The organism is Paenibacillus sp. BC26 (genome assembly GCF_900116125.1).
GTDB lineage: Bacteria > Bacillota > Bacilli > Paenibacillales > Paenibacillaceae > Paenibacillus_Z > Paenibacillus_Z lignilyticus.
Map to the genome: position 1 here is coordinate 519,042 of NZ_FPAD01000005.1, position 47,257 is coordinate 566,298.

General features: G+C 52.4%; 31 protein-coding genes and 1 rRNA gene. 29 read left to right on the top strand and 3 right to left on the bottom strand.

Going from position 1 to position 47,257, the window contains the following annotated elements:
• The first annotated feature begins 217 nt into the window (after positions 1–217).
• The 11 genes from hpf (at position 218) to argH (ending at position 13,983) form a co-directional block, all read left to right on the top strand.
• On the top strand, positions 218–763 hold the full coding sequence (gene hpf / locus BM412_RS28280; protein ID WP_091225031.1) for a ribosome hibernation-promoting factor, HPF/YfiA family: 546 nt from the start codon (positions 218–220) through the stop codon (positions 761–763).
• Between the two features lie 235 nt (positions 764–998).
• Positions 999–3,506: a preprotein translocase subunit SecA gene (gene secA, locus BM412_RS28285; RefSeq protein WP_091225032.1), complete on the top strand. Its 2,508-nt coding sequence runs from the start codon at positions 999–1,001 to the stop codon at positions 3,504–3,506.
• Positions 3,507–3,563: 57 nt separating this feature from the next.
• Positions 3,564–4,680 (top strand): peptide chain release factor 2 gene (gene prfB / locus BM412_RS28290; protein WP_143111717.1). Its coding sequence is split into 2 segments (ribosomal slippage): positions 3,564–3,635 and positions 3,637–4,680, totalling 1,116 coding nucleotides; the frame shifts between segments, so codons are not numbered across the junction.
• A gap of 115 nt (positions 4,681–4,795) precedes the next feature.
• Positions 4,796–5,701 (top strand): YitT family protein, encoded by a 906-nt coding sequence (locus BM412_RS28295; RefSeq protein ID WP_177246135.1) that lies wholly within the window; start codon positions 4,796–4,798, stop codon positions 5,699–5,701.
• A gap of 142 nt (positions 5,702–5,843) precedes the next feature.
• On the top strand, positions 5,844–6,893 hold the full coding sequence (gene argC / locus BM412_RS28300) for an N-acetyl-gamma-glutamyl-phosphate reductase (protein ID WP_091225034.1): 1,050 nt from the start codon (positions 5,844–5,846) through the stop codon (positions 6,891–6,893).
• Between the two features lie 60 nt (positions 6,894–6,953).
• Positions 6,954–8,195 (top strand): bifunctional ornithine acetyltransferase/N-acetylglutamate synthase, encoded by a 1,242-nt coding sequence (argJ, locus tag BM412_RS28305; protein ID WP_091225035.1) that lies wholly within the window; start codon positions 6,954–6,956, stop codon positions 8,193–8,195.
• A 38-nt stretch (positions 8,196–8,233) separates the two neighbouring features.
• Positions 8,234–9,022 (top strand): acetylglutamate kinase, encoded by a 789-nt coding sequence (argB, locus tag BM412_RS28310; RefSeq protein WP_091225036.1) that lies wholly within the window; start codon positions 8,234–8,236, stop codon positions 9,020–9,022.
• Positions 9,023–9,044: 22 nt separating this feature from the next.
• A complete protein-coding gene (locus BM412_RS28315; protein WP_177246136.1) occupies positions 9,045–10,256 on the top strand; it encodes an acetylornithine transaminase in 1,212 nt (403 codons plus the stop codon).
• Positions 10,257–10,277: 21 nt separating this feature from the next.
• Positions 10,278–11,234 carry an ornithine carbamoyltransferase gene (gene argF, locus BM412_RS28320; RefSeq protein WP_091225038.1) on the top strand — a complete coding sequence of 319 codons (957 nt, stop codon included), beginning with the start codon at positions 10,278–10,280 and terminating at the stop codon, positions 11,232–11,234.
• A gap of 63 nt (positions 11,235–11,297) precedes the next feature.
• Complete coding sequence (locus BM412_RS28325) at positions 11,298–12,536, top strand: argininosuccinate synthase (protein WP_091225039.1); 1,239 nt, start codon at positions 11,298–11,300, stop codon at positions 12,534–12,536.
• A 31-nt stretch (positions 12,537–12,567) separates the two neighbouring features.
• The gene (gene argH, locus BM412_RS28330) at positions 12,568–13,983 is read left to right on the top strand and encodes an argininosuccinate lyase (RefSeq protein ID WP_091225040.1); all 1,416 of its coding nucleotides are present in this window, start codon (positions 12,568–12,570) and stop codon (positions 13,981–13,983) included.
• Between the two features lie 486 nt (positions 13,984–14,469).
• Here argH and BM412_RS28335 read toward each other — a convergent pair whose 3' ends face one another.
• A complete protein-coding gene (locus BM412_RS28335; protein WP_091225041.1) occupies positions 14,470–15,948 on the bottom strand; it encodes a VanW family protein in 1,479 nt (492 codons plus the stop codon).
• 268 nt (positions 15,949–16,216) lie between these two features.
• On the opposite strand from BM412_RS28335, the gene ftsE reads away from it, so the two are divergent.
• The 7 genes from ftsE to uvrA all read left to right on the top strand — a co-directional run bounded on the left by ftsE (position 16,217) and on the right by uvrA (position 27,315).
• Positions 16,217–16,903: a cell division ATP-binding protein FtsE gene (gene ftsE, locus BM412_RS28340; RefSeq protein WP_091225042.1), complete on the top strand. Its 687-nt coding sequence runs from the start codon at positions 16,217–16,219 to the stop codon at positions 16,901–16,903.
• On the top strand, positions 16,893–17,810 hold the full coding sequence (gene ftsX / locus BM412_RS28345; RefSeq protein WP_091225043.1) for a permease-like cell division protein FtsX: 918 nt from the start codon (positions 16,893–16,895) through the stop codon (positions 17,808–17,810). The genes ftsE and ftsX overlap by 11 nt, the downstream gene beginning before the upstream one ends.
• Before the next feature lie 12 nt (positions 17,811–17,822).
• Entirely contained in the window at positions 17,823–19,007 is a 1,185-nt protein-coding gene (locus tag BM412_RS28350) for a murein hydrolase activator EnvC family protein (protein WP_371264865.1), read from the top strand.
• Between the two features lie 159 nt (positions 19,008–19,166).
• Entirely contained in the window at positions 19,167–20,636 is a 1,470-nt protein-coding gene (locus tag BM412_RS28355; protein ID WP_091225044.1) for a S41 family peptidase, read from the top strand.
• A gap of 131 nt (positions 20,637–20,767) precedes the next feature.
• Positions 20,768–22,081: a PDZ domain-containing protein gene (locus BM412_RS28360; protein WP_256256626.1), complete on the top strand. Its 1,314-nt coding sequence runs from the start codon at positions 20,768–20,770 to the stop codon at positions 22,079–22,081.
• 273 nt (positions 22,082–22,354) lie between these two features.
• Complete coding sequence (gene uvrB, locus BM412_RS28365) at positions 22,355–24,358, top strand: excinuclease ABC subunit UvrB (protein WP_091225045.1); 2,004 nt, start codon at positions 22,355–22,357, stop codon at positions 24,356–24,358.
• A 71-nt stretch (positions 24,359–24,429) separates the two neighbouring features.
• Positions 24,430–27,315, top strand: coding sequence for an excinuclease ABC subunit UvrA (uvrA, locus tag BM412_RS28370; RefSeq protein WP_091225046.1), 2,886 nt, complete (start codon positions 24,430–24,432; stop codon positions 27,313–27,315).
• A gap of 148 nt (positions 27,316–27,463) precedes the next feature.
• On the opposite strand, the gene BM412_RS28375 is transcribed toward uvrA, so the two are convergent.
• A complete protein-coding gene (locus tag BM412_RS28375; RefSeq protein ID WP_091225047.1) occupies positions 27,464–29,074 on the bottom strand; it encodes a nitrite/sulfite reductase in 1,611 nt (536 codons plus the stop codon).
• Between the two features lie 347 nt (positions 29,075–29,421).
• Here BM412_RS28375 and BM412_RS28380 point away from each other — a divergent pair, with 347 nt between their 5' ends.
• Complete coding sequence (locus BM412_RS28380) at positions 29,422–29,634, top strand: hypothetical protein (protein WP_091225048.1); 213 nt, start codon at positions 29,422–29,424, stop codon at positions 29,632–29,634.
• 149 nt (positions 29,635–29,783) lie between these two features.
• On the opposite strand, the gene BM412_RS28385 is transcribed toward BM412_RS28380, so the two are convergent.
• Complete coding sequence (locus tag BM412_RS28385) at positions 29,784–30,752, bottom strand: sugar phosphate isomerase/epimerase family protein (RefSeq protein ID WP_091225049.1); 969 nt, start codon at positions 30,750–30,752, stop codon at positions 29,784–29,786.
• Between the two features lie 244 nt (positions 30,753–30,996).
• On the opposite strand from BM412_RS28385, the gene BM412_RS28390 reads away from it, so the two are divergent.
• From BM412_RS28390 to BM412_RS28435, 10 genes are all read left to right on the top strand, one after another.
• A complete protein-coding gene (locus tag BM412_RS28390; protein WP_091225050.1) occupies positions 30,997–32,112 on the top strand; it encodes a S1C family serine protease in 1,116 nt (371 codons plus the stop codon).
• A gap of 34 nt (positions 32,113–32,146) precedes the next feature.
• Positions 32,147–34,042 carry a stalk domain-containing protein gene (locus BM412_RS28395; protein WP_091225051.1) on the top strand — a complete coding sequence of 632 codons (1,896 nt, stop codon included), beginning with the start codon at positions 32,147–32,149 and terminating at the stop codon, positions 34,040–34,042.
• A 148-nt stretch (positions 34,043–34,190) separates the two neighbouring features.
• Positions 34,191–36,740 carry a U32 family peptidase gene (locus BM412_RS28400; RefSeq protein ID WP_091225052.1) on the top strand — a complete coding sequence of 850 codons (2,550 nt, stop codon included), beginning with the start codon at positions 34,191–34,193 and terminating at the stop codon, positions 36,738–36,740.
• A 219-nt stretch (positions 36,741–36,959) separates the two neighbouring features.
• On the top strand, positions 36,960–38,816 hold the full coding sequence (locus tag BM412_RS28405; protein ID WP_091225053.1) for an AfsR/SARP family transcriptional regulator: 1,857 nt from the start codon (positions 36,960–36,962) through the stop codon (positions 38,814–38,816).
• The gene (locus tag BM412_RS28410) at positions 38,816–40,987 is read left to right on the top strand and encodes an ATP-binding SpoIIE family protein phosphatase (protein ID WP_218163194.1); all 2,172 of its coding nucleotides are present in this window, start codon (positions 38,816–38,818) and stop codon (positions 40,985–40,987) included. Before BM412_RS28405 ends, BM412_RS28410 begins: the two co-directional genes overlap by 1 nt.
• A 30-nt stretch (positions 40,988–41,017) precedes the next feature.
• Entirely contained in the window at positions 41,018–41,386 is a 369-nt protein-coding gene (locus BM412_RS28415) for an STAS domain-containing protein (protein WP_091225055.1), read from the top strand.
• A 45-nt stretch (positions 41,387–41,431) separates the two neighbouring features.
• On the top strand, positions 41,432–42,145 hold the full coding sequence (locus BM412_RS28420) for a heptaprenylglyceryl phosphate synthase (protein ID WP_091225056.1): 714 nt from the start codon (positions 41,432–41,434) through the stop codon (positions 42,143–42,145).
• 204 nt (positions 42,146–42,349) lie between these two features.
• The gene (pcrA, locus tag BM412_RS28425) at positions 42,350–44,725 is read left to right on the top strand and encodes a DNA helicase PcrA (protein ID WP_091225057.1); all 2,376 of its coding nucleotides are present in this window, start codon (positions 42,350–42,352) and stop codon (positions 44,723–44,725) included.
• A gap of 29 nt (positions 44,726–44,754) precedes the next feature.
• The gene (gene ligA / locus BM412_RS28430; protein ID WP_256256627.1) at positions 44,755–46,797 is read left to right on the top strand and encodes an NAD-dependent DNA ligase LigA; all 2,043 of its coding nucleotides are present in this window, start codon (positions 44,755–44,757) and stop codon (positions 46,795–46,797) included.
• A 379-nt stretch (positions 46,798–47,176) separates the two neighbouring features.
• Positions 47,177–47,257, top strand: a 16S ribosomal RNA gene (locus tag BM412_RS28435); the annotation flags it as partial.

Here is a 47,257-nt window from a genome sequence, read left to right on the forward strand (position 1 = left end):
CCGCTGTTAAGCGGCCACATAATACATGGTACGCGCTTAACCGAATGATCGGCAGAAGCCCTGGGCAACCAGGGCTTTTTCTTATGTTTACCCTCCATTCTATTTCTAGAAACTGCTAAATACTATATTATCAGATATTTCACAAAATACTGAAAATACCTTTGAGATCGCCCACATAGGGTGTTATAATAAGACTATGTAAAAGGAGGAATGCCACATGAAATACAACATTCGAGGTCAACACATCCTGGTGACAGACGCCTTGCGCGAATATGTCGAGAAGAAGCTAAGCCGCCTAGAAAAGTATTTTGAAGAGCCGTTTACCTCCGAGACAAACGTTACAATGTCAGTTACGAAAGGCAAGCATGTTATTGAAGTCATGATTCCACTCTCGAACGCGATGCTAAGAGCAGAGGAGAAGAGCGAGGATATGTACGCTTCCATTGACTTGGTAGTGGACAAACTGGATCGTCAGATTCGCAAACATAAAACTAAAATCAACAGCCGATATCGCAAAGAAAGCGGCATTCGCACGATGTTCAAAGACGACGGCGCAGCCGTTCGGGTACTGGAGGAGGAAGAGGACTACGAGCTTGTTCGAACGAAACGCTTCCTATTAAAGCCGATGGATGTGGAAGAAGCGATTTTGCAAATGAACATGGTAGGACACAGCTTCTTCATGTTCGCGAATGCGACAACCAAAGAAGTGAATGTTGTTTATAAACGCAGCGACGGTCGATATGGATTAATTGAAGCGGACTAATATGGTATACATCGGGCCCTGGGAAACCGGGGCTCTTTTTGCTTAAGGATCGTCATGAGGCTCTCTCAACCGGCATATAATGGAGACGCCGCTCGGGGCAACCGGCAAGAAATACAGGATCCCAGCGGGTTTGCGTGCGGAATCCAGCTTCTCCCTCAGAGGGCCAACATTGCGGGAACTGCCGCAAACTGATACAATTTATGCAAACAGGCGTAACAGACGAAAGGGGAAGACCATGCTCGGACTTGTAAAGAAATTATTCGGAGACGCCAACGAACGTGAGATTAAGCGTCTAATGCGTACGGTGGAGGAAATTAACGGCCTTGAGTCGCAAGTTTCCAAGTTGTCAGATGATGGACTTCGTGAGAAGACGGAGGAATTTAAAGCACGTCTCGAAAAGGGTGAGGATATTGATACCCTGCTTCCAGAGGCGTTTGCTGTTGTGCGAGAAGCTTCCAAACGCGTTCTGGACAAGCGCCATTACGACGTACAGCTGATCGGCGGTATGGTGCTTCACGAAGGCCAAATTGCGGAGATGAAGACCGGTGAAGGTAAAACGCTCGTCGCTACCCTTGCGGTTTATTTGAACGCGCTTCTGGGAAAAGGCGTTCATGTCGTTACGGTCAATGACTACTTGGCTACGCGTGACAGCGAGCAAATGGGTCAGCTCTATAAATTCTTAGGCTTAACTGTCGGTGTTAACCTGCATGGCCTCAATCATGACGAGAAGCAAGCAGCTTACGCATGCGATATCACATACGGAACGAACAATGAGTTTGGATTCGACTACTTGCGTGACAACATGGTCCTGTACAAAGAACAAATGGTACAGCGTCCGCTTTATTATGCCATTATTGACGAAGTCGACTCCATCCTTGTCGATGAAGCTCGTACACCGCTTATTATTTCCGGTCAGGCGGCCAAATCGACGGAGCTGTATTTTGCGGCGGATCGGTTTGCGATACGTTTGAAGGTAGAAGAAGATTATACGGTTGATGTGAAAGTGCGTTCGGTCACGTTGACGGATGCAGGCGTGGAGAAAGCGGAGAAAGCATTCGGCATCGAGAACTTGTTCGATCATGCCAATGTAACGCTCAACCATCACATCCAGCAAGCGCTCAAAGCGCATGTCATTATGAAACGCGACGTAGACTACGTTGTACAAGATGAAGAAGTGATCATTGTCGATGAGTTTACGGGCCGTCTAATGGCTGGCCGCCGTTACAGCGACGGATTGCACCAAGCGATCGAAGCGAAAGAGCAAATTAAAGTACAGAACGAGAGCATGACGCTCGCGACGATTACATTCCAGAACTACTTCCGGATGTACCGCAAGCTGTCCGGTATGACAGGTACAGCGAAGACGGAGGAAGAAGAGTTCAAGAAAATTTACGGTCTTGAAGTTATTCAAGTGCCGACCAACCGGAAGAATATCCGTGAAGACATTGCGGATGTGGTTTATAAAACGGAGAACGGCAAGTTCAAAGCGGTCGTTGAAGAAATCGTGAATCGCCACAAGAACAAACAGCCTGTGCTCGTAGGTACCGTTTCCATCGAGAACTCCGAGAAGCTCTCCGAGATGCTGAAGAAACGCGGCATTACGCATAAAGTATTGAACGCGAAGTACCATGCCGAGGAAGCTGAAATTATTTCTCGCGCGGGTCAATCCGAGTCCGTTACGATTGCAACGAACATGGCCGGTCGCGGTACCGATATTTTGCTTGGCGATGCTGTTGACGGTATTGGCGGCTTGCATATTATTGGTACGGAGCGCCATGAGAGCCGTCGTATCGATAACCAGCTGCGCGGTCGTGCCGGTCGTCAAGGCGATCCGGGTTCCTCGCAGTTCTACCTGTCGCTCGAGGATGAGCTTATGCGCCGTTTCGGCTCTGAGAACATCATGGGCATGATGGAGCGTCTTGGCTTCGAAGAAGATCAACCGATCGAGAGCCGTCTGATCACCCGTGCGATCGAATCCGCGCAGAAACGCGTAGAGGGCAACAACTTCGATCAACGTAAAATCGTCTTGCAATACGATGACGTCATGAACCAACAGCGTGAAATTATCTACAAGCAGCGCCGCGAAGTGCTCTTCTCCGAGAACATCCGCGAAATCGTGCTTGAGATGATCAAGCCTGTCATTGCGAAGATCGTAGAAGCTCACTGTCCGTCCGATGACGTACCGGAGAACTGGGAGCTGCAAGAAATCGTGGATTACGCGGAAGGCAACTTCCTGAACGAGGGCAGCATCACGAAAGATGATCTCTGGGGCAAAGAGCCGGAAGAAATCAATGATTTCTTGTACGGCAAAGTAATCGAGCTCTACGATCAGCGTGAAGAAGGAATCGGTCCGGAGACGATGCGTGAATTCGAGAAGGTTGTCGTGCTGCGCGCAGTAGACAGCAAATGGATGGATCACATCGATGCCATGGATCAGCTTCGCCAAGGTATCCACCTTCGTGCATATGGCGGTACAGATCCGCTTCGTGAATATCAATTCGAGGGCTTCGAGATGTTCAAGGAAATGATTGAGCATATTCAAGAAGAAGTGACGAAATATATCATGAAAGCGCACGTGGAGAACAACCTGGAGCGCCAAGAGGTAGCGAAAGGTCAAACGGAGTCCGGCGGAAGCAGCGAAATGCAGCAGAAGCGTCCGGTTCGCAAGGAAGAGCGCGTGCGTCGTAACGATCCATGCCCATGCGGCAGCGGCAAGAAATACAAGCAGTGCCACGGACAATAAGCCTGCCTATTGCATAAGGTAGGGCAACGAAGTTAATTTTGAGGTGAAGCGACCGTCATGATAGATATTACGATGAAGCAAGATCTGCGTGAAATGGCGAAGCGTCTCCAAGAACTCAGGGGGTCTCTTTGACTTAGATATTAAGCAAGAGATGATTCTCAATTTTGAGGAGAAAATGAGCGCTCCTGGCTTCTGGGATGACAATGAGCGCGCGCAGGGTACCATCTCCGAGATGAACGCCGTCAAATCCGTCGTCGATCAATTCGAACGGATGCAAAGTGAGCATGAAGATCTGCAAACGATGCTGGAGCTGGCGGAAGAGGAAGGCGAGGACGAAAGTCTTGAGGCGGAGCTTAAGCGCAGCGTGGCGGAACTCGTAAGCAAAGTAAGCGAGTTTGAGCTTCAATTGCTGCTAAGCGAGCCTTATGACAAGCTGAATGCCATTCTTGAGCTGCATCCCGGCGCAGGCGGCACGGAGTCGCAGGACTGGTGCCAAATGCTGTACCGGATGTACACGCGCTGGGCGGAGAAATCCGGCTTTAAGGTAGAGCTTCTGGATTACCTGGCCGGAGACGAGGCGGGCATCAAGAGCGTTACCATTTCCGTCAAAGGCCATAATGCATACGGGTATTTGAAGGCGGAGAAAGGTGTTCATCGTCTCGTGCGTATTTCGCCTTTCGATGCCTCAGGTCGAAGACATACATCCTTCGTATCCTGTGACATTATGCCGGAGATTGACGATGACATCGAGATTGAGATCCGTTCGGAGGATCTCAAGGTAGATACGTACCGGGCCAGCGGCGCGGGCGGTCAGCACATCAATAAGACGGAATCGGCCATTCGGATCACGCATATTCCTTCGGGGATCGTCGTTTCCTGCCAGACGCAGCGTTCGCAGATTCAGAACCGCGAGCGCGCGATGCAGATGCTTCGCTCCAAGCTTTACGAACGTAAGATTGAAGAGCAGCAGAAGCATCTCGCGGAAATTCGCGGCGAGCAATCCGATATTGCATGGGGCAGCCAAATCCGCTCCTATGTGTTCCATCCGTACAGCATGGTCAAAGACCATCGCACGTCGGTGGAAACGGGCAATGTCGGCGCCGTGATGGATGGCGATCTGAATATCTTTATCGACGGTTATTTGCGGAGCAAGATCCGTCATGAAGAGCAGTAAGCAAGAGACAACTATGCATGCGTGCATAGCCTGGAGTAAGAGTTCCTACACTACTAAGTGTCGGAACTCTTTTTTGTGGATTAATGGAGTCACTTATAGAAGGATGGGGTCAGCAATGAGTTTGCAGCAAGAACAAGGGATCAAGAAGCTACATAGAGAAAATCGAAGACTAAGAAAGCCGATGGGGCCGAAGAGTGAAGCCGCGCTCAGCGTGGCATTGCTGCTTATCGGGTCTTTTCTGATCGCCATCAGCTTTAACATGTTTCTGGTACCGCTCGGCATTGCATCCGGCGGTGTATCGGGTATTTCCATCTTGATTAATCGCGTATGGGATATTCCACCTGCTTACACGCAGTGGGCGCTTAACGTACCGCTGTTCCTGTTGGGACTCTGGCTGCTTGGCAAACGCTTCGCACTGAAGACCGCACTGGGCTCCTTCTTGCTGCCGCTGCTTGTCCTGTTCACCTCGGACTGGCAGCCGCCAACCGATAATGCGATGCTTGCCTCGATTTATGGCGGGATCGGCGTTGGGGCGGGGCTTGGTCTTGTTTTCCGCGGACGAGCTTCGACAGGCGGTCTAGATCTGGCGGCGCAGCTGCTGCATAAATTCACAGGGGTAAGGCTGGGACTGGCGGTAGCGTGCTTCGACGGTCTCGTTATTGCCGCCGCGGGCATAATTATTGCGCCGGAGAATGCGCTTTATGCTCTGGTGGGCTTATTTGTGACAAGCAAAACGATCGATTTTGTACAGACGGGCCTTGCCACTTCGAAGGTTGCCTTCGTTATTTCGGACAAGCCGGAAGAGATTTCGCAGGTGGTGCTTCATGATCTGGATCGCGGATTGACCAAGCTGGATGCGCATGGAGGTTACACAGGCGAAGCGCGTACCGTGCTGATGGTCGTTGTCGGTCAAGGCGAAGTGTCGAAGCTGAAGGGGCTCGTAAGGACGGCAGACCCTTACGCGTTTGTTATTATTAGCGATACGGCCGAGGTGCTGGGGGAAGGCTTCCAATTGCCTTAAATTTGCCGCAAAAATGCGCTTTTTTTACGTTGAATTATTATGAATACGTATGTATAATAATACAAAGTGTTAGCTATTTCCTCTATCCCCCTGTTCGTGTACAATGGATAGCTAGGAAGGATATGGATGGGAGAGAACGGACATGAGTAAAGCAGTGAAAGCAGCGATTATCGGATCAACAGGGTACGGCGGCGTTGAGCTTATCAGGCTTCTGGCCCACCATCCGCAAGTAGAAGTGACTTCTGTCATTTCATCGTCGAGCGCAGGTGCGCCGATTGCGGAAGGATTCCCGCATTTGACCGAAATTTGCACAGATATTCTTGATGACGTTGATCCGGCTTTGATACGAAGCAAAGCTGAGGTTGTATTTATAGCAACTCCACCGGGCATTGCAGCCCGACTAATCCCTTCGCTTCTGGCGGAAGGGCTGAAGGTTATTGATATTTCCGGCGACCACCGGCTTAAATCTCGCAGTGAGTACGAGACTTGGTATAAGAAGGAGCCTGCGGAGCAGCAGTACTTGGACCAGGCGGTTTACGGTTTATGCGAAGTGTATGGCGATGCTGTACGCGGCGTCGATCTGATCTCCAATCCGGGCTGTTTCCCGACCTCTGCGCTGCTGGGATTGATTCCCGCGGTACAAGAAGGTTATATCGATCATTCCACCATTATTATAGATGCGAAATCCGGCGTTTCCGGCGCAGGCCGCGGTACAAGTGTAGGTAACCACTATCCGGAGATCAATGAGAACTTCAGAGCTTACAAGATCAATAAGCATCAGCATATTCCGGAGATTGAGCAAGTGCTGTCGGATATTGCGGGCGAGAAAGTATTGACGACATTCACGACCCACTTGGTACCGATGACGCGCGGTATTATGAGCACGATCTATGCGACCGTTAAGGACGGTCACACCGTTGAGGACTTCATCTCGTTATACAGCAATTATTATGAAGGTCGTAAGTTTGTGCGTATTCGCAAGAACGGCACATGGCCGGCAACCAAAGAAGTATCCGGCTCCAACTACTGCGATATCGGCTTCTCCGTTGATGAGCGAACAGGGCGCATAACGATTGTGTCGGTTATTGATAATCTCGTGAAAGGCGCTGCCGGGCAGGCCATTCAAAACTTGAATTTGATGATGGGCTGGGACGAGACGCTGGGCCTTAACTTCGTTCCGATGTACCCGTAAGAAGGGAGGCGACCGCTGGTCGACTCCGCAATCATTCAATAAAGGAGACGCGATTGAACAATGGGACAGGGGAACACATCACCAACCTATATCGTCGTGCCGGAAGGCTCCGTTACGACACCTAAAGGCTTTAAAGCCGGCGGTTTGCATTGCGGCTTGAAGAAGACGACGCGCCATGACCTTGGCGCTATCGTATGCGAAGTGCCTGCTGCGGCGGCGGGCGTGTACACGACGAACGTGTTTCAGGCAGCGCCGATTCAGGTGACGCGCGAGAGTATCGGTGCCGGCGGCAAGCTGCGCGCGGTCATCGTGAACAGCGGCAACGCAAATGCGTGCACAGGCAAGCAGGGCGATGCGGATGCCTATGAAATGCGCAGCGCATTCGCTGAAGCGATCGGCGTACCTGCCGAGCAGGTTGCGGTAGCTTCTACCGGCGTCATCGGCGAGTTGCTGAAGATGGACCGCGTACGCGGCGGAATTGCGGAGCTGCCCGCACGACTGGCAGCTTCCTATGAAGCGGCAGATGATTTCTGCCAAGCGATCCTGACGACGGATCTCGTAAAGAAGGAAGTCTGCGTTTCCGTTACCGTTGACGGCAAGGTTGTACATATCGCCGGCGCATCGAAGGGAAGCGGGATGATTCATCCGAACATGGCGACGATGCTTGGTTTCGTGACAACAGATGCGGAGATCGGAAGCGAAGCGTTACAAACGCTGCTGCGCCAAGTAACAGACGTAACGTTTAACATGATTACGGTTGACGGCGATACCAGCACGAACGACATGCTGGTTGCGATGGCAAGCGGTTTTGCGGGCAACGAAGAGCTACACGCGGGTCACCATGATTATGCGGCGTTCGCGGATGGACTGCGTTATGTATGCGAGGTGCTTGCCAAAGCGATCGCGCGTGACGGTGAAGGCGCAACGAAGCTCGTTGAGGTGCAAGTGCGCGGAGCGGAATCGAACGATGCGGCGCAAGCGATCGCGAAGACCGTTATCGGCTCTTCGCTCGTGAAGTCCGCCGTATTCGGCGCAGACGCCAACTGGGGCCGTATTATTGCGGCTGTCGGACGCGCAGGCGTGCCTGTGAATCCGGAGACCGTCGACATCGCACTGGGCGATATCGTGACGCTTACTCAGTCGCGGCCGATTGCTTTTGACGAAGAAGCGGCACTTGTTTATCTGAAGGGCGATACGGTCGTCATTCATGTGGATCTGCATATGGGTGAAGGCGTGGCAACGGCTTGGGGTTGTGACCTGACTTATGATTATGTCCGTATCAACGCGGCATATCGCACATAGCAAGAGGATTTCGGGAACGAAGGGAACGGACGAAACCTATGGAACAGCGGTTTGTGATGAAATGCGGGGGCAGCACGCTTGCGGCGCTTCCGGCTTCTTTTTTCGAAGATTTGAGGAGTTTGCAGGAGCGCGGCGTTAAAGCGGTCATCGTGCATGGCGGCGGCCCGGCTATCTCGGAAACGCTCGGCAAGCTGGGAATCGCGAGCGAGTTCGTGAACGGCTTGCGCAAAACAAGCGACGAAGTGCTCGACGTGGTGGAAATGGTGCTGGCAGGACGGATCAACAAAGAGATCGTGCGCCGCATCGGTCAAAGCGGCGCGAAAGCGCTTGGCCTCTCCGGCGTGGACGGCGAGCTCATCACGGCTCAGCCAGTGGCGAACGCTGACGAGATCGGCTTTGTCGGCGATGTAACGGATGTGAATGCAGCGATCATCGAAGGCGTCATGGGGATGGGCTACATTCCCGTAATCGCGCCGATCGGGATCGACGCGGCAGGACAACGCTACAACATCAATGCAGATACAGCTGCAGGTGCGGTTGCATCACATCTAGGTGTAGAGCAGATGATCGTGGTAACGGATGTACCCGGTATTTTGAAAACGGTAGACGGAGAGAAGCAAGTGCTCCCTACTGCAACAGTGGAAGAAATCGAAGAGATGATTGCGAGCGGCGAAATTTACGGAGGCATGATTCCGAAGGTTCGCGCAGCGATCGCCTGCATTCAAGGACGCGTGAAGGAAGTCGTCATCGTGAATGGCGACGTACCCGGCGTACTCAGCAAGGCCGTTCTCGAAGGCGGCATCGGAACAAGAATTATACAATCTTAATTATTAGTGGGGTGAACGAATGATGAGCGATATCAACAAAGGTACTGAAGCAGCCGGCAGCTCGCTTTTTCCGACGTATGCAAGATATCCGATTTCACTTGTGAAGGGTGAAGGCAGCTGGCTCTGGGATGACAAAGGGAACAAATACTTGGATTTCATGTGCGGCCTGGCCGTAACGAATCTGGGTCATGCACCGAAGCAAGTGAAAGAAGCGCTTGTGAAGCAGCTCGATGAGCTGTGGCATGTATCCAATCTGTTTCACATTCCGAATCAAGAAGCGGCAGCGAAGCTGCTGACGGATAACAGCCATGCGGAAGCGGTGTTCTTCTGCAACTCCGGCGCGGAAGCCAATGAAGCGGCAATTAAGCTTGCCCGCCGTTACCATCAGAAAGTGAAGGGCAACGGTCGCTACGAAATCATTACGTTCGCCCAATCCTTCCACGGCAGAACGCTTGCGACGTTGACGGCAACGGGCCAAGAGAAAGTGAAAGAAGGCTTCGGCCCTCTTCCGGAAGGGTTCCGCTACATCCCGCTGCATGATATCGAAGCGCTTGAAGCGGCAATTACGGATAAGACGGCTGCCATTATGATCGAAATGATCCAAGCCGAGGGCGGCGTCATTCCGGTAGAGCCTGCGTTCGTGCAGCATTTGGCTAAGCTTTGCAAGGAGCGCGGTTTGCTCCTGATCATAGATGAGATTCAAACAGGCATGGGTCGTACCGGTAAGCTGTTTGCATTTGAACACTACGGGATCGAGCCGGATATCTTTACATTGGCAAAAGGTCTGGGGAGCGGTTTCCCTGTCGGCGCTACGCTGGCCAAAGGCGAGCTGATCGAAGCATTCACGGCAGGCAGCCATGGCTCGACGTTCGGCGGCACTCCGATTGCTACGGCTGTCGTGAAAGCGACGGTGGAGACGATCATCAGCGAGAAAGCACCGGAGCGTGCGGCTGAGAGCGGCGAGTACCTCGTAGGACAACTTCGCGAGAAACTTGCGGGCAATCCTTTCGTGAAGGACATCCGCGGCAAGGGACTCATGATCGGCATCGTATGCAGCGGTCCGGTCGCGAACATCATCGCAGAAGGCCAGAAGCGTGGTTTGCTCGTTGTTACGGCAGGTCCGGACGTTGTCCGTTTGCTGCCTAGCCTACTCGTTTCGCGTGAAGAAATAGATCAAGCGGTGAGCATTCTGACCTCGATTTTCGCGGATCAAACGGCTCCAGCGCAGCTGTAGAAAGAAGGGAGAACCACCCACATGTCTCAATTGTTGACGGAAGAAATAGCAATCGGCCTCAAAGGCCGTGATTTTATCGGCTTGGCTGACTATACGCCCGCGGAAGTGCGTTACCTGATCGATCTGGCGATCGAACTGAAGGGAAAGCAGAAAGCCGGCGAAATTTATCACCCGCTGAAGGGCAAAACCCTCGGCATGATTTTTGAGAAGTCTTCCACGCGTACGCGTGTTTCCTTTGAAGTCGGGATGTACCAGCTCGGCGGTCATGCCTTGTTCCTTAGCCGTAACGATCTGCAGATCGGCCGCGGGGAGACGATCTCCGATACGGCGCAGACGCTGTCGCGTTACCTGGACGGCATGATGATCCGTACCTTTGCGCACCGTACGGTCATTGAGCTGGCTCGTGCAGCTACCGTGCCGGTCATTAACGGCCTTACAGACCTGTCCCACCCGTGCCAAGCGCTGTGCGACTATCAAACGGTGCTTGAGCATAAGGGCCGCCTCGAAGGACTTAAAGTGGCGTACATCGGGGATGGCAACAACATGGTGCACTCCTTGATGATGGGCGCGGCGAAGCTCGGCATGCATATTTCGGTGGCGACGCCGGAAGGCTACGAGCCGGATGCTGACGTTGTAGCGATGACGAAAGCGAGCGCAACTGAAACCGGTTCGCGCATTCATATATGCCGTGATCCGAAAGAAGCGATTGCGGACGCAGACGTCATCTACACGGACGTGTGGGCGAGCATGGGCTTTGAGGCGGAGCAGAAGGAGCGCGAGCTTGCTTTTGCCGCGTATCAAGTGAACGAGGATCTGGTTCGCTATGCGAAGAAAGATTACTTGTTCATGCACTGCCTGCCTGCGCATCGCGGCGAGGAAGTAAGCGAAGGCGTCATCGATGGCAAACAATCGATAATTTTCGATCAAGCGGAGAACCGTCTGCACGCGCAGAAGGCAATCATGGCCGCAATCATGTAGTACGGAACGTACTGTGATGGACTTATACAAGATTAATTTACTATAGGGAGTGTTGACTCAATCATGGCGAAGGAAAAAATCGTGCTGGCTTACTCGGGCGGTCTGGATACGTCCGTTATTCTAAAATGGCTCAAAGAAACCTATGACGCGGAAATTATCGCGTTCACGGCCGATATCGGACAAAAGGATGAGCTGGATGGTCTGGAAGCAAAAGCGTTGGCTACAGGCGCTTCCAAAGTGTACATCGATGATCTGCGCGACGAGTTCGCGGAGGATTTCATCTATCCGATGTTCCAATCCGGCGCGCTCTATGAAGGGCAGTACCTGCTGGGTACTTCCATCGCTCGTCCGCTGATCGCCAAACGTATGGTCGACATCGCTCGCGCTGAAGGCGCGACAGCGATTGCTCACGGCGCAACAGGCAAAGGCAACGACCAAGTGCGCTTCGAGCTGACAGCTGCCGCGCTTGCTCCGGACATCGCCGTAATCGCGCCATGGCGCATTGAAGCGTTCCGCGAGCAATTCCCGGGCCGTGCTGAAATGATCGCCTATGCTGAAAAGCACAACATTCCGGTTCAAGCGTCTGCGGCTAAGCCGTACTCGATGGACCGCAACCTGCTGCACATCAGCTTTGAGAGCGGCATGCTGGAGGATCCTTGGTTCGATCCGAGCAGCGACGAGAACAAAGGCATGTTCGTCTTGTCCGTGTCCCCTGAGGACGCGCCGGATCAAGCTGAATACGTTGAGCTTACATTCGAAGCCGGCAATTGTATCGCAGTTAATGGCGAGAACCTGAGCCCGCTGCAAGCGATGGAGAAGCTGAATGAGCTTGGCGGCAAGCACGGTATCGGCCGCGTGGATATGGTGGAGAACCGTTTCGTCGGCATGAAGAGCCGCGGCGTATATGAGACACCGGGCGGTACGATCCTATTCACTGCGCATCGCAAAATGGAGTCGCTCACGATGGACCGCGACGTCATGCATTTGCGTGATTCCCTTATTTCCAAATATGCATCACTCGTATATAACGGCTTCTGGTTCGCACCGGAGCGTCTGGCGCTGCAAGCGCTCGTACTCGAAAGCCAGAAGAACGTCACGGGCGTTGTTCGCCTGAAGCTGTACAAAGGCAACGTAATCGGCGCCGGCGTGAAGAGCCCGGTCAGCCTGTACAATCCGGATATCGCAACGATGGAAGCAGATCCGTCCAAAGCGTATGACCAAGGCGATGCAACCGGCTTTATCCGCCTGAACGCGCTGCGTCTGAAAGTATCCTCCGGCGTGGAGCAGAACAAGAAGCAGTAAGGCAAGCGAAACGATAAAGGAGTGCACCTGTGTGAGTAAATTATGGGGCGGCCGGTTTACGAAGAAAACCGACCAACTGGTAGAGGAATATACGGCATCCATTTTATTTGATAAAGAGCTTGCGGAAGAAGATATTCAAGGCAGCCTGGCCCATGTCACCATGCTGGGCAAGCAGGGCATTCTGCCTGCGGACGATGTGGAAAAAATCATAGACGGCCTGCACCGCGTCCTGCAGCGCATCAAGCGTGGCGACATTGAATTCTCCATCGCCGATGAAGATATTCACATGAACATCGAGAAGACGCTGATCGACGATGTGGGTCCTGTTGGCGGTAAGCTGCATACGGGCCGCAGCCGTAACGATCAAGTTGCGACGGATATGCATTTGTACCTGCGCAAGCGGGTTGTGGAGTTCGTTGATCTGCTGCAGAAGCTGCAAGCTGCTCTTGTGCAGCAGGCTACGGCGAACATCGATACGATTTTGCCGGGATATACGCATCTGCAGCGCGCACAGCCCATCTTGTTCGCGCACCATATGATGGCTTATGTATCCATGTTCGGCCGCGATATCGAGCGTTTGCAGGACAGCTACAAGCGGATTAACACGCTGCCGCTCGGAGCGGGTGCATTGGCAGGGACGACGTTCCCGATCGATCGCCATTTCGTAGCGAGTCAGCTGAAGTTTGACCGCGTCTACGAGAACAGCCTGGATGCGGTAAGCGACCGCGACTTCATTCTGGAATTCCTGTCGCATGCGTCCATCATCATGATGCATCTGTCGCGCCTAAGCGAAGAGTTCATCCTGTGGTCGAGCACCGAGTTCCACTTCGTTGAGCTTGACGATGCATTCTGCACAGGCAGCAGCATTATGCCTCAGAAGAAAAATCCGGATGTGCCGGAGCTTGTCCGCGGGAAAACAGGTCGCGTTTATGGCAACCTCGTTGGTCTGCTGACTGTGCTCAAATCACTTCCGCTTGCTTATAACAAGGACATGCAGGAAGACAAAGAAGGCATGTTCGATACGGTCCGCACGCTGCAAGGCGCACTGCAATTGTTTGCCCCAATGGTGGCAACGATGAAGGTGAACAAGGACCGGATGCGTCAAGCCGTTAATCAAGATTTCTCGAACGCGACCGATATCGCCGACTTCCTGGTTGGCAAAGGCCTGCCGTTCCGTCAAGCGCATGAAGTCATCGGCAAGACTGTCTTGTACTGCATCCAGCAGGGCAAGTACTTGCTGGATCTCACGCTGGATGAGTTCAAGCAGTTCTCTTCGCTGTTCGACGATCGCATCTACGAGGTGCTGCAGCCGGAGAATGTGGTTAATGCCCGGAACGTCTATGGCGGTACTGCCAAGACGCAAGTAGTCGAAGCTATCTCCCGCGCGGAGCAAGAACTAGCCGCAACTGCGGAATGGATTACCGAATACGCGGAGCGCAGCCGCTAAATAGCAATAGGGCCGTAATTTCAAGCAGCGTATGCTTGGGATTACGGCCTTTTTTTTCGCTATGCAGATAGAAGGGGGTGCGGGCGGGTAGCAGATGGCTTGCGGCTCAGGAGAGGTAGCAGATACCGCTTATTAGCGAGAGAGCGGCGAATCTAAGGCGAGAGAGATATCAACTACCGCACAGCGAGTGCCTCAACCATCCGATTGTTTTTGAGCAAAGGGCAGCCATATAACATCTCCAAGAAATGCTGCTATTTATGCAACAATTCGGCCGAAAAGAAGCTCTCACAGAGGAAATGCTGCCAAATATGCAACAATTGCTGCTCATTTCTTCACTTAGCCCCCAATTCGCTTGGAAATGTTGCATCCCATGCAGCATTTAGTCAGAATCACCCTACGGGAAAGTGAAATGCTGCAATTCAAGCAACATTTAACCGGATTCTTCTCTATCTAACGCGCGTTTCTGCGGCAGCCGCTGAAACGCGACTACTGAGCCACGCCGTCCTCAAGCAAAGGCGCTTCATCCTTGCCGTTATCCGGGTGAGACTGCTCCGGCGCGACGGCATAAACGACCGGCTGTGCCCGATACGTATCTCGGGAGATGCGTTTGCGCGAAACTTGCACACCGTTCTCCAGCTTCGTGCGGAACGTCTCGACAATGTAGCCGGGTTTGCCGGATGCAAGCTTGCGGCGCTCGCCGGGCAGTATGGAAGCAGACGGCACTTCTTTCACCGGCGGAACGACAGTGGCCACGGTTTTGGATTCAATTTTGTACTGCACATTTTTAGGTAAGGTCCCGAAGATCTTTACCGTCACCTGGCGATTCTTCACTTCCGTCACGATGACGAGATGCTTGCCGGTCGTGTTCTTGAACTTGAAATTGATCGCATCATCGGCATAGGTCGCATCTCGGCCCATCGGCAAATAAGCAACGGGGAGGGAGTGATTGCGCCGCTCCACCATATCAAGGCCCGCGAACAGGACGGCATTGTACAGCGTGCTGGACACTTGGCAGATCCCGCCGCCGACGCCCGGAACGAACTCGCCGTTAAGAATGACGGGCGCTTGGCGATAGCCGTATTTTTTGCTGGTCAGGGCAATGATTCTGCTGTAATCGAATATTTCTCCGGGAGCGAGCTCCATGCCGCTCAGCGTCTTGGCCGTCATCGTCACATTGAAAGCACGGCCCGCGCCGCTCGTCCTAAACTCCGTGGTAAAGGAAGAAATAAGCCGTTCGACCCCTTCAGCCTTCAACCGCTGCAAGGTTATGGACGGATGGATGACGCGAAGTTCAACCGGCCAGGTCATGGGAGAGAGCTTCTTGCCCCAATTGTTCCCGACCGCCTTCGCAATCGCAGCTGCAGCATGGGCATACATTTTATCCGTATCGAGTCGATAGGCATCCTTGTGCGGGGTATAGACGACCTTGTCGCCACTCGTGATTTTGCGCGTTGCATTCACCGGCTCGCCGGCGTCCATCCAGCCCCAGGCGCTGCGTATTTTCCCCGCGAACACCTCTTTATCGAAGCTCACGCCAATGGCCAGCTCCTGCTGAAATCCCCACCGATACTTGGTTCTCGTCCACAAATTGCCGCTGCTCAAGCGGTCAATGGCCGCCTCGGCTTCCTTCGTATCCACTTCAATGCCGAGCTGTTCGAGTGTCCACGTCTTCTTCTTCCCTTCGCCTGTACCGCCTTTTATTGTAATCGCCAGCTGTTTGAGCGTTTGCTTTCCCTTAGCGAGCAGCTGTTTGGCATCCTCGATCCGAAGTGTACCGATAGGAATGACGGCGTCGCTCTGCAGCAGCTGTTCGTTCGCCTCTGTTGGTTTCTTGAAGACAACATGTACTTGCTTCGGAATCGTTTGCTGGGACGCATACATCCATAACCCGCCCCATCCGGCAGACGCGAGCAGCAGGCATGCCCCCGCCAGAATCCAGATTAGCTGCAGCCGTTTCGTGTTCATAGCTTCCTATCACCTCGGGGCCAGTATTCGTACATGTATATGCGCCGAGGGCTTCATTTCTGCCACTGTTTGTACAATTCTCTTCGGTGAAGCAAGCCGATACCACCTCGAGCAGGACGTTTGTCGAAAAATATACGGTATGAAGCACTAGATTTCCGCTATTCGGTTCATGAGAAATATGAAAAATGCAGAAAACAGGACTTTGGTAGAGGATTTACCGTAATCATGTCGAATAGTTAAAAGCTGACTACCTACAGGATGTGATATTGTGATCGAATTGCAAGATATTTGGAAGACGTACGCAGACGGCACTCACGCTCTCCGCGGCGTTTCTGTTCGTATAGACCGTAATGAATTCGTTTACTTGGTTGGACCTTCCGGAGCTGGAAAATCTACCTTCATGAAATTGATCTATCGCGAGGAAGTTCCATCCAAAGGACAAATATCCGTAAATGGCTTTAACATCGGTAAATTAAAGCCCCGTAAGATTCCTTATGTGCGGCGGAACATCGGCGTTATTTTCCAAGATTATCGCTTGCTGCCGAAACTGACCGTGTACGAGAACATCGCCTTTGCGATGGAAGTCATCGAAGCGCCGCGCCGAGTCATCAAGAAACGGACGATGGAAGTGCTGGAGCTCGTCGGACTTCGCGGTAAACATGCAAGCTTGCCTCAACAGCTGTCCGGCGGCGAGCAGCAGCGGGTCGCCATCGCGCGCGCGATCGTCAACAATCCGGCCGTCATCGTGGCGGACGAGCCTACCGGTAACCTTGACCCCGAAACCTCATGGGGCATTATGAATTTGCTCGAAGAGATTAACTTCCGCGGCACTACGATCATCATGGCAACGCACAACAAAGAGATCGTGAATACGCTCCGCAAACGCGTCATCGCCATCGAGAACGGAACGATTGTGCGTGATGAAGTGAGAGGAGAGTATGGCTATGAAAGTTAGCACCATTATCCGCCACCTTCGCGAAGGGGTGAAGAACGTGGTGCGCAACGGCTGGATGACTTTTGCCTCCGTCAGCTCCATCGTCATTTCCCTCTTTATACTGGGCGCTTTTCTATTGCTGGCATTGAACGTCAACAATTTGGCGGACCAGATCGAGAGCCAGGTACAGATTCGGGTTTACTTGCAGCTGAATACCGATGATGCCAAGATTAACGAGCTTAAGAATACCATCGGCAACATTCCGGAGGTTAGCAAGATCGAATTCATATCCAAGGAGAAGGGGCTTGAGTCCCTTCGCGAGAGCATCGGTGCAGACGGCGCCGAACTGCTTGAAGGCTATGACAAGACGAACAACCCGCTGCCGGACTCCTTTACGGTAGAGGTGTTCGAGCCGCAGAAGATCGCTTTTGCCGCGAAACAGATCGAAGCGATTGGCAAAGCAGACGAAACATTGCCGATTACAAGCGTGAAATACGGGAAAGGCACCGTGGAAACGCTGTTCAAAATAATGAACGCCGTCCGCAACATCGGACTCGTTATTGTAGCGGGACTTGGCTTAACCGCGATGTTCCTCATCTCCAACACGATCAAGATGACCATTCTGGCGCGTCGCCGCGAGATTGGCATTATGAAGCTGGTGGGAGCCACGAATAATTTTATCCGCTGGCCGTTCTTTATCGAAGGTGCCTTGATTGGTATTGTGGGTTCGGTTGTCACGGTTACGCTGCTGCTGCTCGGGTACTCCCGATTGGTTGAAGTGTCCCAGGTTGAGCTGGGCCTCATGATGATTAAACTTGTGACTTTGAAGGAAGCGGGCTTTAATGTATCGGTCCTGATTATGGGTCTTGGCATTTTGATCGGTATTTGGGGAAGCACCTTGTCGGTGCGAAAGTACTTGAAAGTGTAGGTGAATGGAAACGTGAACGTGAACGTGAAGAAAGGACTCGCCGTTCTAGCCATTATCGTATTTGCCGGATTTGTATTTCAACCCTATCAAGGCGAAGCTTCCTCGCAGCTGGACAAGATCAACAGTGAGCTCGCTAAAGTGCGCAAAGAAATGAGCGCCGCTTCTCATAACCGCAATCAAGCGGACAAAGACAAGGAATATGTGCTTTCCATGAAAGAGAAGACAGCGAAGTCTGTCAACGAAATCATGCAGCAAATCAGTGAAGTCAGCACGCAGCTGAGCAACGTGCAGGCTCAAGTGGAAACGACGGAAGAGAAGCTGCAGCAAGCCGGGGAAGACCTCGATGCGGCGGAGAAACGTCTGAAGACGCGGGACAAGCTGCTGCAGTCGCGCATTCGGTTGATGTATACGAATGGATTCGTATCCTATATCGATGTCATGCTGAGCGCAACGAGCTTTGGCGATTTTATCGACCGGATGGACTCGCTGAAGTCGATTTTAAGCCAAGACCGTGATATTCTCGCTGACCACAAGAAAGACAAAGCGCTCATCGCGCAGAAGAAGGTCGAAGTGGAGAAGTCATTGGGCGATGTCAAGAAGATGTACGCGAAGCTTGAAGGTTTCGCAGACCTGCTCAAGGATAAAGAGAAAGAAAAAGAAGTGATGGTCCTGAAATATAAGAGCCAGGCGGAAGAGCTGGAAGAGATCAGCGAAGAGCAAGCGGAGCTGCTGATTAAACTGGCGAAGAAAGTATCCGACCTGGAGTCGAAGAAGAAGAAAATCAAAGTGTACTACACCGGCGGCAAGCTTGGGATGCCGCTTCAAGCCGAATGGCGTCTGTCCTCGCCGTTTGGGTATCGGACCCACCCCGTAACCGGAAGAAAGAAACTTCATGCCGGTATGGACATGGCAGCTCCGGCCGGAACGTCGATCTATGCGGCGGAGTCGGGTCTGGTCATTGTCGCGCAGTGGTGGAGCGAGTATGGCAACTGCGTCATCATTGATCATGGCGGCGGACTATGGACGGTATATGGACATATTCGCAATGGCGGCATCAAGGTGGAGAAGGGGCAAACCGTGAAACGCGGCCAGAAAATTGCCGAAGTCGGAAGTACGGGCATGTCCACGGGGAACCATTTGCATTTTGAAGTACGCAAGAATCAAGAGGCGGTTAATCCCGCGCCTTATCTCAAGTAAATAACGGGCAGAGCCTAGCGGGCTCGTATGCTGACATGACGATGCCGTACCCAGATGCAAATAATTGGGTGCGGCTTGTCATATACTAGGGGAGATGTCAGAAGTAAGGGGAAAAACAATCTCACCATAGGCATGGTATGCTCACGAAGGGGTGTTGACGTGCAGTTCAAAGGACGAACAGTGGCAGCGTTCATCTTGCTCACAATGGCGGCATCTACGCTTGTAACCTTGACGGTTGCAGACCGCTACATTGCCATTCAGAGCGATGGAACGACAGCTAGAGCGGCGTCATCGGAATCGTCCGGACATGATGAGCTGAGCGAGAAGGAGCTTCAGAAATTAAACACGGTACTCGGTTTGATTGAGAACAAATATTTTCGCGAAGTCGATCGGACGAAGGTGCTTGACGGGGCGGTTAACGGGATGATGGAGGCGCTGGGCGATCCTTATTCGGTGTATATGAAGAAGGAAGTCGCGAAGCATTTCTCTGAGTCCATCGAAGGGTCGTTTACGGGCATCGGCGCAGGCGTTCAGATGAAGGATGGCAAAATCACCGTCGAGTCCGCGATCAAGGATTCACCGGCAGAGCGGGCAGGCGTTCTCCCGAACGATATCTTACTATCGGTCAACGGCGAGAAACTGGACGGCCTCTCCTTGAATGATGCGGTAGCCAAAATCCGCGGACCCAAAGGCTCGAAGGTAAAATTGGTCATTCAGCGGGCCGGAATGACGCAGCCGCTGCAGCTTACCATCGTGCGGGACGATATCGATTATGAAACGGTGTATGCGCGCATGCGTGACGGCGGCATTGGCGTAATCGAGATTCGTCAGTTCTCTCTTAATACCGGCGAACGGTTCGAAGAGGAACTAGCGAAGCTGGAGAAACAAGGGATGAAGGCGCTCATCATTGATGTGCGGGGCAATCCCGGCGGCGTGCTGCCTGTTGTTGTATCGGTTGCGCAGCCATTCGTGCCGAAGGGCGAGCCGATCGTGCAGGTAGAGGATAAGGACGGGCATCGGGAGAAAACGGTGTCTGCCGGAAGCGGCAAGAAGTACCCGATCGCCGTACTGATGAATAAAGGCAGCGCGAGCGCATCCGAGGTGCTGGCAGGGGCTTTGAAGGAAGAGGCGCATGCTACTTTGGTAGGCGAGACCTCTTTTGGCAAAGGGACTGTGCAAGTCAGTTACGACAAAGCGATGTCCGATGGAAGCTTAGTCAAAATGACCATTGCGAAGTGGCTGACGCCGCTGGGCAACTGGGTTCACGAGAAAGGGCTGAAGCCGGACGTCGAGGTGCTGCCGCCGGATTATTACACGGTAGCCCGCATGTCCAAAGAAGCGACCTTGCAGCCGGACACGATTAACGAGAATACGCGCAGTCTCCAAATTATGCTCGCGGGACTGGGCTATACGATTGATCGCAAAGACGGGTATTACAGCCAGCAAACCGTCTTGAGTGTCAAAGCCTTTCAGAAGAAAGCGGAGCTGCCGGTTACCGGCAGTGCCGATAAAGCGACTGCGGAGAAGGTGGAGGAGGCGCTCGTTGCGAAGATTCGCGATGAGAAGAACGATACCCAGCTGTTGAAGGCAGTCAACGTGCTGCAGCAGAAGCTTGCCAGCGGACAATAACGCCAAGCAGGCAGGAAATTGCTTGGACCATGTCGAATAGAGAGAAGGTTGTCTCCGTGCAGTACTGCGGAGGGACCTTCTTTTTTTATGATTACGATGCGGCAATGGTTTGCGAGAGGGAGTGAACGTTTTTGGAAGCGGCAATGGAATTGCTTCGGCAGGCGGGATCGGCGGCCATTGGACTGCTGCTATCTCCGTTTTATTATGTAGCGGTGCTTCTGATCATGCTTCAATATATGCGGCAGACAAGGATGGAGCGGAAGATGTTTCATGTCCGTCTTCAAGCTTGGCCGATTCAGCTTGGAAGAACGATCATAGCGGGACTGCTTGTTGGTGTATTGGTTTCTTGTATTAGTCTGTTTCTGGGTGTCTCGGTCACCGCGGATGCGGTGTTTTGGATGTGGGGGACGGCCGCCGTGCTTGTCATGATCCGTGTCAGATACTTATGTTTTGCTTATAGTGCAGGGTTGCTGGGCGTCTTGCAATGGGCGCTGGGCTGGACCGAGCTCGGAGATCGAAGCGACTGGATGGGTTCAGCGGCAGGTTCGCTTGCCGGCTTGGATATTCCGGGACTGCTCGTGCTGGTTGCGCTTATGCATGTGGCGGAAGCGCTGCTCGTGCGCTGGCAGGGAGCGCGGTTTGCAAGTCCGCTCTTCCTTGAAGGGAAGAGGGGCAAGCTTGTTGGAGGCCAAGCCCTGCAGGGCTATTGGCCGGTGCCGATACTGCTGCTTGTGCCCGCTGTATCCGGCGGAAGCGGGGATGTAGCCTTGCCATGGACGCTGCTGCTCGGAGATAGCAGCCAGTGGAGCAGCGGGTTTACGATGCTCGCTTTCCCGATGGTAATCGGCTTTTCGGAGCTGACACGTTCGCTGCTGCCGGCCGCGAAGGCGCGGAATTCCGCGAGAGGACTGCTATTCTATGGAATAATCACCGGAATCGTGGCTGTCGCAGCTTCCTTCTGGAGTCCGCTGACGCTTGCAGCTGCGCTTTGCGCATTACTGCTGCACGAGGCGCTCGTGGCGGTCAGTTATTTCAGAGAGGCGGCAAGCGCTCCGCTGTATGTGCATAACGATCAGGGCTTGCGTGTACTGGCAGTTATACCGGGCACACCGGCCGAATCGATGGGCATTCTGGTCGGTGAGATCATTCATAAGGTGAACGGCGTTCGTGTGAAGACGAAGGAAGAGCTGTATGGCGCTCTTCACGTGAACTCGGCTTTTTGTAAGCTGGAAGTGCTCAATTATGAAGGTCAAATCAAGTTTGCGCAGCGTGCGCGTTACGCCGGTGAGCATCATCAGCTTGGCGTTGTGCTCGCACCGGATGACAAAGCCGACTATTACGCGGCGGCGGCGCCTGCTTCCTTGCTTGATCTGCTCTGGCGCAAACGGACGGCGAAATCGAGGCAGCGTGCGGCGGCTTCATCTTCAACATCAGCGACATTATAGGAAGAGAAGATGTGCCTCGGCGCTGTCCTTTAATGGGCGGCCACCGGGGCATTTTTCATAGTGCGGTAAGTCCTTCCAACCCGGACAGGAAGTAGTAACCTTTCGTTGCAACTGCCTCCGTTAATCGGTATAATAAACATCATATGGGAACACATATTCTTATGCAAGAGTAAACGGAATGATTTTAGCAGACAATCTATTTTTTTCCTGTATATTGGGCATACAATTTAATAGGCATTTTCATAGAAGACGTAGGATTGGGGTGTAGGAGAAATGTTCGAGAAGCAAGGACAAGAGAAGCTCTTTCAGCTGAAATCGGATTATACGCCGCAAGGCGATCAGCCGAACGCGATTACGCAGCTGACGGCCGGAATTGAAGCGGGAGCGCATCATCAGACGCTGCTTGGTGCGACGGGCACAGGGAAGACGTATACGATTGCGAATACCATCGCCAAGCTGAACCGGCCGACTCTGGTTATCGCGCATAATAAGACGCTTGCCGCTCAGCTTTGCAGTGAGTTTAAGGAGTTTTTTCCGGATAACGCGGTCTCTTATTTCGTCAGCTATTATGATTACTATCAGCCTGAAGCCTACATCCCGTCCTCGGATACCTTTATCGAGAAGGATTCCAGCATAAACGATGAGATCGATAAACTGCGCCACTCCGCTACGAGCTCCTTGTTCGAACGTCGCGACGTCATTATCGTAGCGAGCGTATCGTGCATTTACGGTCTCGGTTCACCGATGGAGTACGGGAAGCTCGTGCTTAGTTTGCGGGTAGGGATGGAGAAGTCCCGCGATGCCATTCTTCATAAGCTCGTCGATATTCAATACCAACGCAATGATATTAACTTCATTCGAGGCACGTTCCGTGTGCGCGGAGACATTATAGAGATTTTCCCTGTAGCCAATAATGAACGGGCGATGAGGGTCGAATTGTTCGGCGATGAGATTGAACGCATTACGGAGATTGACGTATTGACCGGTGAAATTGTCGGTGAACGCGATCATGTCGCGATCTTCCCGGCTTCCCACTTCGTTACCCACGAGGATACGATGAAGGTGGCCATTAAGAACATCGAGGCGGAGCTTGAAGAACGGCTTGCCGAGCTTCGCGAACAAGGGAAGCTGCTGGAGCTGCAGCGGCTGGAGCAGCGGACGCGTTACGATCTCGAGATGATGCAGGAGATGGGCTTCTGCAGCGGGATCGAGAACTACTCCGGTCCGCTAACGTTCCGGGAGCGGGGAGCAACGCCTTATACGCTGATGGATTACTTCCCGGATGATATGCTCGTCGTCATTGACGAGTCTCACGTAAGCATTCCGCAGATCCGAGCGATGTACAATGGTGACCGTGCGCGTAAAGAAGTACTGGTCGATCATGGCTTCCGACTTCCTTCTGCAATGGATAACCGTCCGCTTCGTTTCGAAGAGTTCGAAGATAAAGTAAAGCAAGCGATCTATGTATCCGCAACGCCGGGACCTTATGAGCTGGAGAAATGCCCTACAATGGTGGAGCAGATTATTCGTCCTACCGGTTTGCTGGATCCGATTATCGAAGTGCGCAAGACGAAAGGCCAGATCGATGATCTGCTTGTCGAGATTCGTGATCGCATTGCCAAGGATGAACGTGTTCTGGTCACAACACTGACGAAGAAGATGTCAGAGGATTTGACCGACTACATGAAGGATGTCGGCATTAAGGTTCGCTACCTGCACTCCGACATTAAGACATTGGAACGGCTTGCGATATTGCGTGATCTGCGTATTGGCGTCTTTCATGTTCTGGTCGGGATTAACCTGCTTCGGGAAGGCTTGGATTTGCCGGAGGTCTCGCTTGTATCCATATTGGATGCGGACAAGGAAGGCTTCCTGCGTTCGGAGCGGTCGCTTATTCAAACGATCGGCCGCGCAGCGCGTAACTCCGATGGCCGTGTTATTATGTATGCAGATAAGATGACTGACTCTATGACGAAGGCAATCGATGAGACGAATCGCCGCCGTACGATCCAAATTGCTTATAACGAGCAGCACGGCGTTACACCTACGACCATCCGTAAGAAAGTGCATGACATTATTGAAGCGACGAAGTCCGCGGAGCAGAAGAACGATTTCTTGTCGGGCGTCGGCGTCGAGAAGATGTCCAAGAAGGAGCGTCAGTCGCTGCTGCAGCGTTTGGAGGCCGAGATGAAGGAAGCGGCCAAGAGCTTGCAGTTCGAGCGTGCGGCAGAGCTTCGCGATGCGCTGCTTGAGCTTAAAGCAGAGCTGGGCATGTAGGGCGGTTTGGAGCTATAGATAGCTTACGAAGTCGAATATAGTTCGTGCTATATTCTTAGGAGGATTAAACAGTGGCCAGTGATTCCATCGTAATTAAAGGGGCGAGAGCCCATAATTTGAAGAATATCGACGTGACGATTCCACGCGATAAATTTGTCGTGTTGACCGGGCTCAGCGGCTCCGGTAAATCCTCGTTGGCGTTTGATACGATTTACGCCGAAGGTCAGCGCCGATACGTCGAATCGTTGTCCGCTTATGCGCGTCAGTTCCTCGGACAAATGGAGAAACCGGATGTGGATTCTATCGACGGTCTTTCTCCGGCAATCTCCATCGACCAGAAGACAACGAGCCGCAACCCGCGTTCGACAGTCGGAACGGTAACGGAGATCTATGATTATTTGCGTCTCTTATTTGCGCGTGTAGGGAAACCTCATTGCCCGGAGCATGGGATCGAAATTACTTCCCAGACCGTGGAGCAAATGGTAGACCGGATTATGGAATACCCGGAGCGGACGAAACTGCAGATTCTGGCACCGATCGTCTCGGGGCGGAAAGGCGAGCATTCCAAGCTGCTGGCTGACGTGCAGAAGCAAGGTTTTGTTCGTGTGCGCGTCAATGGCGAGCTGCGCGAGCTTAGCGATAAGATCGAGCTTGAGAAGAACAAGAAGCACAATATCGAGGTCGTGGTCGACCGTATTGTCGTGAAGAGCGACATTCACAGCCGTCTTGCCGACTCGCTCGAGACAGCGACGAAGCTGTCGGGCGGTCAAGTGCTCGTTGATGTCATGGAGAAGGAAGAGCTGTTGTTCAGCTCTAACCTTGCATGCCCGGCCTGCGGATTCAGCATTGATGAGCTTGCACCGCGGATGTTCTCGTTTAACAGCCCATACGGCGCTTGTCCGGATTGTGACGGATTAGGTGCCAAAATGATCGTAGATCCGGATCTGCTCGTGCCCGATGCAAGCAAATCGATTGAAGAAGGTGCCTTCGAAGCATGGGCAGGCAGCACATCGAACTACTACCCGCAATTCCTTGAGGCAGTATGTGTTCACTACGGCATTCCGCGGGATGTACCTGTAAGCGAACTGACTGCGGATCATATGAAGAAACTATTGAACGGTACAGGCGGGGAGCGTGTGCGGTTCCGTTATGAGAATGACTTCGGTCATTCCAAGGAAGCGCTCGTGCCCTTCGAAGGGATTATCAACAACTTGGAGCGCCGTTATCGGGATACGGGATCTGACGGCATCCGTGAACATATCGAACAATACATGAGCGCTAAGCCATGCGCGGGCTGCAAAGGACATCGTCTGCGTAAAGAAAGTCTTGCCGTAACGATTGGCAGCCAGAATATATCGCATGTGACTTCGCTCTCCATCGGGGACGCGGATCGTTTCTTCAACGCTCTTGAACTGACCGAGAAGGAGAAGCTGATCGCGAACCTCATCTTGAAGGAAATCAACAGCCGCCTTGGCTTCCTGGTTAATGTCGGATTGGAGTATTTATCACTCAACCGTGCTGCGGGTACACTCTCAGGCGGTGAGGCGCAGCGTATTCGATTAGCTACGCAGATCGGTTCGAGTCTGATGGGCGTCCTCTATATCCTGGATGAGCCTAGCATCGGACTGCATCAGCGCGATAACGATAAGCTGATCCAGACGCTGGAGCATATGCGCGATCTAGGTAATACGCTAATCGTCGTAGAACATGATGAGGATACGATGCTGGCATCCGACTACATCATCGACATTGGGCCGGGCGCAGGTATCCATGGTGGCCAAGTGGTCTCGATGGGAACACCGGCAGAGGTGATGGCGGACGAGCAATCGCTGACAGGCGCGTATCTGAGCGGCCGCAAGTTCATTCCGGTTCCGCTGACTCGCCGTTCCACAAGCGACAAGTGGCTGGAAGTGAGAGGCGCGAAGGAAAACAATCTTCGCGGCGTGAATGCGAAGTTCCCGCTTGGCGTCTTTACTGCAGTAACAGGCGTTTCCGGTTCGGGTAAGTCGACGCTTGTGAATGAAATTCTCTATAAAACACTCGCCCGCGACCTGAACAAAGCGAAGGTCCGTCCAGGTGAGCATAAGGAAATCCGGGGACTTGAGCATATCGAGAAGGTCATCGATATCGATCAATCGCCGATCGGCCGTACGCCGCGTTCGAACCCAGCTACGTATACCGGCGTGTTCGATGATATTCGCGATCTGTATGCCTCGACGAATGAAGCCAAGGTGCGCGGCTATAAGAAAGGCCGTTTCAGCTTCAACGTGAAAGGCGGCCGCTGCGAATCCTGCCGCGGAGATGGCATCATCAAGATCGAGATGCACTTCCTGCCCGATGTTTACGTGCCTTGCGAGATTTGTAAAGGCAAACGGTACAATCGGGAAACGCTCGATGTGAAATATAAAGGCAAGAGCATTGCGGAATTGCTGGAAATGACGATTGAGAACGCTACGGAGTTCTTCCGCAATGTGCCGCGTATCCACCGGAAGCTGCAGACGCTGCTTGATGTTGGCCTTGGCTACATGAACCTGGGTCAACCGGCAACGACGCTGTCCGGAGGCGAAGCGCAGCGCGTGAAGCTCGCAGCCGAGCTGTATCGCCGCAGCACAGGCAAGATGCTGTACATCCTTGATGAGCCGACAACAGGACTGCACGTTGATGATATCGATCGTTTGCTGGTTGTCTTGCACCGTCTTGTGGATTCGGGTGAATCGGTACTTGTTATCGAGCATAATCTCGACGTCATCAAGACAGCCGACTACCTGCTGGATCTAGGTCCGGAAGGCGGTAATGGCGGTGGTGCCATCGTAGCAACCGGTACACCTGAAGAAGTAGTGAAAGTTGCTGGCTCTTATACAGGCCGTTACTTGAAGCCGATTCTGGAGCGTGACCGTGAACGTACGATTGCACAGCAGCGAGAAGTACAAAGCGTTGCTGCAGGCATCGAAGAATAAGTGACAAACAATAAGCCCCTTAGCGCTACAGAGGCGATCTGCCGAATGGATAGATTTCGGCAGGTCACCGGTGTAGCCTTAGGGGCTTTCTTTCTTACTCCGAACACAAAATAACGGCCCGAAGGATTATCCTTCGGGCCGTTAACCATTAGCTTGCCAAAATAGCAGTGAGTTTCTCCTGGAACGCCGGTACGCCTACACGTTTCACGAAGTTGTGGAACGTTTCGCCGGATTCGCGGTCTTCTTTGTAGAACAGCAGCAGCTGTGCAAGCACGCCGCCAAGGTCGTCGCCTTTGACGCGGCCTTTCAGCGATTCGTTAAACTTAGCGCCCGGTCCAAGAATACCGCCAACAGCGATATCAAATGCATCGACCATGCCTTCAGGCGTTTTCACGAGAGCACCTTGCAGACCGATGTCGGCAATATGCTTCTGACCGCAAGCGTTCGGGCAGCCGATGAAGTGAATGCGGATTTTCTCATCCAGCTCCACTCTCTCATCGAGGTACTCTGCAACGCGGCGAGCGCGTTCTTTGGTTTCTACGACTGCCAGGTTACAGAACTCGTTACCCGTGCAAGAAACGGTACGGCTCATGAACGGCTTCGCGCTAGGGGAGAGACGTTTCAGAACTGGCAGTTGGAGAGCAGCTTCCACTTTATCGTCCGGAACGCCGGCTAACATAATGTTTTGCGACATCGTTGTACGGATCGTTCCGTCACCGAACTCGTCTGCCGCATCGGCAAGCTGTTCCAGCTCATCGGAATTCGTCCGACCTACCGGCACGTTAAGACCGATAAAGTTCAGTCCTTGCTGCTTCTGCGGGAATACGCCATCATAATATACCGCGTTCCAGCCAACGATCTTGCTTTCGCCTGCAGTTGGCATTTCCCCGATAATTTCGATGAGCTTCTCTTGGAATTTCTCAGGACCCCAGTCCGCCATCAGGAACTTCAAGCGAGCTTGGTGACGCTTCTCGCGGTAGCCGAAGTCACGGAAGATCGTAGTAACGCCGATCGAAACCTTAAGCACTTCCTCAGGACGAACGAACATGTCCAGTTCTTTCGCAAGATGAGGCTTCGCGGACAAACCGCCGCCGACATATACATGGAAGCCGATAACTTCTTCTCCATCAATGACCTTAGTTGCAGGCGTGAATGCGATGTCATTAATCTCTGCATGGGCATTGTTATAGATGTTAGAAGAAATGGACATTTTATATTTGCGAGGCAAATTGGAAAAATCACGGTTCATGAGGTAGAAATCATTCACTTGCTCAACAAGCTCACGAGTATCCATCAGCTCATCCGGATCGATTCCGGCAAGCGGGTTACCGACGATCGTACGCGGGCAGTCGCCGCATGCTTCGTAGGAGTACAAGCCCACTGCTTCAAGGCGGTTAAAGATATCCGGCAGATCTTCGACTTTAAGCCAGTGGTATTGAATCGCTTGACGCGTCGTTACATCAATTAGATCACGACCGTAATCGCGGCCGATGGAAGCAATTGCACGTGCTTGTGCGGATGTGATAATACCGGTGTTGATCCGGATACGCATCATGAAGTAGCCTTCACGGGGCTTCTGCTCATAAACGCCGGCCCATTTGAAACGGTTCATATCGTCTTCGGGAATGGAAGCATATCCTTCCTTCGAATACTTGTCGATGATGGTGCGAATTACATCCAGACCGTCTTTTTCCATTTTAATAAATTCAAATTTATTTAATTTGGAAGGGTCATTCATCCATACGGCTTCATATGCCATTGCTTCGTTCCTCCTAGGAATGTTATGCTCGGTTTGCTCTGCTCTAAAGGGTCCGAAAATCCGACGATTTCCGTATGAAATTACTATTATGAATGGTAACATAATTCAAACCATGCGACAATGAGAAGCAAAGGGACAACTATAAGGATTATTTATAAGTAACAAAGGCTCTGATTATAATGAATGCACCATCATCAAAATATAAGAAAGTATTTCCGTTCGCGATCCTTTACTTCTATGAATGGTGACAAACTTGTTACGATTCTCGTTTGTGGCTTGCATCGAGTTCGTGATGAGGCTAACATAAGTAATATAGGCTAGGTGCGAAAATAAGGAGGTCTTCACCAATGTTTCTTGCTGAAAAAGTAGCAACAATTGCAAAATTCGATCCTATGGATATTATGATGCTGTTGTTCACAATCGTTATTTTCATCGGCTGGGTTCGTCTGCTCATGGCTCGCCCGAAGAAAAATGTATTCGCAATCGGATTTACAACCGTATCGTTGCTCGTATTCCTGTTCGCGAACTACGTTATGATTTTCAAAGTCTGGCTGCAGTAATCGCTGGCAGCCGTACCGATATAAGCCGCTTCGGCTCTTGCGCACCGTGTGCAAGAAGGCCGAGCGGCTTTTTTTGTGCACATATTCAAAACTTAACCCAAAAAACAAAAAAACGCCGGCCATAATGGCCGGCGTTTCTTCGGTATGGATTAAACCCACCACATCTCGCCAAGCGGCTCTTTGATGAGGATGGATTGCAGGTTTTGAACAGCTTTCGTGAAGCCTTCGTCAACGGACATCAGGCCGTCTTCGTGCTCGATGCTGACAACGTAGTCGTAGCCAACAAGACGTAGTGCGCTGATGATGTCAGCCCATACTTTCATATCATGACCGTAACCAACTGTGCGGAACTGCCAAGCGCGGTCAAGCATCAGTGCATAAGACTGCATGTCCGTTACGCCGTGCTTGTTCACGTTGTTCGTATCGATCGTTGTATCCTTCGCATGGAAGTGGTGGATCGCGCCGGCACGTCCAAGAATATGGATCGCTTGTACCGGATCGATTCCTTGCCACCACATGTGGGATGGATCAAGGTTAGCGCCGATTGCATCGCCGCAAGCTTCACGCAGGCGAAGCAGCGTTGCAGGGCTGTGAACGGAGAAGCCGCCGTGCAGCTCCAGACCGATTTTGACATTGTTTTCTGTAGCAAGCTTCGCGATCTCGCTCCAGTAAGGGATGACTTTTTCTTCCCACTGCCATTTCAAGATGTCTTGGAAATCGTTTGGCCATGGTGCAACCGGCCAGTTCGGATATTTTGCATCCTCATGGTCGCCAGGGCAGCCGGAGAATGTGTTTACAACAGAAACGCCAAGCTTGTTAGCAAGTACGATCGTTTTGCGGATGACGGCATCATGCTCGCTTGCGATCGCTTTTTGCGGGTGAAGCGGGTTTGCATGGCAGCTAAGTGCGCTGATCGTCAAGCCGCGGGAAGCAATCGCATCTTTGAATGCTTTGAGTTTGCTTTCGTCAGCAAGCAGTGTGTCAGGATCGCAGTGCGCGTTGCCTGGGTAGCCGCCGGTGCCGATTTCAATAGCATCCAAACCCTTCGATGCGATGTAGTCCAAAGCATCTTCAAATGATTTCTGTGCGAATAGGACAGAGAATACGCCGAGTTTCATACGTGTATAGTTACCTCCCAAATGGATATGTATTGCGAATGGCATTACTTATTATAGCATGGGCAGAAGACAAGGTTAAGATTCAACGACCCCAATGCCAAAAAAGCATAGTAAGTGGACAAAAACTGACTTCTTGCAAAGCATATTCCCCTAATTGTTAGTTTTGGTTAAATATAGTAGAATCATGCTAGTGTTACTAGAGTTCGTACTAAAGTACTAGCAGCGAGAAAGTAGGAGGAGTCAGATGGGACGAAGAGGGTGGCGATTGGCATTTGCCGTGATAACGGCAGGAGCACTGTTAACGACCGGTACCGCAATTGCAGCAGGAGGCTCCACGACCACCGCACTAGATGCGAAGATCATTAATGGAGAGGTTTATGTAAAGGCGAGTGCGATGACGCAAGCGCTCGGCGGCACCGGAGTCTATGATTCGAAGACACACAGCTATGCGTACACGCCTAAATCGCAGATACCCGATGTCATCAAGAAAGTTTCCCCGTCCGTTGTAGGCATCATCGGGAAGCCGACGGAAATTGGCGATTCGAATCGATTTGCATTAGCGCATGGAACAGGCGTCATCTGGAAGGCGGATGGCTGGATTGTGACGAATGCCCATGTCGTGAAGGATATGCAGAACATCGTAGTCGTAACTGCGGATGGCAAGCAGTATGCGGGCAAGCGGGTTAACATCGATGAGACGAGCGACTTGGCTCTTGTCAAAATCAATGCCACGAAGCTGAAACCGGCGACCTTCGCTTCAGTGCCTCTTCAACTGGAAGTAGGGGAGCCTGTAATCGCGATTGGTACGCCTGTATCGTTTTCGCTTCGAAATACCGCAACAACCGGCATTCTGAGCGGGATGAATCGTTCCATTGCGTCCTACTACAAGCTGCTTCAGACCGATGCCGCGATCAATCCCGGCAATAGCGGTGGACCGCTTGTGAACGCGAAGGGCGAGGTAATCGGCATTAATTCGCTCAAATTTGTCAGCGATGGCGTCGAAAGCCTGGGCTTCTCCATTCCGACGGATACCGTGCGTTATGTAGTCAATCAGTTCTTTAAATACGGTAAAGTGAAACGACCGTCGCTTGGCGTTGAGCTTCAAGAAAGCTGGTCCGCCATTGTCGGCTTGCCGACAACCGAACCGCTTGAAATCGAATCGGTATGGAGCGAGGGTGCCAAGAAGGGAAATCTTCACCCCGGCGATCAGATCTATTCCGTAGGTGGCAAGCAAGTGGCTTCAATAGTTGAGGTTAACGAACTGCTCAAAGGTTATTTGCCGGGACAGCAGATCGAAATCATGATCCAGTCGGAAGGCGACCTTATTACGAAGAAAATAACGCTGACTGAAACCAAATAATACCTACCAACTCATAAGGGAGACTTCACTTACTATGAAGAAGAAATTGCTGGCAATCCTCATTACGGCTTGTATGTTATTCGCACTTATGCCGATCGCCGCAGGAGCGGCAGCAGAGGCGCTGGTCATCAAGCTGGCGATCGGAAGCCCGACATTATCCGTTAACGGCAGCACGTCCACCATTCAGAAGCCATTCAAGCTGAACGGTACGACCATGGTTCCGCTAAGTGTCATTACTAAAGCTTTCGGAGCCGGCTTAAAGCTGGAGAACAATAAAATCATTACGCTCTCTTATAATTCTACCAAGGTTGTCCTGACCATCGGCAGCAAAATCGTCAAGGTTAACGGCGCACCGGTCACCTTGACGGCAGAACCGAAAATCGTGAACGGCGTTACAATGGTTCCGCTTCGCGTCATCGTATCGGCATTTGGCGCCAAGCTGACGCTGAGCGGCAATCAAATCACGATTAACGGCGTTAAAGCCAACGCTTCGGGCACATCAACGGGCTCAAACACCGGCGGTATTAACTCGGATGCAGGCAAAACGAAGATAGGCGACAGCTATTATGGCTGGACGATGAACTATCCTTCGGATTTGGTGCTTAGCTATCAATCCGATAACGGAAGTGCAACACAATGGACTTCCGCGCAGGATGACCGTCGCGTCGCTGTGTTTGTGGAAGACGTGGATCAGGCCTATACCCGTGAAGAACTTCGCGATCATATTATGGGATATTTCGCTGAAGGTGAGTTTTCGGTTGAGAAGAAGACAATAACCATTGGCGATCTAAGTATAGAACGGATTGTCAGTAAAGATCGGGATGGCTTTTTCTTCGATAACCGTGCCATCCAGGTCGGTACCCGTATCTACTTCGTTGCGGTAGGCGTTAAAGCTGATTCGCGCGATAAACTGGATCCTTATCAAGATCTCTTAAATAGCTTCAAACCATCTTTCGCGGCAAATGATGGCAGCCTCAAAGATATTACGAAGGTTAAAGACGGTTACATGACGGCGATTAATAAGGATTACGGGTTGTCGGTCGCACTCCCGGTGGATTGGCAGCGTGATAATGAAGCTTCGACACCGACTTTCAATAGTGAAAATGGCTACTTGAACTTCGAGGTTAGTTCTTTGAAAGCAGGGGACACGGCTCAAGCGTGGCTGAAACGGATTGAAGCGAAACTGCAAGAGGAATTCCAGCCCGAGTATCTGCGGAACATCGATGAATCAACCATTGTATTGGCCGATGGGATTGCACAAGTGTTGAGCTTTGAGTACACCCTCGATAAGAAAAGCTGGAAAAAAGTTCATGATGTTCTCTTGGTTACAGGTTCGCATAAATATGAGATCAATTATTATTCCTGGAATGAAGATGCCTCAGTAGGGGATGCGTTATATCGCAAAATCGTAGGCTCTGTTAATATCGATACAAATTATATCGAGAAGAACTTCAGCGAATTAGAGGATTCCGAAGAGCTGGAGAAAATGACGGTTCAGAAAACAAGCAAGAAGTACGGTTATTCCATCAAGCTGCCGCAGAACTGGAAAAGCGATCAGAAGGATTTTGAGAAAGAAGCTGTCGTCTATTCCATTCCATACGGCATTTTCGAGATTGACATCCTGACTGATTTCTCTGCTTCCGATTATGCTTCGTCTGCGCAGCAGTTTTACTCTACTGATGCCGATATGGTGAAACTAGGCGCCCAATTGCGTACCAACACAACGACGACCCTCGCTAACGGGCTGTCTGCCAAGAAAATTGTGGTGGATTTTACGAAGTCGGATGCACCGCAAACAGGTGTTTACTATGTGGTAGAGAAAGACGGCATTACTTATGTCCTGTCTTATGTCATCATGCAAGCAAGTGACACGGAGAGCAGCCGCAGTAAACTTGAGGAAGTTATTAACTCCTTCGCATTCAAAAATTAAAGAATCGTACACGTCGCGCGCCGCTTCCAACCGGAAATATTTCGGAGGGGAGCGGCTTTTGCGTAGGGCGTTCGCTTTTGTTTAGGCCAAAGCTCTGGTACACTTAAAACAAATAAGTGATTGATAGATAAGGATGGCGGAAGTCAAGATGGTAATGATCAAGCGGCAAGATGTCGAACTGCTGGCACCGGCCGGCGATTGGGATTGTATGAGGGCAGCTGTGGCAAATGGAGCCGACGCTGTTTTTTTTGGCGTAGAGAAGTTTAATGCACGGGCACGGGCGAACAATTTTCATACGGACGAGCTGCCGGAAATTATGGCTTTCCTGCACAGCTATGGCGTTAAAGGATTTCTGACCTTTAATATATTGGTATTTGAAGAAGAGCTGAACAGCGCGAAGCAGCTGATCGAAGCTTGTATCGATGCAGGCGTGGATGCGGTTATCGTGCAGGATCTCGGACTGGTGAAGCTCATTCGGGAGCTGTCGCCGGATTTCCCGATCCATGGCTCGACGCAGATGACGATTACGTCACCGGAAGCGGTAGAGTTCACGAAACCGTTCAATATCGAACGCGTCGTGCTTGGCCGGGAGAATAACTTAAAGCAAATTAAGACGATCGGCGAACAAGCGAAACTTCCAATGGAAGTGTTTGTTCATGGTGCTCTATGTGTATCGTACTCCGGTCAATGTTTGACTTCGGAGATGTGGGGCGGCCGTTCGGCCAACCGCGGCGAATGCGCGCAAGCTTGCCGACTTCCGTATGATCTGATGGTAGATGGCGAGCAGAAGCTGATGGGCGATGTTACTTATCTGCTTTCTCCGAAGGATCTTGCAGCTGTTGAGCTTGTACCGGAACTGATCGAAGCGGGAGTCGCGTCTTTCAAAATCGAAGGTCGTCTCAAAAGCCCTGAATATGTAGCCAACGTGGTGAGCAAATACCGCAAGGCCATTGATAAATATTTCGATGGGGATCGTTCTGCCCCTTCGAAGGAAGATTTGCGCGAGCTGCAGCAGAGCTTCTCGCGCGGGTTTACGCATGGCTTCTTAACCGGCACCAACAACAAGAAGCTCGTGGAAGGCACATTCCCGAAGAGCCGCGGCGTCTATCTGGGACGCGTGGAGCGGGTGCTTCGCGATGCGGTTGTCTGCCGAATCGAAGCGCCGCTTAAACGCGGCGACGGGATTGTATTCGACGCGGGGGATCCGACGAAGAAGGAAGAGGGCGGCCGTGTCTACGATTTGCGCAGACAAGGCACGAAGTTCGAAGGTGAAGCACAAGAGGGCACCGTGATTGAACTGGTGCCGGGGCGTAATGATATCGATCTGCGCAAGGTTCATGTAGGCGATCGGGTTTGGAAAACAAACGATCCGGCGCTGGACAAACGTCTTCGTGCTTCGTATGAAACCGAGAAGCCTTACCGCGTATTCCCGCTGCATGTGAAAGTGTCCGGCGAGCTGGGACAGCCGCTTCGCACGTGGTGGACGGATGTCGAGAAGGGCAATACGGTTGAAATTGCCTCCGAGCTTCTGCTTGAGCACGCGGAGAAACGTCCGATGGATCAAGCGCTGCTCGAAGAGCAATTGGGCCGCCTAGGCGGCACGGTGTATCAGCTCGAGGCGCTGGAGGTCGACCTGCAAGGCGACCTCATCGTGCCGATGCGCGAGCTGAACCGGATGCGCCGCGAAGCGGCCGAGGCTTTGGCGGGCGAGCGGCCGAAGCCGCCCGTGTATGTGAAGCGCGCCGTCGAGGTTTACGACGACGTGCGCAGTCGCGGCGCGAGCGAAGGCAGCGCCGCTGCCGGTGGCGAGCTTGCGGCCGCAGGCCGCGGCGCTGGGGCCAAGCTGACGGTGCTCTGCCGCAGCTTGCCGCAGCTAGAAGCTGCGGTGCGCTCCGAGAAAGTCGGCATGGTTTATGCCGATTTCGAGTTCATCAAGCAGCTTCCCGCTGCGATGGAGCTTGCGCGGAGCGCGGGCAAGCCGATTGGGCTGGTGACGCCGCGGATTCATATGCCGAACGAGAACGGCTACCATGCGAATATTTTGAAGCTGAAGCCGGATGCCGTACTGGTACGGAATACAGGTGCGCTGTATTACTATTTGCGGGCGCGCGCTTCCAAACCGAATGAGCCGTTCCCAACGTTGATCGGGGACTTCTCGCTGAATATCGCCAATCATAAAGCTGCGGATCTGTTCTTCGATGCCGGCTGCAGCCTGGTAACACCGTCCTACGACTTGAACGTACAGCAAATGTTTGATTTGCTTCGCAACAGCGATACGTCGCGCATGGAAGTCGTGATCCATCAGCATCTGCCGATGTTCCATACGGAGCATTGCGTGTACTGTACGTTCCTCAGCGAAGGCACGGATTTCACCAACTGCGGCAGACCGTGCGAAGATCGCCGCGTGTCGCTGCAAGATCGCATCGGGATGTCTCATCCGGTTCGCGTCGATGAAGGCTGCCGGAATACGGTCTACAACGCCATCGAGCAGTCAGGCGCTGAGTACATCAAACAATTTGGTGATCTTGGCGTAGCCTCTTTCCGGATCGAGTTTCTGGAAGAGACCGCTGACAAAGTGGATGAGGTTATTGAGCTGTACAGCGACGCCATCGCAGGACGAATCGGCGGTACGCAAGTATGGCGCAGCTTGAAAGCCATTAATCAGCTCGGCGTTACAAGAGGTCAGCTGGTCAAATAAATACGCAGAGGGGCAGCTATATGGCGGCCTCTCTTTTCTTATATAGTCTTTATTTCCTACTCGTCCCTTACAAATTTCTTTCATTTTTCGACAGTCAGGGAGGTTTTCGGGATTGGGGGGCGAATAGTAGCATTAATTCATGTTGTGTATATTTGGTGCCGATATGTCATTTGTACCAATCGGAACTCGAGAATAAGATGGGCTTGGTGAGGATAACCAATGAAACAACCTAACAAGGTGAAGAGCAACCAGGACGGTTGGCTCATGGAAGTATTGAAAGCGGAACAGACGATTCTGGATGGCCAAATGCCCGCTATTACGCAATTATTGGCTATTCCGGCTGATATAAGAATGAAATCGCCGCTGCTGCTTCGCGCTGAATGCGAGGACGGTTTGCTTCGGGGGCGGTTAATCGAAACCAAGCAAAGACTGGAAGCGGCGCTTCGAGGTTTTGCCGCGCAAGCGGATGATTCCTCGATGCTGACGATGATGGCGATGCTGGGTCTATTGTATGAGCAGGTAGGCGATAAGCAGGAGTCCAAGCCTGTAATGGCATTGCTGGCACAAGAGTGGGAACGGAACCCGGAGAATTGCAGCGGGTTTGTACCGTGGGCACTGGCCCATGCGGCAGCCAACGGCTCCGCGAATTATGACATGGCCCAGCGTCTCTTTATTATGTCCGCTGAGCGCTTCAGAGAAGAAGGCAAGCCGGTTTGGATGGGGTTTGTGCTGCTCGACCGGCTGTTGTTTGATCCGCTCGAGAAGGAGCATCCCGATTGGCAGCTATGGCTGCATTGGCTCAAGCGCCATATGGCGAACAACCCGTCAGGCGCGGTGTTGGTACATTTGCTGACGAGCAAAGAGCCTGGCGCGGAGCTGTGCGCGATGCTCCCGGAACGTTTTGCTTATTTGAGCAAAGCCATTCTGATGCAGCAGCCGGATGAGAACCTGCCTGCCGATTTGACGGAGGACATCGAAAACACGATCTTCGCCAGCGGAGCTCGGCTGAAACGGCTGCTTCAAGAGGGGCAGCTTGCTCAAGCGGAACAATTCTATCCGAAGCTGGATCGGCTGCGCAAACTAGTCTCCACGCCTGCGATTGACCGATTGGCGGCAGAGCTCAAGCAGTCCATGCAAGAACAGGCGAATGTGGAAGCGCACACGATCACGTTCTTTGCGCAAGAACAAATTCAACAACAGCAGCTAACCGAGTTGGATCAGCAACTTGGTGCCGGGCTGCTTATAAAAGATGACATACAGCAGAGCGCAGAGCCGCTGCCTGCACGCGACAACGATCAGGACAACGATAATGAGCACGCGGCTGAAACGGCAGCGGCCAAGTGGCGGGTACAGCTCATTGACGGGATCAGCTTCAGCACGCCGGAAGGCAAACTGGCTGAACCGATATGGAAGCGGCGCAAAGCCGGAGAATTATTCGTCTATTTATTGCTTCAACCGGGTTGCAAGGCGAACAGAGAGCAGGTCATCGAACGGGTTTTCGGTGAAGGCGATCCCGCTAAACGCTCCAATCAGCTTTATGTCACCCTTCACGACTTACGCTCCTCCTTGAAAGAGCTCGGCATGCCGGAAGATCTTGTGTATGCCAAACGCGGCGTCGTAGGCATCACGGAGTTAACCTTTGAAGCCATCGATGTGGAAAGCTACCTGACGCTCTCTCGTGTCGGCGACCAGCTCTGGATGGATGACCGCGAAGAGGCATGCCGCTTGTATGACAAGGCATTGCCGCTCTACGGCCTGCTTGGAACGGAGCTTCCCTATGCCGAATGGCTTGAGCGGGTCAGGGAGCAGCTCTTGGACCGACAGACGAATATGATTAAGCGAATCGCCGGTTATTACGGTGAATTGCATGACGAGGCAAGAGTGGAGCAATGCTTAGCCGAATGGATTGCACTGCGGCCCGAACAGGAAGAAGCGTACGAGGCCATGATTCGGCTTTGCTTGCGCGGAGACCGGAGAATCGAAGCGATCGGCTGGTACCGCCGCTTAGAGCGCGTGTGCAAAGAGGAACTTGGCAGTGAACCGCTTGAAGAGGTTAGGAGCCTGCTATGGAATTGATGACGACCAAAAGTAAGAATCGGCCTTCCTATGCGGGACGCTCGCTGCTTAATCGGCTGTTGCTCATTTATGTCATCGCGCTTCTGCTCAGTCTAATGATTTTGCGTGCGGAAACCATGTTGGTCTCGCACTTCGAAGCGATGTTCCCTTTTCCGTTTATCGTGAACGTGCTTGGGGCGGTTATGCTTGCGGTCCTTCTTGTTTGTGCGTCGGCATGGCGGCTGCAGCCGGTCATAAGGGAGCTCCAGGAAGATGCGTCATCTTCCACGGGGAGGGGTATACAACGGGACAACGGTTTGACGAGTACGGCTCTCATTCGGTTGTACCGGATGCCGTACGAGCTTCTGGTCAGTGTGCTGCTGCTCGGATTGTTGATCTCGGCAAGCTTTCATTTGGCCGATATTATCCAGGTGTGGAATGATGAAGACAAAGGCGAATATATCGATTGGCTGCAATTGACCGGCATTATGGCGGGGGAGCAAAGTCTCATCATGACGGTGGCACTCGTGCTCTTCACTTCCGTGCGTCGGCTGTTTCGTCCTTATATGATGAAGCTCCAGCCGCTTTCCGGCAGCTTTGACGGACGGGCTTCGGTTTCGCAACCGCTTGTTATTACGTACACTTGCACGTTTCTCGTAACGATTCTGAGTCTGTTTCAGCTGGCCATAGTGACAGCAAGACCGCATGAATCGATGGAGCCCTACAAATTCGGACTGATTGCCTTGTTTTATTTCGTAATCGGCTTAAGTTTGTTCAGTTATGTGACGATGCAATTTAGGCAGGAGCTGCGAGGCTTGATCCGGGATATTCGGGGTCTTGTCGGCGGAACGGATATCCGGCATGCCCATACGGCGCCTGTTGTTCATGATGAGGCCGGGGAGCTTGCGGTGGCGTACAGCGAGCTGCAGAATCGGATTAATCGGGAATATGAATCACTGGAGCGGGAATTGAAAATGGCTTACAATGTGCAACAGAAGCTTCTTCCGCCCGGAAATCTAACGATAGGCGCTTATCACATTACAGCACGGTGCCAATCGTACCGCGAGGTTGGCGGGGATTTCTTCGATGTGGTGTCGCTTGGCCCGAGCCGGTTTGCGGTCATGATCGGTGATGTGTCAGGCAAAGGCTTGCCCGCGGCACTCATTATGTCGGCGCAGCTGCTCGTATTCCGCTCTGAAATTCGGAGAAACGGCAGCCCTTCGGAAGTGCTTGCCCGCATGAACCGGCAGCTATGTGAAGCGATGGGGGAAGAAGGCTGTGTTTCCATCGGTGTAGGCGTCATCGATTTAACTAATAATAAGGTGCAATATGCCAGCGCGGGACATCTGTCTCCATACATCATTGCCAAGGACGGGCAGTTCACCGCGATTGAGTGCAGTTCGCTTCCGATCGGGATTGACCCTGAGGCTGTCTATGAGGAGAAAGAGTTACAGTTGAAGGACGGAGATCGATTCCTGCTGTATACGGACGGATTAATTGAGGCGATCGACCGAACCGGCAAAATGTACAGCTTCGAAGGACTGGAAGCGGAGATAGCCACTTGGGAATCGGAAGGCGATTTGTCTGCCGTCGTGGATGAATGGCTCTCGCGTGTCGATCAGGCATGCGGACCGGGTCAAGACGATCGCACCGTCGTAGTTCTGGAGCTTGCGGGCGAATATCGCAGCGCGCTGGATAAATTGGATATTCCGCGGGGCGATTACGGAGACGTAGCGGCTGCCTTTGACAATCCGTTTATGACGCGCGAGTGGTCCTTGCGCAGCAAGCTTGGCGAGGAGCGGATTATCGCCTTGAAGCTGGGAGATTGGATTCAAGAGAGATGGCCGGAATGCGGGATTAAAGAGGATGTCCAGAGCGCCGTGTGCGAAGCGATGATCAATGCGATTGAACATGGCAACAAGCTGCAGCCGAATACATACGTTACCGTCATCGCCCAAATCGGCGGCATGCTGTCCGTTTGCCGCATTTATGATGAAGGCGGCGGCTATTATCCTAGGCTCTCCCGAGATGAAGCGGAGATGCGCAAGAAGCTGGAATCGGAGGACCCAAGAGGCTGGGGACTGGTTATGATTGATTCCTTGGCTGATTATTGGACAACAGGCCGGGATGAGCGTGGATTTTATACAGAGCTTTATTTTATGAGAAAATTACAAACGGCTTCTAGCGGATAACGGATGACCTGGACAAGGAGGCTTGAGAAGATGAGCGAACAACCATTGCAAATTGAAACGCGGAAATTCCCAAGCGGGATGGTACTGAAGTTGGAAGGCGATTTGAGCAAGGCGGCCGAGGGGAAGCTGATCGCGGGTTTCGAACAAGAATCGGAGCTCGGCCGAAGCATCCGTTTTCTGGCGCTGGATCTGACGAAAGTCGATTATATAAACAGCGGCGGGATGGCTGTACTGATCCGGCTCGCTCGGATGGGCAGCAAAGCCGGCGTACATACTTTCGCATGGGGCATTACGCCCCATTACGAGAAGCTGTTCCGCATGGTAGGATTAACGGAGTTTATGATGATTTATCCCAATGAATTTGCCGTTATGCAGCGAATCGAGGCGCTTGAGCTGTAGTCTGGCTTAAGGATGGCAGGATATCTAGATTAGGCGGAGGGCAACATGGAACTGCAATCGGCAATTTATAAAGAATGGCGGCATGTATTTAAGCTGGATCCGGAACGTGAAATCAGCGATGAGCGGCTCGATGCCATCTGCATGTCCGGAACCGACGCTATCATCGTGGGCGGATCAAGCGGGGTTACGTTTGACAATACCGTTGATCTGATGTCGCGAATTCGCCGGTATGAGGTGCCCTGTGCGCTTGAGGTGTCGAATGAAGAGGCCGCGGTGCCGGGATTTGACCATTATTTCATCCCGCTTGTGCTGAATACCGATAAGGCGGAGTGGCTCGCAGGCAGACAAATACAGGCGTTGCGTAAGTTCGGGGCCTTCATCCCCTGGGAGAACACCTCGGCAGAAGGGTACCTGATTTTGAATGAGGAAGCTCAAGCGGCGAAGCTTACAGGGGCTCAGGCAGGGCTTGATTCCGAGATGGTCGCTGCTCACATTTATATGGCAGATCGCTTGATGCATTTACCTGTAATCTATATGGAGTACAGCGGCAAGTTCGGCGACATGGAGCTTGTGAAGCGGGCCTTTGGGCTCGTGACGGGAGCAAGGTTGTTCTATGGCGGCGGCATTGACGATGCGGCAAAAGCAAGACAGGCGGCAGCGGCAGCGCATACGGTTATCGTCGGCAATGTCATCTATGATGATCTGGAGGCGGCGCTGTCAACGGTGGAAGCCGTTTTAGCTACGGAACTGCCCAAGTAAAGCAAAGCAAAGGTTATCGGAAATGAACAAGAACGGCTTCGAAACGAATCGGCTGATGAATGAACACGCGGATCGTCATTTCGGAGGCCGTTTTTATTTGCAGGAAAATGATTGCAATCTGCCCGGTTGTAATTGACACCGTCATGGCGGTTGTCTAGACTGAAGTAAGGCGAACAAATGCGAACAAAGGGGTTTATTTTCTCTATGTTAAACGAATTCAGCATCGACCAGGCTGTTCAGAAACTGAACGCGCCTCAGCGTGCAGCTGTGCAAGCAACAGATGGGCCGCTGCTCATCATGGCAGGAGCGGGAAGCGGCAAGACGCGCGTGCTTACGCACCGTATTGCATACTTAATCGAGAAGAAGCGAGTAGCGCCATGGAGCATCCTGGCGATTACCTTTACCAATAAAGCATCACGAGAAATGCAGCAGCGCGTAAGTGCGCTGGTCGGTAATGCCGGTCAAGATATTTGGGTATCGACCTTCCACTCGATGTGCGTGCGTATCTTGCGCAGAGACATTAACCGGATCGGCTTTACGAACAGCTTCTCCATCTTGGATTCCGCCGATCAGCTGTCGGTCATCCGCAACTGTATGAAGGATCTTAATATCGATACGAAGAAGGTCGAGCCGAAGAGTGTGCAGGCCGCACTCGGCGGGGCGAAGAATGAGCTGATTTCTCCGGAGCAGTTCGAGCTGAAGATCGGGGATTATTTTGACGGCATCGTCTCTAAGGTGTATACCGCTTATCAGAAGCGTCTGAAGAGCAACAACTCGCTGGACTTCGACGATCTCATCATGAAGACCATCCAATTGTTCAAGGACGAGCCGGATGTTCTTGCCTTCTACCAGAACAAATTCCGCTACATCCATGTCGATGAGTATCAGGATACGAACCGAGCGCAATACATGCTGTGTAACATGTTAGCCAGTAAACATCACAATCTTTGCGTTGTAGGGGATAGCGACCAATCGATTTACCGTTGGCGCGGCGCGGATATTACAAATATCTTGAACTTCGAGGAAGACTATCCGGAAGCGCAAACGATAATGCTGGAGCAGAACTATCGTTCCACTTCGAATATCTTGAACGCAGCCAATGCGGTTATTAAGCTTAACAGCAGCCGGAAGCCGAAGAAGCTGTGGACGGATCAAGGCGAGGGTGAAGCGATCACCGTTTACCAAGCAGACACGGAGCATGATGAAGGGTATTTCGTGACAGGAGCCATTCGCAAACATGTGAGCGGCGGCCGGAAGTTCGGCGATCATGCGATTCTTTACCGGACGAATGCGCAATCACGGGTTATAGAGGAAACGCTCATTAAATCCGATATTCCGTATCAAATCGTCGGCGGCGTAAAGTTCTATGATCGCAAAGAGATTAAGGACTTGCTCGCGTACTTGCGGCTTGTTTCCAATCCGGATGATGATATCTGCTTCCAACGGATTGTCAATGTCCCTAAGCGGGGAATCGGCGATACGACAGTTGCGAAGCTGTTTGACGAAGCGGGGCTGCGCGGAATCTCGGTCTTTGCGCTGCTGGAGCAATTGGACTGGCTTGATCTGACAGGGCGTGCTCGCACGGCGCTTGCGGAATTCCGCGATATTATTGATAACTTAACGCGCATGGTCGAATACCTGTCCGTAACAGAGTTGACGGAGAAGGTATTGGAACTTAGCGGCTACCGCGAGGAGCTGCATCGTGAGAATACGCTGGAATCGAAAGCTCGCTTAGAGAATATCGACGAGTTTCTCTCTGTAACGCAGGACTTTGAGAAGCGTAATGAAGACAAATCATTGGTGTCCTTCCTAACGGATCTTGCCCTAATTGCAGACATCGATTCTATGGATAAAGACGAGCCGGATGGCGGCGTGAAGGATGCTGTCGTGCTGATGACGATGCACAGCGCCAAGGGACTCGAGTTTCCGATCGTATTCATTATCGGGATGGAGGAAGGTGTATTTCCTCACAGTCGGGCAATGAATGATAACGAAGAGCTGGAAGAGGAGCGCCGGCTTGCCTACGTTGGGATCACGCGCGCGGAGAAGCAGCTTTATCTGACAAGCGCGCGGATGCGTACGCTGTTTGGTCGGACGAATGCGAATATGCCTTCGCGATTCCTTAAGGAGGTTCCGGATGAGCTGAAGACGGATGCGTCCGCAACCGGACGCGGACGTCCGGCAGGCGGCGGCATCGGATTTGGCTCGGGAAGCCGAGGTACCGGAGGTTTTGGCGCAAGCGGCGCCGGAGCTTCGGGTTCAACGGGCTTTGGTTTCCGCAGCGGTGTGCCGTCTCCGGCAGCACGCTCGGGATCGCTGTCCGGAGCGGGCAGTAACAGCAGCGGTGTTCGGGTTACCTCGCCCATGGATGCGGCGCGCGCGGCATCAGGCGCAGCGGCAGGAGCGGGAGCAGGCGGCGAGTTTGTGGCCGGCGATAAAGTATCGCACGGCAAGTGGGGCATCGGCACGATTGTTTCCGTCCGTGGTACCGGCAATGACAAGGAGCTTCAAATCGCATTCCCGGCTCCGGTTGGACTGAAGAAGCTGCTTGCGAGCTTTGCACCGATTACGAAGGTATAAGTAATTTGAACGAGAGAGGGAGAACGTCTATGACGACTGCGATGGAACCGGGATCTAATATCGAGCCGATGAAGCTTGCGAGAATGCGCGAGCTGATTGACCTCATTGCGGAGCACAATCACAACTACTACACGCTGGATCGGCCGACGATCAGCGACAAACAGTGGGATGAGCTATACGACGAGCTGGTACGCTTGGAGCAGGAGACAGGCAGCCTGCTCCCGGATTCGCCTACGCAGCGTGTAGGCGGCGATATCTTGAAGGGCTTCGAGCCTCATCGTCATCGCGCCCGGCTCTGGAGTCTTGATAAAGCGCAGGACACCGAGGATCTGCTCGCTTGGAATACGCGGGTGAAGAAAGCAATCGCAGATTATAACACCAAGAATCCGAGTGAAACGCCGCTGCCCGAACCCGGTTATGTCATCGAGCTCAAATTTGACGGTCTTACGCTTAATTTGACTTACGACGGGGGGAACCTCGTGCAAGCATCGACTCGCGGCAACGGTGTTGTTGGCGAGGGGATTCTCGCGCAAGTGAAGACGATTCGTTCTATTCCGCTGACCATTCCGTTCAAGGACGGCATCATTGAGGTTCAAGGCGAAGGCATTATGAATCTGTCCGTGCTTGAAGCTTACAATGTAGCGGCCGTCGAGCCGCTCAAGAATGCGCGTAATGCAGCAGCGGGCGCGCTGCGCAACCAGAATCCGCGGATTACGGCGGAGCGGAAGCTGAACGCGTTCTTCTATAATATCGGGTACGCCGAAGGCGTATCTTTTGAACAGCACGCACAGATGATCCAATTCCTGAAGGATAACCGGTTTAAGGTTAATCCTTATACGACCTACTGCACGACGATCGAAGAGGTGCAGGCAGAGCTGGAACGCGTTGCCGAAGGACGCGGAGAGCATGACTTCCTCATCGACGGTGCAGTCGTGAAGCTGACGGACATGCGGACGCGCGAGGCGCTCGGCTATACGGATAAATTCCCGCGCTGGGCTGTCGCGTTTAAGTTCGAGGCGGAAGAGACCACGACGATCTTGGAGTCCGTTTCCTGGGAAGTGGGTCGTACCGGCAAAATCACGCCGGTCGCACGCGTCGAGCCAGTCGATCTCGCAGGCGTTACGGTACAGAACTGTACGCTTAACAATATCGGTGATATCGAACGCAAGAATCTCAAATTCGCGCTGGGCACCCATGTAATAATCCGTCGCTCCAACGACGTCATCCCGGAGATTCTGGGCAAAGCCGACGATGAGCCCGGCGTAGAAATCATAGCGCCGACCGAGTGCCCTTCCTGCGGAACGCCGCTGGAGATGCGCGGGGCGCATCTGTTCTGCAACAATAAGCTTGGCTGCAGACCGCAGACGATCGGCCGGATTACCCATTTCTCGTCCCGTGATGCGATGGATATCGAATCATTCAGCATTATGACGGCGGAGCAGCTGTTCGACGAGTGCGGCGTTCGCGACCCTGCGGATCTCTATTCTCTGACCTATGAGCAATTGATCGGCCTTGATCGCTTCGGTGATCGTAAGGCACGCAAGCTGCTCGATGCGCTTGAGAAATCCAAAGATCGTGATCTCGCAGCGTTTCTATTTGCTCTAGGTATCCCGAATACAGGCAAAGCGACAACGAAGATGCTCGCGGACCATTTCGGCAGCTTAAGCGCTGTAAGGGCCGCAACAGTAGAGGAACTCATAGGGCTACCTGACGTAGGCGGCATCGTTGCGGAAAGCATCTATACGTATTTTAGCGATCCGATTATCTCGGAGAGCTTGGATCGTATGTTGGCGCTTGGCGTTAAAGCGGAGGCGGAGCAGCAAGAGGCTGCGCGGACGGACAGCATATTCAGCGGCAAAACCGTCGTGCTTACGGGAACGCTTTCCCTGATGACGCGCGATGAGGCGGCGAAGAAGCTGGAGGCGCTCGGTGCGAAGATCAGCGGCAGCGTGTCTAAGAAGACGGACTTCGTCATCGCCGGTGAAAGTGCGGGCAGCAAGCTTACGAAGGCGCGCGAACTTGGAGTAACCGTTATTGAGGATGAAGAAGAGCTGCTTAAGCTATTGCAGTAATTAGTGTGGTAAACGATTAGGAGCATGAATTCTACGCAGGCTGTAGAGGGTATGCTCCTTTGTCATTTTTTACAAGTTGCATTGGGTTTTCGGATGTGTTAAATTATTTCTTGTCGCTTCTGAGACATACGGCAACAACAACATACAGCTTTCGACAGAAAGCAAGAAAGTTGTTGACACATGATGACGAAGCTGGTAACATAATCACTTGTCACCACGAAAGTGAGACAAACAAGTTCTTTGAAAACTGAACATATGAATCACGTCAGATTCAACAAATGTTTTATAAATCGCGAAACATAACGTTTCGCAAAGCTAGTTTTTTGAATGAGCTACCAAGCGAATTCTTAAAAATGGCCAAGCCTTCGGGCTTACCACTTTTATGGAGAGTTTGATCCTGGCTCAGGACGAACGCTGGCGGCGTGCCTAATACATGCAAGTCGAGCGGAGTTATTCCTTC

Bases quoted from the DNA above. Each gene is read 5' to 3' on its own strand.
- hpf (WP_091225031.1), top strand. From the start codon at position 218: ATGAAATACAACATTCGAGGTCAACACATCCTGGTGACAGACGCCTTG.
- secA (WP_091225032.1), top strand. From the start codon at position 999: ATGCTCGGACTTGTAAAGAAATTATTCGGAGACGCCAACGAACGTGAG.
- BM412_RS28295 (WP_177246135.1), top strand. From the start codon at position 4,796: ATGAGTTTGCAGCAAGAACAAGGGATCAAGAAGCTACATAGAGAAAAT.
- argC (WP_091225034.1), top strand. From the start codon at position 5,844: ATGAGTAAAGCAGTGAAAGCAGCGATTATCGGATCAACAGGGTACGGC.
- argJ (WP_091225035.1), top strand. From the start codon at position 6,954: ATGGGACAGGGGAACACATCACCAACCTATATCGTCGTGCCGGAAGGC.
- argB (WP_091225036.1), top strand. From the start codon at position 8,234: ATGGAACAGCGGTTTGTGATGAAATGCGGGGGCAGCACGCTTGCGGCG.
- BM412_RS28315 (WP_177246136.1), top strand. From the start codon at position 9,045: ATGAGCGATATCAACAAAGGTACTGAAGCAGCCGGCAGCTCGCTTTTT.
- argF (WP_091225038.1), top strand. From the start codon at position 10,278: ATGTCTCAATTGTTGACGGAAGAAATAGCAATCGGCCTCAAAGGCCGT.
- BM412_RS28325 (WP_091225039.1), top strand. From the start codon at position 11,298: ATGGCGAAGGAAAAAATCGTGCTGGCTTACTCGGGCGGTCTGGATACG.
- BM412_RS28335 (WP_091225041.1), bottom strand. From the start codon at position 15,948: ATGAACACGAAACGGCTGCAGCTAATCTGGATTCTGGCGGGGGCATGC.
- ftsX (WP_091225043.1), top strand. From the start codon at position 16,893: ATGAAAGTTAGCACCATTATCCGCCACCTTCGCGAAGGGGTGAAGAAC.
- uvrB (WP_091225045.1), top strand. From the start codon at position 22,355: ATGTTCGAGAAGCAAGGACAAGAGAAGCTCTTTCAGCTGAAATCGGAT.
- BM412_RS28375 (WP_091225047.1), bottom strand. From the start codon at position 29,074: ATGGCATATGAAGCCGTATGGATGAATGACCCTTCCAAATTAAATAAA.
- BM412_RS28380 (WP_091225048.1), top strand. From the start codon at position 29,422: ATGTTTCTTGCTGAAAAAGTAGCAACAATTGCAAAATTCGATCCTATG.
- BM412_RS28385 (WP_091225049.1), bottom strand. From the start codon at position 30,752: ATGAAACTCGGCGTATTCTCTGTCCTATTCGCACAGAAATCATTTGAA.
- BM412_RS28390 (WP_091225050.1), top strand. From the start codon at position 30,997: ATGGGACGAAGAGGGTGGCGATTGGCATTTGCCGTGATAACGGCAGGA.
- BM412_RS28395 (WP_091225051.1), top strand. From the start codon at position 32,147: ATGAAGAAGAAATTGCTGGCAATCCTCATTACGGCTTGTATGTTATTC.
- BM412_RS28400 (WP_091225052.1), top strand. From the start codon at position 34,191: ATGGTAATGATCAAGCGGCAAGATGTCGAACTGCTGGCACCGGCCGGC.
- BM412_RS28405 (WP_091225053.1), top strand. From the start codon at position 36,960: ATGAAACAACCTAACAAGGTGAAGAGCAACCAGGACGGTTGGCTCATG.
- BM412_RS28410 (WP_218163194.1), top strand. From the start codon at position 38,816: ATGACGACCAAAAGTAAGAATCGGCCTTCCTATGCGGGACGCTCGCTG.
- BM412_RS28415 (WP_091225055.1), top strand. From the start codon at position 41,018: ATGAGCGAACAACCATTGCAAATTGAAACGCGGAAATTCCCAAGCGGG.
- BM412_RS28420 (WP_091225056.1), top strand. From the start codon at position 41,432: ATGGAACTGCAATCGGCAATTTATAAAGAATGGCGGCATGTATTTAAG.
- pcrA (WP_091225057.1), top strand. From the start codon at position 42,350: ATGTTAAACGAATTCAGCATCGACCAGGCTGTTCAGAAACTGAACGCG.
- ligA (WP_256256627.1), top strand. From the start codon at position 44,755: ATGACGACTGCGATGGAACCGGGATCTAATATCGAGCCGATGAAGCTT.